Origin of the sequence: Micromonospora sp. NPDC048835 (genome assembly GCF_040649995.1) — a bacterium.
In the GTDB taxonomy this organism is placed as follows: domain Bacteria; phylum Actinomycetota; class Actinomycetes; order Mycobacteriales; family Micromonosporaceae; genus Micromonospora.
The window spans coordinates 114542-170533 of sequence record NZ_JBEZGM010000014.1 but is presented as its reverse complement, the minus strand read 5'-3'; the positions used below and the strand labels follow the sequence as shown (position 1 = coordinate 170533).

General features: G+C 71.6%; 55 protein-coding genes (1 of these 55 running past the window's edge). 26 read left to right on the top strand and 29 right to left on the bottom strand.

Features of this window, described 5'->3' with window-relative positions:
- Positions 1-194: 194 nt before the first annotated feature.
- The 3 genes from AB0C15_RS19035 to AB0C15_RS19025 form a co-directional block, all read right to left on the bottom strand.
- On the bottom strand, positions 195-1991 hold the full coding sequence (locus tag AB0C15_RS19035) for a glycoside hydrolase family 15 protein (RefSeq protein ID WP_357353600.1): 1797 nt from the start codon (positions 1989-1991) through the stop codon (positions 195-197).
- A gap of 42 nt (positions 1992-2033) precedes the next feature.
- Positions 2034-2426 (bottom strand): cupin domain-containing protein, encoded by a 393-nt coding sequence (locus AB0C15_RS19030; RefSeq protein ID WP_357353598.1) that lies wholly within the window; start codon positions 2424-2426, stop codon positions 2034-2036.
- Positions 2427-2862: 436 nt separating this feature from the next.
- Positions 2863-3741, bottom strand: a complete 879-nt coding sequence (locus AB0C15_RS19025) for a sulfotransferase domain-containing protein (RefSeq protein WP_357353596.1) — start codon at positions 3739-3741, stop codon at positions 2863-2865.
- 91 nt (positions 3742-3832) lie between these two features.
- Between AB0C15_RS19025 and AB0C15_RS19020 the strand changes: the two genes are divergently transcribed.
- Positions 3833-4900, top strand: coding sequence for a hypothetical protein (locus tag AB0C15_RS19020; RefSeq protein ID WP_357353594.1), 1068 nt, complete (start codon positions 3833-3835; stop codon positions 4898-4900).
- An 8-nt stretch (positions 4901-4908) separates the two neighbouring features.
- Here the strand turns inward: AB0C15_RS19020 and AB0C15_RS19015 are convergent, their stop codons facing one another.
- Positions 4909-5190 (bottom strand): adhesin, encoded by a 282-nt coding sequence (locus AB0C15_RS19015; protein WP_357353592.1) that lies wholly within the window; start codon positions 5188-5190, stop codon positions 4909-4911.
- Between the two features lie 191 nt (positions 5191-5381).
- Positions 5382-6455, bottom strand: coding sequence for an NAD(P)-binding domain-containing protein (locus tag AB0C15_RS19010; RefSeq protein ID WP_357353590.1), 1074 nt, complete (start codon positions 6453-6455; stop codon positions 5382-5384).
- Positions 6456-6564: 109 nt separating this feature from the next.
- Here AB0C15_RS19010 and AB0C15_RS19005 point away from each other — a divergent pair, with 109 nt between their 5' ends.
- Positions 6565-7281: an aquaporin gene (locus AB0C15_RS19005; RefSeq protein WP_357353589.1), complete on the top strand. Its 717-nt coding sequence runs from the start codon at positions 6565-6567 to the stop codon at positions 7279-7281.
- A 30-nt stretch (positions 7282-7311) separates the two neighbouring features.
- Here AB0C15_RS19005 and AB0C15_RS19000 read toward each other — a convergent pair whose 3' ends face one another.
- The 3 genes from AB0C15_RS19000 to AB0C15_RS18990 form a co-directional block, all read right to left on the bottom strand.
- The gene (locus AB0C15_RS19000) at positions 7312-7641 is read right to left on the bottom strand and encodes a hypothetical protein (protein WP_357353587.1); all 330 of its coding nucleotides are present in this window, start codon (positions 7639-7641) and stop codon (positions 7312-7314) included.
- Between the two features lie 116 nt (positions 7642-7757).
- Positions 7758-8570, bottom strand: a complete 813-nt coding sequence (locus AB0C15_RS18995; protein WP_357353632.1) for a hypothetical protein — start codon at positions 8568-8570, stop codon at positions 7758-7760.
- Positions 8571-8903: 333 nt separating this feature from the next.
- Positions 8904-9497 carry a pentapeptide repeat-containing protein gene (locus AB0C15_RS18990; protein WP_357353585.1) on the bottom strand — a complete coding sequence of 198 codons (594 nt, stop codon included), beginning with the start codon at positions 9495-9497 and terminating at the stop codon, positions 8904-8906.
- A 96-nt stretch (positions 9498-9593) separates the two neighbouring features.
- Here AB0C15_RS18990 and AB0C15_RS18985 point away from each other — a divergent pair, with 96 nt between their 5' ends.
- Positions 9594-10826, top strand: a complete 1233-nt coding sequence (locus AB0C15_RS18985; protein ID WP_357353583.1) for a serine hydrolase domain-containing protein — start codon at positions 9594-9596, stop codon at positions 10824-10826.
- 217 nt (positions 10827-11043) lie between these two features.
- Here the strand turns inward: AB0C15_RS18985 and AB0C15_RS18980 are convergent, their stop codons facing one another.
- Both AB0C15_RS18980 and AB0C15_RS18975 read right to left on the bottom strand, forming a co-directional pair.
- The gene (locus AB0C15_RS18980) at positions 11044-11505 is read right to left on the bottom strand and encodes a PPOX class F420-dependent oxidoreductase (RefSeq protein ID WP_357353581.1); all 462 of its coding nucleotides are present in this window, start codon (positions 11503-11505) and stop codon (positions 11044-11046) included.
- 42 nt (positions 11506-11547) lie between these two features.
- Complete coding sequence (locus AB0C15_RS18975) at positions 11548-12186, bottom strand: hypothetical protein (RefSeq protein ID WP_357353579.1); 639 nt, start codon at positions 12184-12186, stop codon at positions 11548-11550.
- Positions 12187-12490: 304 nt separating this feature from the next.
- Here AB0C15_RS18975 and AB0C15_RS18970 point away from each other — a divergent pair, with 304 nt between their 5' ends.
- Positions 12491-13279: a D-Ala-D-Ala carboxypeptidase family metallohydrolase gene (locus AB0C15_RS18970; protein ID WP_357353577.1), complete on the top strand. Its 789-nt coding sequence runs from the start codon at positions 12491-12493 to the stop codon at positions 13277-13279.
- A 101-nt stretch (positions 13280-13380) separates the two neighbouring features.
- Here the strand turns inward: AB0C15_RS18970 and AB0C15_RS18965 are convergent, their stop codons facing one another.
- From AB0C15_RS18965 to AB0C15_RS18955, 3 genes are all read right to left on the bottom strand, one after another.
- Entirely contained in the window at positions 13381-13791 is a 411-nt protein-coding gene (locus tag AB0C15_RS18965) for a hypothetical protein (protein WP_357353575.1), read from the bottom strand.
- A 188-nt stretch (positions 13792-13979) separates the two neighbouring features.
- Positions 13980-14720, bottom strand: coding sequence for a response regulator transcription factor (locus AB0C15_RS18960; RefSeq protein WP_357353630.1), 741 nt, complete (start codon positions 14718-14720; stop codon positions 13980-13982).
- Positions 14699-15958: a histidine kinase gene (locus tag AB0C15_RS18955; RefSeq protein WP_357353573.1), complete on the bottom strand. Its 1260-nt coding sequence runs from the start codon at positions 15956-15958 to the stop codon at positions 14699-14701. The genes AB0C15_RS18960 and AB0C15_RS18955 overlap by 22 nt, the downstream gene beginning before the upstream one ends.
- Positions 15959-16090: 132 nt before the next feature.
- On the opposite strand from AB0C15_RS18955, the gene AB0C15_RS18950 reads away from it, so the two are divergent.
- From AB0C15_RS18950 to AB0C15_RS18935, 4 genes are read left to right on the top strand one after another with little or no spacing between them, the layout of a single operon-like run.
- Positions 16091-16987: an ATP-binding cassette domain-containing protein gene (locus AB0C15_RS18950; protein WP_357353571.1), complete on the top strand. Its 897-nt coding sequence runs from the start codon at positions 16091-16093 to the stop codon at positions 16985-16987.
- The gene (locus AB0C15_RS18945) at positions 16984-17775 is read left to right on the top strand and encodes an ABC transporter permease (RefSeq protein ID WP_357353569.1); all 792 of its coding nucleotides are present in this window, start codon (positions 16984-16986) and stop codon (positions 17773-17775) included. Before AB0C15_RS18950 ends, AB0C15_RS18945 begins: the two co-directional genes overlap by 4 nt.
- Before the next feature lie 2 nt (positions 17776-17777).
- Positions 17778-18527 carry a hypothetical protein gene (locus AB0C15_RS18940; RefSeq protein ID WP_357353568.1) on the top strand — a complete coding sequence of 250 codons (750 nt, stop codon included), beginning with the start codon at positions 17778-17780 and terminating at the stop codon, positions 18525-18527.
- A 32-nt stretch (positions 18528-18559) separates the two neighbouring features.
- Positions 18560-19123, top strand: a complete 564-nt coding sequence (locus AB0C15_RS18935; protein ID WP_357353566.1) for a heme-binding protein — start codon at positions 18560-18562, stop codon at positions 19121-19123.
- A 1-nt stretch (position 19124) separates the two neighbouring features.
- Here the strand turns inward: AB0C15_RS18935 and AB0C15_RS18930 are convergent, their stop codons facing one another.
- From AB0C15_RS18930 to AB0C15_RS18920, 3 genes are read right to left on the bottom strand one after another with little or no spacing between them, the layout of a single operon-like run.
- On the bottom strand, positions 19125-20147 hold the full coding sequence (locus tag AB0C15_RS18930; RefSeq protein WP_357353564.1) for a hypothetical protein: 1023 nt from the start codon (positions 20145-20147) through the stop codon (positions 19125-19127).
- 40 nt (positions 20148-20187) lie between these two features.
- Positions 20188-22617 (bottom strand): ABC transporter permease, encoded by a 2430-nt coding sequence (locus AB0C15_RS18925; protein ID WP_357353562.1) that lies wholly within the window; start codon positions 22615-22617, stop codon positions 20188-20190.
- Positions 22611-23360, bottom strand: coding sequence for an ABC transporter ATP-binding protein (locus AB0C15_RS18920; RefSeq protein ID WP_357353560.1), 750 nt, complete (start codon positions 23358-23360; stop codon positions 22611-22613). Before AB0C15_RS18920 ends, AB0C15_RS18925 begins: the two co-directional genes overlap by 7 nt.
- Positions 23361-23529: 169 nt before the next feature.
- On the opposite strand from AB0C15_RS18920, the gene AB0C15_RS18915 reads away from it, so the two are divergent.
- The 3 genes from AB0C15_RS18915 to AB0C15_RS18905 are packed head-to-tail and all read left to right on the top strand — an operon-like array spanning position 23530 to position 25921.
- Positions 23530-24687, top strand: a complete 1158-nt coding sequence (locus AB0C15_RS18915; RefSeq protein ID WP_357353558.1) for a sensor histidine kinase — start codon at positions 23530-23532, stop codon at positions 24685-24687.
- Complete coding sequence (locus AB0C15_RS18910; RefSeq protein ID WP_357353555.1) at positions 24684-25352, top strand: response regulator transcription factor; 669 nt, start codon at positions 24684-24686, stop codon at positions 25350-25352. Before AB0C15_RS18915 ends, AB0C15_RS18910 begins: the two co-directional genes overlap by 4 nt.
- Before the next feature lie 29 nt (positions 25353-25381).
- Complete coding sequence (locus AB0C15_RS18905) at positions 25382-25921, top strand: DUF1697 domain-containing protein (RefSeq protein ID WP_357353553.1); 540 nt, start codon at positions 25382-25384, stop codon at positions 25919-25921.
- 43 nt (positions 25922-25964) lie between these two features.
- Here the strand turns inward: AB0C15_RS18905 and AB0C15_RS18900 are convergent, their stop codons facing one another.
- Both AB0C15_RS18900 and AB0C15_RS18895 read right to left on the bottom strand, forming a co-directional pair.
- Positions 25965-26954, bottom strand: a complete 990-nt coding sequence (locus AB0C15_RS18900) for an MBL fold metallo-hydrolase (protein ID WP_357353551.1) — start codon at positions 26952-26954, stop codon at positions 25965-25967.
- A gap of 154 nt (positions 26955-27108) precedes the next feature.
- Entirely contained in the window at positions 27109-28050 is a 942-nt protein-coding gene (locus AB0C15_RS18895; protein ID WP_357353549.1) for a serine hydrolase, read from the bottom strand.
- A gap of 52 nt (positions 28051-28102) precedes the next feature.
- On the opposite strand from AB0C15_RS18895, the gene AB0C15_RS18890 reads away from it, so the two are divergent.
- Positions 28103-29068, top strand: a complete 966-nt coding sequence (locus AB0C15_RS18890; RefSeq protein ID WP_357353547.1) for a LysR family transcriptional regulator — start codon at positions 28103-28105, stop codon at positions 29066-29068.
- Between the two features lie 97 nt (positions 29069-29165).
- Complete coding sequence (locus AB0C15_RS18885) at positions 29166-30017, top strand: aldo/keto reductase (RefSeq protein ID WP_357353545.1); 852 nt, start codon at positions 29166-29168, stop codon at positions 30015-30017.
- 82 nt (positions 30018-30099) lie between these two features.
- Here AB0C15_RS18885 and AB0C15_RS18880 read toward each other — a convergent pair whose 3' ends face one another.
- The gene (locus AB0C15_RS18880) at positions 30100-30942 is read right to left on the bottom strand and encodes a helix-turn-helix transcriptional regulator (RefSeq protein WP_357353543.1); all 843 of its coding nucleotides are present in this window, start codon (positions 30940-30942) and stop codon (positions 30100-30102) included.
- A 102-nt stretch (positions 30943-31044) separates the two neighbouring features.
- Here AB0C15_RS18880 and AB0C15_RS18875 point away from each other — a divergent pair, with 102 nt between their 5' ends.
- Positions 31045-31797 carry an SDR family oxidoreductase gene (locus tag AB0C15_RS18875; protein WP_357353541.1) on the top strand — a complete coding sequence of 251 codons (753 nt, stop codon included), beginning with the start codon at positions 31045-31047 and terminating at the stop codon, positions 31795-31797.
- A gap of 83 nt (positions 31798-31880) precedes the next feature.
- A complete protein-coding gene (locus AB0C15_RS18870) occupies positions 31881-32867 on the top strand; it encodes an aldo/keto reductase (protein ID WP_357353539.1) in 987 nt (328 codons plus the stop codon).
- A 24-nt stretch (positions 32868-32891) separates the two neighbouring features.
- On the opposite strand, the gene AB0C15_RS18865 is transcribed toward AB0C15_RS18870, so the two are convergent.
- Entirely contained in the window at positions 32892-33407 is a 516-nt protein-coding gene (locus tag AB0C15_RS18865) for a GNAT family N-acetyltransferase (protein WP_357353537.1), read from the bottom strand.
- A 131-nt stretch (positions 33408-33538) separates the two neighbouring features.
- Between AB0C15_RS18865 and AB0C15_RS18860 the strand changes: the two genes are divergently transcribed.
- Genes AB0C15_RS18860 through AB0C15_RS18850 form a run of 3 tightly spaced genes read left to right on the top strand, consistent with a single transcriptional unit; the run spans position 33539 to position 35988 of the window.
- Positions 33539-34093 carry an NAD(P)H-dependent oxidoreductase gene (locus AB0C15_RS18860; RefSeq protein ID WP_357353535.1) on the top strand — a complete coding sequence of 185 codons (555 nt, stop codon included), beginning with the start codon at positions 33539-33541 and terminating at the stop codon, positions 34091-34093.
- Positions 34094-34120: 27 nt separating this feature from the next.
- Positions 34121-35134, top strand: coding sequence for an ATP-binding cassette domain-containing protein (locus AB0C15_RS18855; RefSeq protein WP_357353533.1), 1014 nt, complete (start codon positions 34121-34123; stop codon positions 35132-35134).
- Positions 35131-35988 carry an ABC transporter permease gene (locus tag AB0C15_RS18850; RefSeq protein ID WP_357353531.1) on the top strand — a complete coding sequence of 286 codons (858 nt, stop codon included), beginning with the start codon at positions 35131-35133 and terminating at the stop codon, positions 35986-35988. The genes AB0C15_RS18855 and AB0C15_RS18850 overlap by 4 nt, the downstream gene beginning before the upstream one ends.
- Before the next feature lie 277 nt (positions 35989-36265).
- Here the strand turns inward: AB0C15_RS18850 and AB0C15_RS18845 are convergent, their stop codons facing one another.
- On the bottom strand, positions 36266-39490 hold the full coding sequence (locus AB0C15_RS18845; RefSeq protein WP_357353528.1) for an AAA family ATPase: 3225 nt from the start codon (positions 39488-39490) through the stop codon (positions 36266-36268).
- A gap of 170 nt (positions 39491-39660) precedes the next feature.
- Here AB0C15_RS18845 and AB0C15_RS18840 point away from each other — a divergent pair, with 170 nt between their 5' ends.
- Positions 39661-40113 carry a helix-turn-helix domain-containing protein gene (locus tag AB0C15_RS18840; protein ID WP_357353526.1) on the top strand — a complete coding sequence of 151 codons (453 nt, stop codon included), beginning with the start codon at positions 39661-39663 and terminating at the stop codon, positions 40111-40113.
- Positions 40106-40474, top strand: a complete 369-nt coding sequence (locus tag AB0C15_RS18835; RefSeq protein ID WP_357353524.1) for a DUF4180 domain-containing protein — start codon at positions 40106-40108, stop codon at positions 40472-40474. Before AB0C15_RS18840 ends, AB0C15_RS18835 begins: the two co-directional genes overlap by 8 nt.
- Positions 40475-40479: 5 nt before the next feature.
- Here the strand turns inward: AB0C15_RS18835 and AB0C15_RS18830 are convergent, their stop codons facing one another.
- The 3 genes from AB0C15_RS18830 to AB0C15_RS18820 all read right to left on the bottom strand — a co-directional run bounded on the left by AB0C15_RS18830 (position 40480) and on the right by AB0C15_RS18820 (position 42703).
- On the bottom strand, positions 40480-41103 hold the full coding sequence (locus AB0C15_RS18830) for a hypothetical protein (RefSeq protein ID WP_357353522.1): 624 nt from the start codon (positions 41101-41103) through the stop codon (positions 40480-40482).
- Between the two features lie 142 nt (positions 41104-41245).
- On the bottom strand, positions 41246-42151 hold the full coding sequence (locus tag AB0C15_RS18825) for a hypothetical protein (protein ID WP_357353520.1): 906 nt from the start codon (positions 42149-42151) through the stop codon (positions 41246-41248).
- A 204-nt stretch (positions 42152-42355) separates the two neighbouring features.
- Positions 42356-42703, bottom strand: a complete 348-nt coding sequence (locus AB0C15_RS18820) for a beta/gamma crystallin domain-containing protein (RefSeq protein WP_357353518.1) — start codon at positions 42701-42703, stop codon at positions 42356-42358.
- A 144-nt stretch (positions 42704-42847) separates the two neighbouring features.
- Here AB0C15_RS18820 and AB0C15_RS18815 point away from each other — a divergent pair, with 144 nt between their 5' ends.
- Positions 42848-43726: a cellulose binding domain-containing protein gene (locus AB0C15_RS18815; protein ID WP_357353516.1), complete on the top strand. Its 879-nt coding sequence runs from the start codon at positions 42848-42850 to the stop codon at positions 43724-43726.
- 117 nt (positions 43727-43843) lie between these two features.
- Here AB0C15_RS18815 and AB0C15_RS18810 read toward each other — a convergent pair whose 3' ends face one another.
- Complete coding sequence (locus AB0C15_RS18810; RefSeq protein ID WP_357353514.1) at positions 43844-44656, bottom strand: FAD-binding oxidoreductase; 813 nt, start codon at positions 44654-44656, stop codon at positions 43844-43846.
- 215 nt (positions 44657-44871) lie between these two features.
- Here AB0C15_RS18810 and AB0C15_RS18805 point away from each other — a divergent pair, with 215 nt between their 5' ends.
- The 4 genes from AB0C15_RS18805 (at position 44872) to AB0C15_RS18790 (ending at position 51032) form a co-directional block, all read left to right on the top strand.
- A complete protein-coding gene (locus AB0C15_RS18805) occupies positions 44872-45390 on the top strand; it encodes a flavoprotein (RefSeq protein WP_357353512.1) in 519 nt (172 codons plus the stop codon).
- Positions 45391-45969: 579 nt separating this feature from the next.
- The gene (locus AB0C15_RS18800; protein WP_357353510.1) at positions 45970-46956 is read left to right on the top strand and encodes a hypothetical protein; all 987 of its coding nucleotides are present in this window, start codon (positions 45970-45972) and stop codon (positions 46954-46956) included.
- A gap of 23 nt (positions 46957-46979) precedes the next feature.
- A complete protein-coding gene (locus AB0C15_RS18795; RefSeq protein ID WP_357353628.1) occupies positions 46980-47939 on the top strand; it encodes an aminoglycoside phosphotransferase family protein in 960 nt (319 codons plus the stop codon).
- Positions 47940-47948: 9 nt separating this feature from the next.
- Positions 47949-51032, top strand: a complete 3084-nt coding sequence (locus AB0C15_RS18790; protein WP_357353508.1) for a DUF3427 domain-containing protein — start codon at positions 47949-47951, stop codon at positions 51030-51032.
- Positions 51033-51058: 26 nt separating this feature from the next.
- On the opposite strand, the gene AB0C15_RS18785 is transcribed toward AB0C15_RS18790, so the two are convergent.
- On the bottom strand, positions 51059-53212 hold the full coding sequence (locus AB0C15_RS18785) for an MMPL family transporter (RefSeq protein WP_357353506.1): 2154 nt from the start codon (positions 53210-53212) through the stop codon (positions 51059-51061).
- Between the two features lie 221 nt (positions 53213-53433).
- On the opposite strand from AB0C15_RS18785, the gene AB0C15_RS18780 reads away from it, so the two are divergent.
- A complete protein-coding gene (locus AB0C15_RS18780) occupies positions 53434-53871 on the top strand; it encodes a VOC family protein (protein ID WP_357353504.1) in 438 nt (145 codons plus the stop codon).
- A gap of 42 nt (positions 53872-53913) precedes the next feature.
- Here the strand turns inward: AB0C15_RS18780 and AB0C15_RS18775 are convergent, their stop codons facing one another.
- The 3 genes from AB0C15_RS18775 to AB0C15_RS18765 form a co-directional block, all read right to left on the bottom strand.
- Positions 53914-55158 carry a hypothetical protein gene (locus AB0C15_RS18775; RefSeq protein ID WP_357353502.1) on the bottom strand — a complete coding sequence of 415 codons (1245 nt, stop codon included), beginning with the start codon at positions 55156-55158 and terminating at the stop codon, positions 53914-53916.
- A 94-nt stretch (positions 55159-55252) separates the two neighbouring features.
- Complete coding sequence (locus AB0C15_RS18770) at positions 55253-55786, bottom strand: hypothetical protein (RefSeq protein WP_357353500.1); 534 nt, start codon at positions 55784-55786, stop codon at positions 55253-55255.
- Positions 55787-55831: 45 nt separating this feature from the next.
- On the bottom strand, positions 55832-55992 hold the end of the coding sequence (locus AB0C15_RS18765; protein WP_357353498.1) for a hypothetical protein. 973 nt of this gene lie beyond the right edge of the window; the window shows 161 of its 1134 coding nt (coding positions 974-1134); the start codon falls outside the window, past its right edge; it ends in the stop codon at positions 55832-55834.

Genomic DNA, 55992 nt, shown 5'->3' with positions numbered 1-55992 from the left:
GCCCGGATCCGAAGCGAGGTGAAGCGGGATCAAAGACCTGGGGAAAGGGCTTTCCCGCACCTTCGAGGCTAGGACCGCACAAGCATCAGCGTCAATGCCTGGCGCTTGCAGGTCTGTTGCAGGATTCGCGGCACCCAGACGCGTGCGAGCGGAGTCGACGGGCCACTGCCGGACGGGAACGGCGCGGCGACCGATCAGTAGCTGTTCGGCTCGCTGATCCGCCAGGCCGCGTTGATCAGCCCGATGTGCGAGAGCGCCTGCGGGGTGTTGCCGAGCTGCATCCCGGTGGACAGGTCGATCTGCTCACTGAACAGTCCCACGTCGTTGGCGTACCCGACGACCCGCTCGAAGAGCGCCTCGGCCCGCTGCTGTTCACCCGTCATCACCAGGCACTCCACCAACCAGAAGGAGCACAGCAGGAACCCGGCCGGGTCGGTCGTCCAACGCCGCAGCAGACCCTCCTCGGTGCCCAGCTCACGCTCGACCATCGCAATCGTCGAGCGCATCCGCGGGTCGGTGGCTGGCAGGAAACGCGCCACCGGCAGGGCGAGGACCGAGGCGTCCAGCTCCGCCGAACCGAACGCGCCGGTGAACGCCCCGATCCGATCGTTCCACCCCTCACGCAGCACGGTGTCGCGGATCTCGTCGCGGACCCGGGCCCAACGGTGCGGATCGGCCCGGTCACCGAGCCGGTCGGCGAGCCCCACCGCCCGGTCCATGGCCAGCCAGCACGACACCTTGGACGACAGGTAGTGGCGCTCCTCGTCGCGGGTCTCCCAGATGCCCCGGTCCGGCATACGCCACGTCGCGGCCACCTGCTCGGTCAACCCGAGCACCATCTCCCGCAACTCGTCCTCGAACGTCGCACCGAGGTAGTCGCGCAGCCGCCACACCGCCGACACCACCTCGCCCGGCACGTCGAGCTGCCGCTGCCGCCAGGCGTCGTTGCCGACCCGCACCGGCCTGCTGTCGCGGTACCCGCGCAGGTGATTGCAGTGGTGCTCGGAGAGGTCGCGCTCGCCCTCCAGGCCGAAGAGCACCGGCACCGGCTCATCGCCGAACCGGCCGATCGAGCGGGTCGCCCAGGCGAACAGCCGGGACGTCTCCTCCGGGCAGGCCGCCACCCAGAGCGCCCGCATCGTCAACGAGAAGTCCCGCAGCCAGGAGTAGCGGTAGTCGTAGTTCCGGTCGCCACCGATCTGCTCTGGCAGCGAGGAGGTCAGCGCCGCGGCGACCGCGCCGCTGCGGGAGTAGGTGAGGCCGGTCAGGACCGTCGCGCTGTGCGTGACGAGTTCGGGATACCGGCCGGAGTAGGTATGGGTCTCCCGGTACGCCTCCCACGCCTGCGTCGTCTCGGCCAGGGCGGTCAGCGGGTCCACCCGCACCGGTGGGTCGCCGTACGCCTCGCCGTACGCGAGGTCCATCCCGATCACCTGACCTGCGGAAACCTCGAACTCGTGGGTCACCCGGTCGAGCCCCGCCCGCAGGTGCAGGCCGCCGGCGCGCAACAACAGCACGACCGGGCCGGCGCCGGCGAGCACCCCGCCGTCCGGCTGCTCGTGCAGGTACGGCGTGAGGAGGCCGTACTCCGGGCGGGGCGCGAAGTCCAGCGCCATCCGCACCCGCCCGGAGAGCCCCTCGACCACCCGGATCAGCACGGCGGGTGAGTTCTTGCCCAGCTCGTGCGCACGGGCGCCGGCCTCGGCGGCGAGGGCGTCGGTGACCGCCACGCTGCCGTGCGGGGTGTGGTGCACGGTCCGCAGCACCAGCGAGTCCGGTCGGTACGCCCGCTCCGTCCGGTGACCCGGGCGTCCGACACCTACCGGCGCGAGCCGGAAGTGGCCGCCCCCCGGGTCGAGCAGGCGCGCGAACACGGACGCCCCGTCGAACCGGTTCGGGCACCACCAGTCGATCGAGCCGTCCTTGCCGACAAGTGCACCCGAACGAGAGTCCGAGAGGAAGGCGTAGTCGGAGATCGGCGGCTGCTCCACCCGCCGGGGGTACCCGCATCGGCCCGGATCAGACCGGACGGATCACTCCGTCGGCGGCTCGTCCTCGCCCGCCGCCTCGGCGGCGTCCGCCTCTTCCTTGGTCTTGTGCACGGCCTTGTCGGCGTGCTCCGGCGGCCCGTAGACGGTGTACAACACCAGCGGGTTGGGGCCGGTGTTGACGAAGTTGTGCTTGGTGCCGGACGGCACCACGACCAGGTCGCCGGCGACGACCTTCCGCGTGTTACCGCCGACCCGGGCCTCGCCGACGCCGCTCACGAACGTCAGGATCTGGTCGATGCCGTCATGCACCTCCTCGCCGATCTCCCCATCCGCGGGGATGGTCATGACGACCAGCTGGGTGTGCTCACCGGTCCACAGCACCCGCCGGAAATCCGGGCTCTGCTCGGCGACGGTTGCGATAGTGAAATGCTCCATGTCCACCCCCATACCCCGTCCAGCCACCCGCCACGCCGGGACTCGCACATGGTGGAACTCCCGGTGTTCGGCAGGTTTGGATCTGCGCGGACCGGGGATCGACAACGCTGACCGGCGCGAACCGGTCGAGCCAGGTCCCCGCCGGCGTACCGCCGAACGGCTGCGGTGGTGGGAGACGGCCAGAGCACGGCGACGTTCCGACACTGTCGAAACGGCGCCGTGCGCTCTTATGCCCCCACCCCAGCGCCCCGCCCCGCCCCGCCCGGCCCAGCCCCGCCCCGGCCCGCCCCGGCCCGGCCCGGCCCTGCCCTGCCCTGCCCTGCCCCGGCGATCTTGCACTTTCTGCGGTGACAAAAGCGGTCAGTCCACGTATTTCGACGACCGAAATTGCAAGATCGGCGCGGTGGGGGGTGGGGCGCGGTGAGGGTGGGGTGGGTTAGCGGTTTAGCCAGGTTAGGAGGTCGGGTGGGGCCAAGCTCGTGATCCGGCTCTCGTAGCGGGCTAGGGCGGGCTCGTTTAGCAGGTCACGGCCCTGTCCTGAGCCACCGCGCCGGAAGAACGCCTGGCGGTCACGCAGCACACCGAGCGTGTCCGGGGCCAGCCGGTCGGCGCGTTCCCGCATGCGACCGAAGGTGGCCGCCTCGACCAGTTCCGGGGCCGGGGCCGGCAGGCCCCAGCGGTCGGCGAGCCGGCGCATCTCGCCACCCAGGTCGGCAAGCAGGTCGTCGTAGTGCACCAGCTCGACGTTCGGTTCGTGCCGGCGGGCCCACGCGTCACTCAGGTGCATCAGCACCCCGGGCAGCGAGTCCAGCTCCTCACGGGGGTCCACCTCCCGGTCGACCCAGCTCGACAACCACTCCCGCACCGGAGGCCGCTCGCCGGGGGGCCCGGTCGGGGCGGGCTGGCCGGTCAGCTCGGCGAGACGCGCCCGGTCCAGGTTGGCGACCTGGTGGTAGAGGGACACCGCCATGTCGAGCGGGTGCCGTGCCACCACCACGTAGTGCACCCGAGGGTCGAGCGGCAGCCCGTCCAGCGGGGTGTGCGTCTTGATGAACCGCCGGTGTGGCTGCGCGGCCAGCCGGTCGTACACGGTGTCCCGCGGCTCACCCAACCAGTCCAGCCACGGCGAGAGTACGGTCAGCGGCGCCGGCAACTCCGGGGTGCCCAGCACCAGCAGCGCGGAGATCATCTGCATCCAGGTGGTGCCGCTCTTGGACCGGGTGCTGATCACGATGTCGCCGTCGCGGAACGGGAAGCCGCTCCACCGCGCGCTGTCCTCGTCGTCGGATCGGTAGCGGTGAACTGGGGCGGGCATCGGGGGATCATAGTCGCCGAACCGACAGCCGGGCAGCCGAATTCCGACTCGCATCCCTGTGACGCATGCGCATGCCTGGCTAGATTGAAGTATGGTGCCCGCCGACGGGGGCCGGGCGACGGCACCGGTCTACCGCCCCATCCTCGCCCACCGACGAAGTGAACTCGAGGCCCTGAGCCACCTCGATCCCGGCTACGCCACACTCGTCGCCCCGGTCCTGGAGGTCGGCACGATCGACAGGTCCACGATGGAGGGTGTCCGTCGGTTGCCGTCCGGGCTGCTACCCGCCATCGACGTCAGCGCGTTGCCCGACATCCCCGAGACGGAGCTGACCCGCTGGGGCGTACCCGTGGTGCCGGTCATCGGGCTCGCGGAGAGCGACCACCGGCTCGTCGCCCACGGCGCGGCGGCGCGGGCGTACGACCGACGCGCGCTCATCCGGCTGCGGGCCGGTCAGGACCGGGCCGGGCCGGATGCGAGCACCACCGCCGTGGAGCGGATCTGGCGGGTGACCGATCTCGCTCCCGAGGAGTGCGACCTGCTCGTGGACGCGGGGGACGTGTGCTGCCCGGCGGACGTGCGGACCGCCGAGCCCCGGGTACGACGCCTGTTGGACTGGGCGCGTCGACACGCGTGGCGGACGGTGACGGTGGCGGCCGGCGGCATGCCATCGACGCTGTCCCGGTTGCCCACCGACGAGCCGGTCCAGTTGGACCGCTGGGACTGGCAATTGTGGAGGCGACTGGCCGACGCCGGGGTCGACTACGGCGACTACGGCGTCCACCCGGCCGTGCCGGGCACCGGTGACCCCGGCGACCGGTTGCCGACCGTGCGGTACACCGACGACGGCAGGTGGTGGGTCTACCGCTGGGCGCGACGCGGTGGCCGAGGCGACGACCGCTTCGCCGACCTGTGTCGCACGCTGGTGTCGGCGCCGCACTGGCCCACCACCGGGGCGGCGTTCTCCTGGGGTGATCACGAGCTGCTGCGCCGGGCGCGTCGCGGCGCCGGCGCCGGCTCGGCCTCCAACTGGGCGGCGTGGAGCACCTCGCACCACCTGGCCCACGTGCTCGCCACGCTGTCGCACCCGGCCGGCGACGGCGGGCCGAGGTGGCACCCTGGGCAGGGTCCGCCACCGCACAGGCGATCGCTGCGGTGAAGCTGGTCCTACTGCTTCTCGGTGAACCCGAACTGGATGATGCCCTCGTCGTCGACGGTGGCGTCCACCGACGCGTCACCGAGCAGTTCGGCGGCGTCCTCGTCCAGGAAGATCCGGGCGCCCTGGTTGTCGACCACCCGGTCGCCCTGGGCCGGCTCGGGCACCAACTCGACGGTGAGCGAACCGGCCTCGGTGTCGGCGGCGATCCGCACCCCGCCCTCCTGCGCGACGTCCTGTTGGTTGGCGAGGTCACGAATGACGAGCACGGCGTTATCGGTCATGGTGAGCATGGATGGAACTCCTCGTGGATTCTCGGCTCGCGGTCGGATACCGCGCGGACCGGACAGTCGGACCGCGTACGAGCACACGTGGGAGGCGACAGAGGGCGAACGGTCGTCGCCGTCGCATCAGGTCGGGGCAGCTGACGGCCCCGCCATTCCCACCGTGCCCGCTGCCGGGGCATCCGTCAAATAGAGCCAGGTCAGTGGAGAGCGGCGGCCGGGGCCAGCCAGGCGCGAATCCCGTTGACCGCCGCGCGGCCGGCCCGGTTGGCCCCGATCGTGCTGGCCGAGGGGCCGTACCCGATCAGGTGAACCCGGGCGTCGGCGACCACCCGGGTGCCGTCCATCGTGATGCCGCCGCCAGGCGCGCGCAGCCCCAACGGGGCGAGATGGTCGATTGCCGCCCGGAAGCCGGTGCACCAGAGGATGACGTCCGCCGGCACGAACCGTCCGTCCGTCCAGGCCACCCCGTCGGGTGTGATCCGGTCGAACACGGGTAGCCGGTCGAGGACGCCGCGCTCGTGCAGTCGACGCACCTCGGGGGTGACCGGCAGCCCGGTCACCCCCACCACGCTGCCCGGCGGCCGGCCGGCCCGGACCGCCTCGTCCACCCGGGCGACGGCGGCGCGGCCCAACTCCGGGCCGAACTCCTCGTCGTTGAACGTCGGCGGCCGGCGGGTCACCCAGGTGGTGGCGGCCGCGACGGTGGAGACCTCACCGAGCAGTTGCACGGCCGAGGTGCCGCCACCGACCACCACCACGCGAAGGCCGGTGAAGTCGGCCGGCCCCCGGTAGTCGGCGGTGTGCAGTTGCCGTCCGCGAAACGTCGACCGGCCCGGATAGTGCGGCCAGAACGGCCTCGTCCAGGTGCCGGTGGCGTTGATCAGGGCGCGGGTGGTCCAGATACCGCGGTCGGTGTGCACGTCCAGCCGGCCGTCCGGGCGGGAACGCACCGCCCGGACCCGCACCGGTCGCCGCACCGGCAGGTCGAAGGCTTTCTCGTACGCGGCGAAGTAGGCGCTCACCTGCTCGGCGGCCGGGCGTTGCGGGTCGGTGGGTGGGAGCGGCAACCCGGGCAGGTCGTGGAAGCCGTGCACCCGGTCGAAGACCAGCGTCGGCCAGCGGTGCTGCCAGGCGCCGCCGGGCCCGTTGTCGGCGTCGAGGATGACGAAACCGGTGCCGGGCGTGAAGCCGGTGCGGTGCAGGTGATATCCGGCGCTCAGGCCGGCCTGCCCGGCACCGATCACCACGACGTCCACGGAGTGGGTGTCCACGTGGGGTACAACGCGCCGGATGTGGCTGCTGTGCCCGCCTGCGACGGTCACGCCGATCACAGCCGGCCGTTCGGCCCTCGACGGCCTGACCTGCGCTTACGCTGAGTGAATGAGCGACTTCCGGCGGTACGCGGCCGAATTCCTCGGCACGCTGTTGTTGGTGTTCTTCGGAGTGGGCAGCGCGGTCGCCGCGCGGGTCCAGGGCGGCGTGGTCGTGGTGGCGCTGGCCTTCGGGTTCGTGATGGTGGCCCTCGTCTACACGATTGGCCCGCTCTCCGGCAGCCACGTCAACCCGGCGGTGACGCTCGGTGTGCTGCTCTCCGGAAAGATCTCGGCGCTCGGGGCGGTGGCGTACTGGATAGCGCAGTTCGTCGGCGCGACCGTCGCCGCCTTCGTGCTCTGGGCGCTCACCCGGTGGGGCGACGTCGCGGACCAGACCGGCGCCCTGGGCACGAACGGCTACGGCGCGCACATCAACCGGGGTGGCGCTGCCGTGCTCGAAGTCGTGCTGACCTTCCTCTTCGTGCTGGTCGTGCTCGTGGTGACAAGTCGAAGCGAGAACCCGGGCACTGCCGGGCTGGCCATCGGGTTGGCCCTGGCCGCCACTCAACTGGTGGGCGTGACGCTGACCGGCGCGGCGGTCAACCCGGCCCGCGCGTTCGGTCCGGCGGTCTTCGAGGGGGGCGTGGCCCTGCGGCAGCTCTGGGTGTTCATCGTCTTCCCGCTGCTCGGCGGGGCGCTTGCCGCGCTTGTCGCGCCGATGGTGATGGGGGCACAACGGCACTACTGGGGCGGTCACGAGAAGTCCGTGGGCGGCCCGAAGTAGCCCGGCCGGCGGCGCGCCCCCGGCGGACGTTCAGGCCGGACGGTCCGGTGGGGGGACCACCGCCGTCGGGTCACCACGCTCGATGAGCGCGGCGATCTCGGCGGCCCGCAGCCCGCGCAGGGCCAGCACCCGGGCACCCCAGCGGTGCAGGCGGCACGGGTGCGGACTGGCGTCGTTGCGGCAGACCACACCCCCGGACCACCGGCGAGGGGCGTGCACCACCACCGCCCGTACGGCGAACTGGGTGTCCTCGCCCGTCACGTACGGCGGCAGGGGGATGTCGCGAAGAACCTCCCCGGACGCTTCACCGGTGCCGGACGAGTTGGCACGACGGACGCGGTGGACGGTGCTGCTGGTCATCTCCGCTGCCTCCACACTGGATGGTCGGTTGGGGACAGCAGAAAGTTACGACGCGATCGACGGTACGCGACGGACAAACTGTCCCGCCGCTGCGCGCGCAACGACCAACCAGTCAGTCAGCGCACCGTCACGGCCTGGAGGCCGACGTTGCCGCAGTGCGTCGTGAAGACCTTCTCGACGGTCCAGTTCAGCAGGAGTCGTGCGCCCTTCGGCAGCGTGAAGCGGATGGTGAACTGGGCACTCTGGCTGGTGTAGGGGTCTTCCAGTCGGGCGGTGCTGACCGGCCCACCGGTGGACAGCCGGGCTTCCAGCCGCCCCCGAGCCATCCAGATGCCGCCGTAGAGCTGGACCGTGCGCGGCTCGCCGCTGCCGGCGACCGCGAGGCTGAACCCGTTCCCGGCACCACAGGTGTAGACGCCGTTGGAACTGCCGTCCGTCGCCCGGTCCGGTGTGCCGTCGGACCAGCGCACGTACTCCTGGTTGCCGTCCCAGCCGACCCGTCTGCCGGCACCACCCCGGTCGATGATCTCGCGCGAGCCGGAGCGCTTGCGGACCGTAGACCCGTCGCCGCGGTCGCCCCAGTGCACCCAGTCCCGCGCGCCCACGGCGGTGAGGTCGACGGCGGCGGGCATCTCCCCCCGGACCACCGACAGCGCCGGCGAATCGGGCTTGGCCGGCGGTGGGGCCGCGGGCTCGCTTGTCGGCGGCGTCGGCTCCGGTGAGGGTGGGCGCTGACGCGGCCGCAGGCCGGGCGTCGCCGGCCCCGCGTCGCCGGTGCGCCCGTCGGCGCCCGGCAGACCTGTGGAGCGGGCCGCCCCGGCGGGTACGCCACCCGCCCCCGCCCGGTCACCGTCGGGCTCCGGACCGGACCGGGTGGCGAGAAACGAGACCACCAGGACCAGGCAGACGAGTACGGCGACACCCTGCACAGCCAAGCGCCGCCGCTGTCGGGCACGGCGCAGCACGCTGCGGGTCTCCCCGGCGGTAATGGCACGCGGGCGGTGTCTCGGCGGCGCGTCGCCAGCCTCCGAACCAGCCCGCGTGCGGTCTTCGTCCGCCACCGACCCCTCCAACTCCGCCGCCCGGCCGTCATGGACCCTCGCGGACCACACCGTCCACTGTGGGCCGATTCACGTTCACACGGGCGCGTGGACGACACGCTAGATCCGGACTGCCGGACGTGTCCAGCCCACAACGGGACGGTGTCGGACAACCTGGCCCGCCCGGACGGACACTTCGGCAGAGCACGGGCGTCGTGCGCGTCAGCCGATCCGGAAGCCGAGCAGTTGCGCGATGACCACGGCCTGCTCGACGTCGATGACCGCGCCGGCCCGCTCGACCACCGTCGGGTCCAACGCGGTGAGGTCGCTGCCCCGCAGGTCGGCGCCGCCGAGCCGGACGTTTGTCAACTGCGCGCCGGAGAGATCGACGCCAGTGACGGTGGCACCGGTGAGGTTGGCCCTGGTGAGGTCCACCTCGCGCATGCGCACCCCGGTCAACCGAACGCCGCGCAGGTCGGCACCGGGCAGTGCGGCGAAGGACCAGTCGCCGCCATCCACCGTCAACGGGCGGAGATCGCACTCGCTGAAGGTGCTGCCGACGAGCTTGCAGCCGGTGAACTCGGCCTCGAAGAAGTTGCACCGCCGAAAGACACATCGGGTGAAGGCCGAGTCGACATGCCGGGAGGCGTTGAACGCCACGTTGCCGAATGTGCACCCGGTGAAGACCGCGCCTCTGCTCACCGCCTCGGTGAGGTCCACCCCGAAGAACTCGCAGCTCACGAAGTGCCGGTCGGTCAACTCCTCGCCGTACCAGTCCTCGTTGCGGAAGGTCACGTCCTCGATCGACTCCGGCATCCGGTCAGGCTAGTGGGCACCGACGACAGCCGGCGGCCGGCGGGCCGGTGCCGGCCCCCTTCCGGTGTCGCCGTACCGGCGAGTAGGTTCGGCGGCGTGAGTGTGGCGCGGAGCATGGACCCCGATCAGATCGGTTTCGACCCGGCGCGGCTGGCCCGGATCGACGAGCACTTCGGCCGGTACGTCGACGACGGCCGGCTGGCCGGCTGGCAGGTGGTGGTCACCCGTCGCGGCGAGGTGGCGCACTCCTCGACCTACGGGCTGCGGGACCGGGAGTCGGGCGCGCCGGTCGAGGCCGACACGCTCTGGCGGATCTACTCGATGACCAAGCCGATCACCTCGGTCGCGGCGATGATGCTGTGGGAGGAGGGCCGGTTCGAGCTGACCGACGAGATCAGCCGCTGGCTGCCTGAGTTCGCCGACCTGCGGGTCTACTCGAAGGGGTCGGCGCTCAAGCCGTACACGGTGCCGGCGGTCGAGCCGATCCGGGTCTGGCACCTGCTCACCCACACGGCCGGCCTGACGTACGGCTTCATGCAGACCTCGGTGGTCGACGGGCTCTACCGGGCGGCCGGCTACGACCTCTACCCGCCGGCGGACGTCGACCTGGCCGGCGCCTGCGCGGCCTTCGGTGAGCTGCCGCTGCTGTTCCAGCCCGGCTCGGCCTGGGGTTACTCGGTCGCCACCGACGTGCTCGGTCGACTCGTCGAGGTGATCTCCGGACAGAGCCTCGACGCGTACTTCGCCGACCGGATCTTCGGCCCGCTGGGCATGACCGACACCCGCTGGTGGGTGGAGGGCGACGAGGTCGACCGGCTGGCCGCGCTCTACGTACCGGAACCGCGAAGCGGAAGGGCAGTCCGTCACGACAGCCTCGGGTCGCTCGCGTTCAGCAAGCCGGCGCTGCTCTCCGGCGGCGGCGGGCTGATCTCCAACGCCGCCGACTACCACCGCTTCACCCAGCTGTTGCTGCGCGGCGGCGAACTGGACGGCGTCCGACTGCTCGGGCCCCGCACGGTGCGCTTCATGACCCGCAACCAGCTACCCGGCGGTCAGGACCTGGGCACCCTCTCCACCGGCGGCTTCGCCGAGACCACCCTGGACGGGATCGGCTTCGGCCTCGGCTTCGCGGTCGTCGACGACCCGGTTCCCAGCCGGGTGCCGAGCAGCGTCGGCGAGTACTACTGGGGCGGGGTGGCCAGCACCGCGTTCTGGGTGGACCCGGCCGAGGAGGTCACGGCGCTGCTGTTCACGCAGCTGATGCCGTCGAGCACGTACCCGCTCCGCTCCCAGCTGCGCCAGCTCGTCTACGCGGCGCTGGTCGACTGACCGCTGCGAGTTGCCCGTTGTCGCCGCCCCCGGTGGCAGACGCTCACCACGCCCAACCCGCCTTTGCTCTGCACCCCAATCTGCGACATGGCGCCGAGTGGCGCGTCCAGGTGACCAGTGGCGCGTCCAGGTGACGAGTGGCGCGTATAGGTAAGCAGAGCAAAGGACCGGAAACCCAAGGTTGGTCGCCAGATCGCCACGGTGGGCGGTGGCGTAGCTAGGCGAGGCGGGCCGGGAAGCCTCCGGTGGCGATCGGTCCCCAGGTGTCGATGGTGACCCGGATCAGCGACTTGCCCTGGCGGACCATGGCCGCCCGGTAGTCGTCCCAGTCGGGGTGCTCACCAGAGATGCTGCGGAAGTACTCGACGAGCGGCTCCAGCGCCTCGGGCAGGTCCAGCACCTCGGCGGTGCCGTCGACCTGCACCCAGGGGCCGTCCCAGTCGTCGCTCAGCACGCAGGCCGACACCCGGGGGTCGCGGCGGAGGTTGCTCACCTTGGCCCGCTCGGGGTAGGTGGAGACGACGAGCCGCCCCTGCCCGTCGACCCCGGCGGAGACCGGGGAGGACTGCGGGCGTCCGTCGGAACGGGTGGTCATCAGCAGGACGTGGTGTCGCGGCCGGAGGAAGTCGAGCAGGCCGGCCCGGTCGACCCGGGTGTTCGTTGCGATGCTGCGTGCCATTCCCCGTTCCTACCAGGGCGCGGGCCCAGCGACGGCGTCGGGTCAGTGCGGTCGGGCCGCGGCGGGGCGCACGGCCTGGGTGGGCACCCGGGGACGGCCGGACGGCCGCCAGGCCCGACCGTTGGCGTAGATCACCCGAAAACCGAGGTACGACGCGAGCGGCGCCCAGTGCGCGGAGCCCATTCGTAGCTCGGCGGCATTGTGTCGCTGACCGTTGGCGAGCACGTCGAGGAGCACGGTTTCGAAGGCCGCCGATTCGACCCAGTCGACTTCTCGGGTGAAACCGCAGATCAGAGCGGCCCCGGTGACCTCCAGGAACTCGCGCAGGACCGCGTCCGAGGCGCGCAGCACCGAGCAGCTGCCGAAGTAGAGCCGGCGCCCCTCGGCCCGGCCGGCCATCAGGTCAGCGACCTCCGCCAACTCCACCGACTGCCAGTCGGTGAGGCAGAGCCGGCTCGGCTCGCCGTGCATGGCGAAGAACCCGACCCGGTGGTCGGCGTACTGCTTGAGCAGCCAACGGTCCAGGAAGTAGAACAACTCGTCGCGGGTCGCCGCGTCCTTGTGGATGAAACGGATCTTGCCGAGCCGTTCCAGCAGCTCCAGGGTGGGCAGCACCGAGCCCCGCTCGTTGAGGTCCCGGTGCCACTGACCCTCGACACAGAAGACGCCACCGCGTGCCACGCGCACCTCCGCCAGTCCGCCGCCCGGGGCTGACGTTACCGGCCGTCATCGCCTCGGGAACATCACCCCGGGTGTGGCAGATTGCGACGTTCGGCGTGGTTGACCGGATCAATCCCAATCAGCACGGAATGGCTGTTTGGTAAATCAGCCGAATTCCCAGCCAATACCCAGGGACAGCGGATTGTGAGCACGATTCTCGTTAACCACCTCCAACGGCACGGATCAGTGTCAGGGTGGAAATCACGGGACTTCTCGGTCGATGTCCTGGAGCCACCCCATTCGCTCTCCTATCGGGAGGACTTCTGTGCGCGTCAACACCTTGAAGCGTGCCGCCGTCGCATTCGCCCTGGCACTGCCCGGGGCCGCGATCGCCACGGTGATCGCCGCACCGGCGGCGCATGCGGACGGCTGTTACACCTGGAACCGGACCCTGGCCCAAGGGCGCTCCGGTGACGACGTCCGCCAGTTGCAGATCCGGGTCGCCGGCTGGGCCGGCTACCGGGACATCGTGGAGAACGACGGCCGCTACGGGCCGAAGACCGCCGCCGCGGTCAAGCGGTTCCAGCAGGCGTACGGGCTGCGCGCCGACGGCATCGCCGGCCCGCAGACCTTCGCCAAGCTGTACCAGCTCCAGGACAACGACTGCACGCCCGCCCACTTCAGTCACAACGAGTTGGACAACGGGTGTGGCGGGAGCGGCTACAGCGGCGGCCCGCTGTCGGCGAGCCAGACCAGGCAGAACGCGCTACGCACCATGTGGAAGCTTGAGGCGCTGCGTAAGAGCCTCGGCGACAAGCCGCTGAACGTTTCCAGCGGTTTCCGCAGTCGCGCCTGCAACAACCAGGTCGGAGGCGCGTCCGACAGCCAACACCTGTACGGCAACGCGGCCGACGTGACCTCGCGGACGTCCTCGCTCTGCCAGATCGCCCGGGACGCCCGGGACAACGGCTTCAGCGGGATCTACGGGCCGGGCTACCCCGACCACGACGACCACGTGCACGTCGACTCCCGCCGGGAGAACAACAGCGACCGCAGCTCGAACACGACGAGCTGGTCCGCACCGGACTGCGGCATCGGGGCCGGCAACGACTGACCCTGCCGACCAGAGCGACGTCGGCCCGACGCGGAGGGGGATCTTCGCGCCGGGCCGACGTCATGTCGCCCCGGGGTCGGATGGGCGGAGGGGTGCCGCGCTCAGCTCGCCCGGGGCCAGCGCGGCGCGGTGACGGGGGGAGTCACCGGCCGCCCGGCAGCGGTGGGCCGTACCCCCTGGGGGCCGACCCGGGTGACCTGTTGCCGCGACGGCCCGGTCGCCGTGAACGGGAAGGGGACGTGCACGAAGGGGTTCCCGTGCCGGATCACCGCCTCGATCTGCCGCTCGTTGAGCCCGTGCGCCTCCAACACCCGTCGCCCCCAACGGTGCAGCCGGCACGGGTAGGAGGCACCGTCGTTGCGGCACAGCGGCCCGGTGGGCCACTCCTCTGCGGTGTGCACAACCACCGCCCGGACCGCGAGACGCACATCCTCCGGGGTCAACGGTGCCGGCATTGGCACCTCACCCAGTACCTGGTCGATGGGATCCGTCGACTGCTCACCAACTCGCACGGCAGGCCTCCCGCAGTTCGGCAGCGGTACGGCGGACCCACCGCACCGACATCCTCGGCCATGGGTACGGCGAGGACCGTACGAAAGTTCAATTCCGGTACGGGTAAGCAGATCCTCCGCCGACAGGACCCGGATGCCGTCGACGGCGCTGCCGCTGGCAGCCGGGCGCTGCGGTTACCCAACACGCCTCAGACGAGGCCGGCGTCGTGCACGAGGAGCGCCACCTGGACCCGGTTGTTCAGCTCCAGTCGGGTCAGCAGCCGGGAGACGTACGCCTTCACCGTCGCCACGCTCATGAACAACTCCCCGGCGATCTCCGCGTTGGTCCTGCCCTGCCCCAGGGCGACCGCCACCTGCCGCTCCCGTTCGCTGAGCCCGCTGAGCAACCGCAGCGCCCGCTCCCGGCGCGGGTCCGGGCCGGTCGAGCCGGGGGCGAGGGCCGTCACGTGGTCGATCAGCGTCCGGGTCACCGTCGGGGAGAGCGTCGCCTCACCGGCCGCGACCCGGCGTACGGCGTGCACGATCTCCGCTGGCGGAGTGTCCTTCAGCAGGAAACCGGCCGCGCCGGCGCGGAGCGCCCGCAGCACCTGCTCGTCGGCGTCGAAGGTGGTCAGCACCAGCACCTCCGGCGGATGCGGCTGGGCGCGCAGCGCCTCGGTGGCGGTCAGCCCGTCGACCCGGGGCATCCGGATGTCCATCAGCACCACGTCCGGGGCGTACGCGGCGACGGCCGCCGGCACCTCGCCACCGTCGGCCGCCTCGCCGACCACCGTCAGGTCCGGCAGACCGCCGAGGATCATCGAGAGCCCGGCCCGGACCAACGCGTCGTCGTCCACGATCAGCACGCGTACCGGCGGCACGGCCGCTCCGGCCGGCCCGGTCGCGTCCGGCGGTCCGGCGGGGCTGGTCACGCCAGCCACGGCAGCCAGGCGGCCAGCCGGAAGTCACCGCTGTCGTCGCGACCGTAGGCGAGCCGCCCGCCGGCCAGGGTGACCCGTTCACTGATGCCGACCAGGCCGGTGCCGGCACCCGGCAGGGTGCCGCCGGCCGGCGCGCCGACCGGCCACCGGTTGCCGATCGCCACTGTCAGTCCGGCGCCCGGCCCGCCGGCCACGTCCACGGTGACGGCCGCGCCGGCAGCGTGCTTGCGGGCGTTGGTCAGCCCCTCCTGCACGATCCGGTACGCGGCCCGACCCAGCGCCGCCGGCACGTCCCCCGGGCTGGCGACGCTGTCGCTGACGTTGACCCGCACCCCGGCCGACCGCGACTCGGCGATCAGCGCCGGCAGGTCGGCGAGGGTGGGCTGCGGCGGCTCGGGGGCGTCGCCGGCACCGTCGTCCTCGGCGCGCAGCACCCCGATCACCTCCCGCAGGTCCTGGAGGGCGGCGTGCGCGCTGCCCCGGATCACCCCGGCGGCCCGGGCCACCTCGTCGGCCGGCGCGTCCGGGCGGAACTCCAGCGCGCCCGCGTGCAGGCTGAGCAGCGAGATCCGGTGGGCCAGCACGTCGTGCATCTCCCGGGCGATCCGGGTGCGTTCGAGGTGACGGGCCTGCGCGACCCGGAGCTGCTGCTCGGCCTCGGCCCGTTCGGCCCGCTCCCGCAGCGACACGATCAACTGCCGTCGGGCCCGGACGAACATCCCCCAGGCCAGCACCGCGAAGCTGATCACCACTCCCCAGGACGCGGTCTCCCAGTACGACATCGCCGGGTCCGGACGCGCCCAACTGAAGACCAGGTTCGTGAGAAGCCCGACACCGGTGACCGCGATCGCGACGACCGTCCGCCGATGCACCACCACGGTGAAGTAGAAGATCAACAGTGGGAGGGCCGAGGCCATCGAGAACAGCGACAGTGGTGTCGTGGCCACCAACACCCCGAGCGGCCACCGTCGACGCAGCCAGAGCAGCCCGCAGCAGACCAGACCGAGCAGCGCGTCCATGCCGGTCATCCAGTCATGCGGCAGCGGGATCGCCATCGCCGGATCCGGCGACAGGGCGTCCGCGCTGACGAACAGCACCCAGAGCAGGGAGAGCAGGAAGGCCAGTGTGTCGACTGCCCAGTCCCGGGTGGTGCGGCGCGGCCGCCGGGTCGCCGCGTCCGGGCTGACCGCGCCGGCCAGCGCCCCGGGCAGCAGCCAGGGGTGCTCCGGGACGGCGATGCTGGTCACGCGCCCATGCTAGGCAGCATCTGGCCCCGGCAACCAGCTACCAAAGTCGAGATCCGATGATCGACCAAGGTCGAGACGGCACCGACCGGTGGCCGCAGCGGATGGCCGGGCGGCGCGGGCAGGCTCGACGACATGATCACCGTGGAGAACCTCACCAAGCGATACGGGCCACACCCGGCCGTGGACGACGTGTCCTTCCAGTGCGAACCGGGCACCGTCACCGGCTTCCTCGGCCCCAACGGCGCCGGCAAGTCGACCACCATGCGGATGATCTGCGGGCTCACCGCGCCGACCGCCGGCAGCGCCACCGTCTCCGGGCACCCGTACCGGGAACTGCCCAACCCGGGGCGGGAGGTCGGGGTGCTGCTGGACGCCTCCGCCCAGCACGCCGGGCGCACCGGCCGCGAGGCGTTGACGCTGTCCGCGTACACCATGGGTCTGGACAAGCGCGAGGTCGCCGCGAAGCTCGACCTGGTCGGGTTGAACGCGGTGGCCGCGAAGCGTCGGGTCCGGGCGTACTCGTTGGGCATGCGGCAACGGCTCGGCCTGGCGCAGGCGATGCTCGGTGACCCCCGGGTGCTGATCCTCGACGAGCCGGCCAACGGCCTGGACCCGGAGGGGATCTTCTGGATGCGTGGCCTGCTGCGCGACTTCGCCGACCGGGGCGGCACCGTGCTGCTCTCCTCCCACCTGCTGCGCGAGGTGGAGGCGGTCGCGGACCGGCTGGTGGTGATCGGGGGCGGCCGGATCGTGGCCCAGGGCGACAAGAACGAGCTGCTCGCCGGCGGCGGCACTGTGGTTCGCGCCCGCGACGACGCGGCACTGCGCCGCGCGTTGGACGCGGCCAACCTGATCGCGGCCGACAGCCCCGACGGCCTGCTCGTGCAGGCCGACGCCGAGGCGGTCGGCCAGGCCGCCGCCGACGCCGGTATCGCGCTGGCCGAGCTGCGCCCGGCCGGTGGCGCCGGCCTCGAACAGCTCTTCCTCACCCTGACCGCCGGCGAATCCACCAAGGAGGCCGTCCGATGACGACCACGACCGCGCCCGCCACCACCGTCGCACCCCAGCACCGTGCGTCGGTACGCCGACCGTCGCTGCTCCGGCTCACAGGTGTGGAGCTGCGCAAGCTCGTCGACACCCGGGCCGGCCGTTGGTTGCTGATCACCATCGGCCTGGTCGTCGTCGCGATCGTCACCCTCCTGCTGATCTACGCCGAGGACTCCGAACAGACCTTCTTCACCTTCTTCGTCACGTCACTGCTGCCCGTCAACGTGCTCCTGCCGGTGCTGGGCATCCTGTCGATCACCGGCGAGTGGTCCCAGCGCACCGCCCTCACCACGTACGCGCTGGTGCCCCGGCGGGAGCGGGTGGTGGCCGCGAAACTGATCGCCATGGTGCTGGCCGCGCTCGCCTCGGTGCTCGTCACCCTGGCCGTCGCGAGCGTCGGGACGCTCGTGGCGTCGGCCACCGGCGGCGCGGGCACCTGGCAGGTCGACGCGGCGCTGATCGTGAACGGGGCGATCGTCCAGGTCGTCGGCGTACTGATGGGTGCCGCCTTCGGCCTGCTGCTGCTCAACCCGCCGTTGGCAATCGTCGGCTACCTGCTGCTGCCGACCCTCTGGTCGGTGCTCGGCGAACTGGTCCGGCCCCTGCGCGGTCCGGCCGGGTGGCTGGACACCAGCCGGACCATGGAGCCGCTGTTCACCAACCACGTCACCGGCGAGCAGTGGGGTCGGCTGGCGGTGTCGCTCGTCGTCTGGATGGTTCTCCCGCTGGCCGCCGGCCTGTTCCGGACGTTGCGCCGCGAGGTGTCCTGACCATGGACATCGCCGGTAACCGTCCGCACACCGTGGTCAGTGGCGGCCCGCTGGAACTGGCGGTCCTGTGGGGTGGCTTCCCGCTGCTCGGCGCGGGCGCCGGGTGGCTCCTCGCGGCGGCCACCGGCTGGCTGGCCCGGCTGCCGTGGGTGCCGTTCAGCGACCTGATCGAGTGGCTGGACCGGCTGCCCGAGCCGCAGGCCACCGCCGGCACCATCGCGGTGGGCGTCCTGGCCGGCCTGGTCGTCGCCGGGATCGGCACCGCCGAACGGCTGATCGTCACCGTCGACGCGGCGCAGGTCCGGCTGCGCCGCTCCGACGAGAACCGGACCGTCGCACGTGTCGACACCCGGGTGGTCTTCCTCGCCGACAAGCACCTGGTGCTACTCGACGCCGACGGCGCGGAACTGGTCCGGGAGTCCACCGACCTGTCGGCCGGCCACCTGGCGGCGGCGTTCCGGGCGCACGGCTGGGGTTGGGCGGACGACGACCCGCACCGGTCGGCGTACCGGCTGTGGGTCCCGGGCCTGCCCGGCCTGCCCGCCGGGGCGGACGCGCTGCTGCGCGCCCGGGAACGGGCCATCGAGCGGGAACGCCGTGACGACGCCCGGGAGTTGCGCCGCGAGCTGGGCCAGATCGGGGTGGTGCTGCGCGACGAGGGCAAACGCCAGTACTGGCGGTTGACCACCCGGGCCCTCACCTCCGGGCCGGAGCAGCGGACTTCGGCCGAGCGGGAGCCGGACGGGCGGTAGCGTCTGTCCCAGCAGACCCTGGGAGCCGCGCGATGACCGAACAGCAGCCGTACCGGGTGGTGTCCCGCCACCCCGGCTTCGAGCTGCGTCGGTACCCCGCCCACCTGGTGGCCGAGATGCAGATCCAGGCGTCGTTCAGCCGGGCGCCGATCGAGGCGTTCCGGCCGCTGGCCGCGTACCTCGGTGGCGCCAACCGGGCCCGGCACCCGATCGGTTCGGCAGCACCGGCGTTGGCTGCGGCCGACGGCTCGGAGAAGATCGCGATGACCGTGCCGGTGGTGCAGATCGAGGGTGAGTGGCCGGGTGCGTACCTCATCCAGTTCGTCATGCCGGCCACCTTCACCACCGCCACCCTGCCCGAGCCGGTGGATGCCCGGGTGCGGATCCGGGAGGTGCCGGCACAGCTCTCGGCGGCGATGCGGTTCTCCGGACGATGGACGGAGCAGGCGTTCGGTCAGCGGGCCACCATGCTCGGCCGGTCGGTGACGGCGGCCGGGCTGCAACCGACAGGCGCCATCAGGTATGCCCGCTTCGATCCGCCGTGGAAGCCGTGGTTTCTGCGCCGTAACGAGGTCGTGCTGCCGGTCGTCGAGTGAGCTACCTGAGCTGTTGACGGTCCTCGACGCTCGGCCGGGCCAGCAGCACCGCCATTCCCAGCCCGGCGAGCAGGCCGACCAGGGAGACCAGCAGGTCGGAGTCGGCGGCGTTGATCGGGCTGTTGCCGGCCAACGCGGTCAACGCCGCACCGATCGGCAGGATGATCATCATGGGGATGGCGGTGGCCACGATGAAGACCACCGGACCCACAAGCGCGAGGACCGCGGCCACCGCGTGGTGCCACCAGACTGGCCGACCGCCCGGCCAGTCCCAGGCCAGCAGGGTGACCCCGGTGAGCAGCACCGCCCCGAGGGCGGTCTCCGGCAGGAGTCGTTCGCCGGGCGCGGCGGCACGGACCAGCCCGACGCCGAGCAGGCAGACCACGGTGAGGCCGACCGCCAGCCCGACCCGAACCCCGGTCCGTGCCGGGGCCGCCGCCAGCGCGGCACCGACGGCCAGGATCACCAGCAGCGCCGCGGTGACCAGCGCGCCCTGGTTCAGCTCCGGCTCCCGGTCGGTGGGTGACTCGATCCCGGAGGCCACAAGCGTCAACACCGCGGCCACGCAGGCCGCGCCGGTCAGCACCCGCCGGCCGGCGGCCCGCTCCCGCGTCGGCGGCGTGCCCGGCTCCCGCGGCGGCGGGGTCCGGCGCTCCCACCACAGCAGCATCGCCGTGACCACGCCGAGCACCCCGCAGCCGGCGGCGGCGAGCAGCACCGTCGCGTCGGAGCCCATCGGGTCGGCCCGGTCGATCGTCACGTCGGCGGCGATCCAGCAGCCGCCGAGCACCACCGCCGGGCCGCCCCACCGCAGGTGCCCCCGACCGGCCAGCATCAGCCCGAGCGACACCGCCATGATCGCCATGAACCGCAGGTCGCGCGCCCAGTAGGCATTGTTGCCGGGCAGGCGCTCGGACCACGGGCCGAGCGGTTCGGTGAGCGGCTGCCAGCGGGTCATGCCGTACGCCCAGAGCACCACGGCGACGGCGGAGAGGAGCAGCCCGACCGGGCGCGCGGATCGCATCCATCGACGGTAGCGGTCCGCGCGCCCGTACGGGGGGTGGTCAGCCGACCAGGCCGACCGCGGGCCGGGCGGGACGGTGACGGAGCAGCCGCCACGTGGGCAGCACGCTCGACAGCACGGCGAGGAGCAGGCACAGCCCCACCACCCCGCCAACCACCGGCCAGGGCACCACCAGATCGACGGGGGCACCGACCTGCTCGGCGAGGCCGGCGCGGATGCTGAGCAGACCGACGAACGCGACCACCCCACCCAGCAGCGCGCCGATGAACACCACCAGGGCGGACTCCGCCGTGACCAGCCAGATGACCTGCCGCCGGGTCGCCCCGGCCAGCCGGATCAGCCGCAGGTCCGCGGCCCGGCCGGCGGCGGCGAGCAACAACGTGTTCGCCACCGCGATGGCCCCGTAACCGGCGGACACCCCGATCAGCAGCAACGTGAACAGCCAGACGAGTCGGTCCTCGGCGGCGTCCGCCTCGGCCGCCCAGGTCGCGACGTCGATGGTCCGCGCGCCGACCGGAGCCTCGATCCGGTCCCGGACGTACACCGTGGAGGTCAACGCCGACGGGTCGTGCGCTCGTACCACGGCCCGGGGCAGCAGCAGGTCGCCGGGGATCGAGGTGTCGGTTACCACGGCGACGACGCGCAGCGACACCGTCGTCCCGTCGGCGAAGACCACCGGGTACGGCTCCGACGGCAGCCGGTTCGCCGAGACGGGCACCACCACCGTGTCGGCGCCCCGCAGGTCGTTCAGCGAGCCGGCCACGACGGTGAGCACCCGGTTGGCGGCGGCGAAGCCCTCCGGATCCACGCCCAGCGCGGTCATCGGCCGGTCCGCCGGTGACGTTCCGGGGTCGGTGCGGTAGACGGTGGTCGGCAGCAGGGCGGTGCCGCCGGTGGCGGCGACGGCCTGGTCGGAGAGGCCGGGTGCGTGGTCCGGCACGACGATCCAGCCGGCGTTCACGTTGTCCGCCCGACCTGCCGCGTACGCGGCGGTGGTGGTGCGCACCATCCCGGACACCAGCACCGCGAACGCGACGGTGAGCAGCACCGGTGCGGCGATGGCGGCGGTCCGCCGGGTCGCCGTCAACGCCCCGCCGCGGACCAGCATCCCGATCGCGCCACCGGGCCGACGCACCGGCGAGCGCAGCACCCGCACCACCGGCCCGACCACCACCGGGGCGAGCACCGTGGCACCGGCCACGAGCGCCATCACCGCGTAGAGCGCGTACTGCGCCGACACCCGAGCCTCGTCGGCGGTCGCCGTGCCGATGCTGAGCGCCACCCCCGCCGCGAGAAGCAGCGCCCCAATGCCGGCGCGCAACCATCCGATCGGTCGCTGCTCCACCGCTGCCTCGCGTAACGCCTCCAACGGGCGGACCCGCGCCGCCCGACGGGACGCCGACCAGACGGCAAGCATCGCGATCACCGGGCCGGCGACGAGCGAGACCGCGATCGGCCAGAGTTCGTAGCGGACCCGGAAGGTCGACGGTTCGAAGCCGACGTCGACAAGCAGCCAGCCCAGCAACGGGGCGAGCGCCGCGCCCACCAGCAGGCCGACGATCCCCGCCGAGACGCCGACGGCGAGCGCCTCCGCGTACACCATCCGGCGGACCTGACGCCCGGTGGCGCCGACGGCGCGCAGCAGGCCCAGCTCACGGCGGCGCTGCGCGATGGTGAACGCGAAGGTGGAGGCCACCACGAACACCGTGACGAAGCCGGCGAGGGCGGCCGTGGCGGCGAGCACCTGCATGCCGATCCACCGGGTACGGGCGTCGCCGCGCGGCTCCAGCGCCCCACGGGCGTCGCCGGTCAGCACCCGTCCGTCGCCGTCGACGACGCCCCGGGCCACCGTGGCGACCTGCTCCGGTTCGGCACCGGGCGCGAGCACCAGCCCGATCGCGCGCACACCGGGCGCGAGGGCGGCGGCGACCTCGTCCGCGACGTGGACGCCGGGCCCGTCGACCAGGCCGGTGACGGTGTACGGCTCCGGACCCACCGCGGTCAGCAGGGTGACAGGTGCTCCGGCGCGCAGCCCGAGCGCGCTGTCGACGACCACCTCGCCGGGCCGGCGGGGCGGCTCACCGGCGGTGAGGCGCACTCCACCCAGTTGGGCGCTGGACCAGCCGTGCCCCTGGTGGGCGTCCTCCCGCCGGTTGTCGGCGGCCGACGGTCGGCCGTTGACGAGCGGCTGGGCGTAGAAGGTCCGGTCCGGGACCGCCGCCGCAACACCGGGTAGACCGGCCAGCCTGCTGGTGAGGTCCGCCGCCACGCTTGCGGACCAGGGCCGACTGGCAATGAACGCCTCGGCCGACGCGCCCGCCTCGGGGCTCTGCACCACGACCGCCGCCCTCGTCAGCCGGTCCGGCACCTGCGGACGACCGGAAGCCAGCAGCAGGGTGGCCGCCGCGACGAGCGTGACCCCGATGGCGACCGCCACGAACGCGCTCGCCGAACGCCTGACGCTCAGCACGACAACTCCCGGGCGGTCTCGCGCTCGGCGATCCGGGCGGCGACGGCAGCGGCGGTGATCCCGTCGGTCAGCTCGTCGACGACGCGACCGTCGGCCAGCAGGAGGACCCGATCGGCGTACGCGGCGGCGGCGGGATCGTGGGTGACCATGACGACTGTCTGCCCGTGGTCGTCCACGAGCGCCCGCAACAGCCGGAGCACCTGTCGGGAGGACGCGCTGTCCAGCGCCCCGGTCGGTTCGTCGGCGAAGAGCACCGCCGGGCGGGTGATCAACGCTCGGGCCACCGCGACGCGCTGCTGCTCGCCGCCGGAGAGTTCACTCGGCCGGTGCCCGGCCCGGTCGGCCAGGCCGACGGCGTCGAGGGCGGCAATCACGTCCCGGGCCGCCGGGCGGCGGCGGGCCAGCCGTGACGGCAACTCGACGTTCTGCGCGGCGGTCAGTGTGGACACCAGGTTGAACGCCTGGAAGACGAAGCCGATCCGGTCCCGGCGCAGCCGGGTCAGCGCGTCCTCACCGAGGTCGTTGAGGCGGGTGCCGTCGATGGTGACGACCCCTTCGGTCGGGCGGTCCAGCCCGGCCGCGCAGTGCAGCAGGGTGGACTTTCCCGAGCCGGAGGGGCCCATCACCGCCGTGAACGTGCCGCTCGTGAAGCTGGTGGTCACGCCGTCGAGCGCCGTCACCCGCCGGGTCCCGGTGCCGTACTCCGCGCGCAGCCCCGTCAGGGTCACCGTGTCTGTGGTCATGGCCGTTACGGTGCCGAATTCGTGGGGTGCGGCGCGTCGTGCCGAGGCGGGCACTTTCCGGCCCTCCCCGGGGTGGACTCGACGGCCCGGAAACGCCGGTAGGTCATCCTCGGGGATGACGACCCGCGGGGGGACGCGGCCGACAGCGCCGGCCGATAGCGTTCCACGGGTGACCCCTCCTTTCCTGACCCGACGTCTGCGGCCGGTGGACCTGTACACCGTGGACGCCCTGCTGGCCGTGGCCGTCGGTGGGCTGCTCTGCCCGTACGCGGCGCTGGAGTCACCACTGCGCGGTGGCGTCAGTGAGCCGCTCTGGGTGTCGGTGCTGGTCGGGCTGGCCCTCGGGCTGCCGTTGGCGGTCCGCCGCCGGTGGCCGATGGCGGTGGCTGTCGCGATCAGCGCCGTCACCACGGTTGCCCTGATCACCGGGGTGATCCCCAACTTCGCGGCCGCCGCGCCGGCGTTCGCCATCGCCCTGGCCTTCTACACGGTGGCCGTGTCGACGCCCACCCGCCGGTCGTTGCTCTGCGCCGCGGGTTGTCTGGCGCTGGTCAGCGTCGGCCTGGTGCTGACCGCCGGCGACCTCTGGTCGCGGACCGGCGGTGTCGCGTACGCCGCCGTCATGGTCGCGCCGGCCTGGGTGATCGGTTGGCAGATCCGGGAGCGACGCGCCCTCGCCACCGCGCAGAGCGACCAGCTCGTCCGTCAGGCCGCCACCGAGGAGCGGTTACGGGTGGCGCGCGACCTGCACGACGTGGTCGCGCACACGCTGAGCCTGATCGTGGTGAAGGCGGCCGTCGCCAACCACGTCGCCGAGGCAGACCCCCGCGAGGCGGGTGCCGCTCTGCGGGTCATCGAGCAGACCGGCCGTACCGCGCTAACCGACGTACGTCGGGTGCTCGGTGCCCTGCGGGAGGACAGCCCGTACGCGCCGACGCCGGGGCTCGACGAGTTGCCGGCCCTGGCCCGGCAGGCGGCGATCGGCGGCGTCGACGTGCAGCTCGACGTCCGGCGGGAGGAGCCGGCCGGCGCGGTGCCGGAGTCGGTGGGCCTCGCGGTGTACCGGATCGTGCAGGAGGCGGTGACGAACGTGGTGAAGCACGCGGCGCCGGCCGCCTGCCGGGCCACGGTGACCGTCAGGCCCGACGAGGTGCGGGTGGAGGTGACCGACGACGGCGAACGGCAGGTCCTGCTCGGCGGGGAGGGGCACGGGTTGATCGGCATGCGGGAACGGGTGGCGTTGCACGGCGGGGAGTTCCGGGCCGGCCCCCGCTCCGACGGTGGCTTCGCGGTGACGGCCAGCCTGCCCTACCGGGTGGCCGCGTGATCCGCGTGCTGATCGCCGACGACCAGGCGCTGTTGCGCGGCAGCTTCCGGTTGCTCGTCGATCTCAGCCCGGACTGCACCGCCGTCGGCGAGGCGGGCACCGGGGTGGAGGCCGTCGCGTTGACCGGGCAGCACCACCCGGACGTGGTGCTGATGGACGTCCGGATGCCGGAGATGGACGGCATCGAGGCGACCCGGCGGATCTGCGCCGACCCGGCGACCGCCGACACCCGGGTCATCATCCTGACCACGTTCGACCTGGACGAGTACGTCTACGGGGCGCTGCGCGCCGGGGCCAGTGGGTTCCTGCTCAAGGACACCCCACCGGCGGACCTGCTGACCGCGATCCGGGTGGTCGCCGCCGGCGAGGGGCTGCTCGCGCCGACGGTGACCCGCCGGTTGATCGACGAGTTCGCCCGGCGGCCGGAGCCGGCCCGGCCGCTGCCCCGGCAGCTCGACGGGGTGACCGACCGGGAACGGGAGGTGCTCGCGCTGATCGCCAGGGGGCTGTCCAACGCGGAGTTGGCCGCGCACCTCAACCTCAGCCAGGCCACCGTCAAGACGCACGTCGGGCGGCTGCTGACCAAGCTGGGGGTACGTGACCGGGCGCAACTGGTCATCGTCGCGTACGAGACGGGCCTGGTGGGGCCGGGCAGCCTACGCTGAGCCGGTCGGCACGCACCCGAGGAGGAGTCATGACCCGCTACGTCGCCCTGCTGCGCGGGGTCAACGTCGGCACCACCAGGCTGGCGATGGCCGACCTGCGCCGGATCGTCTCCGACCTCGGGCACGAGGACGTCACGACGTACCTGCAGAGCGGCAACGTGGCCTTCGGCAGCACCGTGCGCGACGCGGAGAAGCTTGCCGCCGGAATCGAACGGGCGCTCGCCGACGAGTTGGCGTTGACCGTGCCGGTGCTGGTGCGCACCGGCCGGGAGTTGACGGCGATCGCCGGCGGCAACCCGTACGCCGACCGGGAGGACGACCCGACGCGACTGCTGGTGGCCTTCCTCGCCACCGCACCGGAGCAGTCCACGGTGGACGCGCTTGCCGTGCCCGGTGCCGAGAACGTGTCGTTCACGGTGACCGGCCGGGAGGTGTTCCTGCACTACGTCGACGGTGGTTACGGGCGGTCGAAGTTCACGAACGCGTACCTGGAGAAGAAGCTCGGCGTGGTCTCCACCTCCCGCAACTGGAAGTCGGTGCGGGCGTTGGCGGAGATGACCACCTCCTGACCTCGGGTGGGGGCCGCAAGTGCGCGCCCCCACCCGACGCTGCTCAGAAGTGGTACGCGGTCTCGTACTCGGGCACCAGCACCCGGCTGCGTGGCGAGATCCGGCGTACCGCGGCGATCATCTCGTTCAGCCGGGTGCGGTCGTTCGGGGCGACCGGCGGCGGGTTCCGCAGCTCCGTCTCGAAGTTGTCGTAGTGCACCGGCACGACGACCTTCGGGTAGTCGAGGCCGGCCAGCAGTCGGGGCAGGTAGTCGCCGGTGGTGGTGGCGTTCTGCATGGCCACCATCGCCACGTCGGGGGCGAGGCCGGTGAGGTTCCGCTCGGCGACGTCACTGGCCCCGGTGAAGTAGACCGACGGGCCGCCGTCGACCCGCAGCAGGTAGCCCAGCGTGTCCCCCTCCGGCAGGTCCGCGATGGTGGCCGGCTTCGGCGGCGGGCTCACCCGCACCCCGGGGAAGGCCACCGAGTACGACGGGTTGCGGCTGTGCAGCGAGCCGACCACCTCGACGCTGTGGTCGCCGAAGTCCAGCACCTCCCCGCCCTTCACGGCGCTGAGCTGCGTCGAGGGCACCTCGTAGGCCAACCCCAGGTGGTACGCGGTGAGCGTGCCGAACACCCGCGCGCCGGTCCGCTTGGCGATGTACGGCACGTCCATGAAGTGGTCCCAGTGGGTGTGCGTGACGAACACCGTCATGGCCCGGTCCACCCGCGGGTCGATCACGTCGGTGCGCACCGTCAACGCCTTGGCCGGGTTGAACGGGCCGGTGAACAGCCCAGTGTCGATCCGGCTGAGGAACGGGTCGACGAGGACGGTGCGGTCACCGATGTCGACGCGCCACCCGGCCGTACCCCACCAGCGGAAGCTGACCGCGCCCTTGCGGCGAGAGGTCGGTGCGGCGGTCGGTGCGGGTGCGGCGGTCGAGGGCGCGGCCTGGGCCGGGGTGGCGGCACCGGCGGCGAGTCCACCGGCGGAGACCAGGGCGGTGGTGGCGGCGGCGTCGCGCAGGAAGCGGCGGCGGTCGATGCTGGGCATGCGGATCTACTCCCCGTGTTCGGGCGTTGTGTCGATCACGAGCGAACCAGCGCCACCGGGCCGCAGTCCAAGATCAAGGGCCGTCGGCTCCGATACGTCACCGGATATCGGTCCTGCTCGGCGTGGGTGCGGCGACGCTCGGACCGGCGCGAAATCAGTCGCCGCGCAGTGCCTCGACGGCCGTCCGGGCGGCCTCCCCCATCGCCAGGTCCACGTCGATCCGGCGCGGGGTCAACTCTTCGGCGCGGGCGAAGACGGCGATCGCGTACCGGCCACCGTCGGGATACTCGGCGACCCCGGCCTCCAGGTGGAAACCGGGCAGGGTGCCGGTCTTCCCGGAGACCCGGACGCCGGGCGGGAAGCCGGCGGCCAGCCGGGTCCAGAAGATCTGCCGGGCCATCCAGGTGCGGACCATCGCGCAGGCCGCCGCCGGCCCGGCCTCGTCCCGCCAGATCAGCGTGAGCAGCCGGGTGATCTCCCGGGCGGTGCTTGACGTGGTGTGCGCGGGGTCGAAGACCCGCATGGCCCGCACCCGGTCCACCGGCAGCGTGGGGAAGATCCGGGCGAAGTCCGCCTCGGTCCGCGCGCCCACGTCGGCGAGCATCATCTCGACCAGTTCCCGCGGACCCCCGAGGACCCGGGTACGGGTCAGCCCCAGCTCGACCGCGAGCATCGGCAGCAGGTCCGGGCCGACCCGACGCAGCAGCAGGTCGGCGGCCGTGTTGTCGGTGACCGACATGGCGAAGTACGCGAGGTCGCGCAGCGACACCTCGGCGTCGTCGGCGCAGCCGGCCAGGCCCCACCCACCGAGCCGGTCGGCGGCGGTGACCAGGACCCGCTCGGTCGGGTCCAGTTGACCGGCCTCGACCTGCCGGGCGAACTCCAGCACCAGCAGAATCTTGAAGATCGAGGCGATCACCACCTGCTCGTCGGCCCGCAGCCCGACCTCGCGGCCGCCGTCGACCGGGCCGCCGTCCAGGCCCACGCCGTCCAGGCCCACGCCGTCCAGGTCCACGGCGTCCAGGTCCACGACGTGCAGGCTGGCCGTGACCCCGACGGCGGCGAAGATGGCCTCGACACGTTCCTCAACGTCCACGCGAGCACGGTATCCAGCGAGGCCGGGGTGGCGGCGGCGTAGGGTCGCGGCCGTGGATCTGCTCCGACACCTGCGGCACTTCGTGGTGGTCGCACACGAACTGCACTTCGGGCGGGCCGCCGAGCTGCTCGGGATGGCCCAGCCGCCGCTGAGCCAGTCGATCCAACGGCTCGAACGGGAGCTGACCGTCGAGCTGTTCGACCGCTCCCGCCGCCAGGTACGCCTCACCACCGCCGGGGAGCTGCTGCTCGGCGAGGCGGAGGAACTGCTCGCCGGCGAGGGTCGACTCCGCAGCCTGATGGGGCAGGTTCGCGCCGGTGAGCTGGGCGTACTCCGGGCCGGCGTGCCGCCGGAGACGCCCGCCGTGACCCTGCGCTCGCTGCTGGACGGGCTCACCGCGCGGGCGTCCGGCCTGGACGTGGAGCTGCACGAACTGACGACCGCCGAGCAGGTACGGATGCTCGCCGAGCGGACCCTGGACGTGGGGCTGGTGCACCACCCGGTGGCTGCGGACGGGCTGCGCTTCGGCGCCCCGGTCGACGTACCGCTGGGGGTGTTGCTGCCGCGCACCTCGCCGCTGGCCCGCGGCCGTGCGGTGACGCTCGCGTCGCTTGCCGGTCTGGATCTGGTGGCCGCGCCCCGCGCCACCGCCCCCGGCTGGCACGACCACCTGCTGACCGTGTGCCGGCAGCATGGTTGGCGGCCGGCCCGGGTACGCCCGGCGCGCAACCCGGAGTTCCTCTGCGGGCTGGTGCTGGCCGGCGGCGGCGTGGCCGTGGAACCCGCGGCGGTGGCCCGCCGGGAGCCCCGGATGGCGTGGCGGCCGATCGTCGACGCGCCGCTGGCGAGGCGCACCTCGGCGGCCTGGCCGAGCCGGTCGGCGCACCCGGCGGCAGCGATGTTCGGCCAACTCGCCGCGGAGGTGCTCGCCGCCGCCGAGCCCACCGTGCCGGTGCCGCCCGCGACGTCGGTGCCGGCGGATCGGCCGTGGCCGGTGCTGTTCGACACGACCGGGTGAACCGGCCCGCCGTTGCGTTCGTCACCCGCGGTTGGGCGGTGAATCGTCCGCCCGCAAGGGTATGGATGACAGGTAACGAAGACGCGAAGGAGCCGCAGTGGCAATCACGATTCCGGACATCAGCCTGAACGACGGCACCACCATTCCGCAGCTCGGCTTCGGGGTGTTCCAGATCGAGCCGAAGGACACCGTCGCGGCCGTGACCACCGCGTTCGAGGTGGGCTACCGGCACATCGACACCGCCCAGATGTACGGCAACGAGGCCGAGGTCGGCGAGGCGGTGCGCATGTCCGGCCTCGACCGGGGCGCGGTCTACGTCACCAGCAAGCTGAGCAACGCCTTCCACCGCCCCGACGACGCCCGTAAGGCGTTCGAGTCGACGCTGACGGCGCTGAAGATGGACTACATCGACCTGTTCCTGATCCACTGGCCGCTGCCGACCCTCTACGACGGCGACTACGTGTCGACCTGGAAGGTCCTGGAGGAGTTCCAGCGCGACGGCCGGGCCCGTTCGATCGGTGTGTCGAACTTCCAGGTGCCGCACCTGGAGCGGCTGGCCGACGAGGCGAGCGTCGTGCCGGCGGTCAACCAGATCGAGGCGCACCCGTACTTCACCAACGACGAGGTCCGGGGCTACGGTCGCGCGCACAACATCCTCACCGAGGCGTGGTCGCCGATCGCGCAGGGCAAGGTGCTCGACGACCCGACGGTGGTCGACATCGCCGGGCAGCTCGACCGGACCCCGGCGCAGGTGGTGCTCCGCTGGCACGTGCAGCGCGGCGACATCATCTTCCCGAAGTCGACCACCCCGAAGCGGATCGAGGAGAACACCCGGATCTTCGACTTCGAGCTGGACGACGCGGCGATGGAGCGGATCACCGAGCTGCACAAGGGCGCGGCCGGCCGGCAGGGCCCGGACCCGGACACCTTCGCCTACCTGCCCAAGTGACCTGAGCCGCCGACCCGTCGGCGGTTGATGTGCCGATGAGCGCTGTACCGCACCGTCTGCGGTACAGCGCTCATCGACGAGGTCAGGAGCCGACGCGCTCGGCGATCCGGTGGAACACCGCCTGCGTCGGCGAGCCGGGCTCGGGGACGTAGACGATCAGCCGCTGCTCGGTCTCCGGTACCAGCAACACCCGGCACTCGAACTCCAACGACCCCAGGCGGGGATGCGGCACCCGCTTGGTCACCGGACGGCGCTCCTCGACCTCGTGCTCGGCCCAGAGTTGGGCGAACCGCGGCGAGGCGCCGAGCAGTTCGGTGACCAGCTCACGGATCGCCGGGTCGGCCGGGTAGCGGCCGTAGGCCGCCCGCAGGTCCGCCACCGTGCTGTGCACGAACCGGCGGGCGTCGGCATCGGACCAGTGGCCCTCGGTGACCGGCTGCCGGAACGTCCAGCGGATCATGTTGCGCTCCGCGTCCGGCACCGCCGCGAGGTCCCCCAGGAAGTACGTGGCCAGGCGGTTCCAGGCCAGCACGTGGTACGCGGCGTCGACGAGGTACGCCGGGGTCTCGGTCATGGCGTCGATCAGGTGCCGTAGCCCGGGAGTCACCTCCCGGCTCGGGCCGACGGTCGGCGGCGGGTTCTCCCCGGCGACCCGGAACAGGTACTCGCGCTCGTCCCGGCTCAACAGCAGCGCCCGTGCCATCGACGCGAGCACCTGCCGGGACGGGTGCGGCCCGCGGCCCTGCTCCAGCCGGATGTAGTAGTCGATCGACATCCCGGCAAGCTGGGCGACCTCCTGCCGGCGTAACCCGGGGGTACGTCGGCGTTCGCCCTCCGGCAGCCCCACCTCGGCGGGGCGCAGCCGGGCGCGGCGGGTACGCAGGAACGCCGCCAGTTCGTCACGCCGCAGGCCGCTGCTCGTCATGCCCCCAGCATGCCTCGGGCCGGGCCGGCCAGGGTGGTACCGCCGGTCCCAGCCTCGGCCCGTCTCTCCCCGCACGACGCCGGCGCGGACACGCTCGACGGCATGACGAACATGATCGCCCTGATCACCGGGGCCAACAAGGGGATCGGCTTCGCCACCGCCCGGCAGCTCGGCGCCCTCGGGATGACCGTGCTGGTGGGCGCGCGGGACGCCGAACGGGGTCGGGCAGCCGAACGGGAACTGCGCGACGGCGGCGCGGACGCGGTCTTCGTGCCGCTCGACATCACCGACGCCGGGTCGGTGACGGCCGCCGCGAAGTGGGTGGAGGCGGAGTACGGCCAGCTCGACGTGCTCGTCAACAACGCCGGCATCGTCCTCGCCGACGGCGCGCGGGGGCTGCCCAGCGAGACGACCGTGGCGACGATGCGCCGGCTGTACGAGACGAACGTCTTCGGGGTGGTGACGGTGACAAACGCGCTGCTGCCGCTGCTGCGCCGAGCACCGGCCGCCCGGATCGTCAACGTGTCGAGCGAGGTCGGCTCGATCGCGGTGATGACCGACCCGAACGGCGCGCTGGCCGAGTTGACCTCCGTGCCGTACCCGTCGTCGAAGGCGGCGCTGAACATGCTCACCGCGATGTACGCCAAGGAGCTGCGGGACACCCCGATCACCGTGAACGCGGCGAACCCGGGCTACTGCGCCACCGACCTGAACGGCAACAGCGGTTTCCGCACCGCCGAGCAGGGCGCGGAGGTGAGCGTGCACCTGGCGACTCTGCCGGCCGACGGGCCGAGCGGGCTGCTCTGGGGCTTCCAGATGGACGCCGGCGGTGGGTACGGCGTGCTGCCCTGGTGAGGATGAGCGCTTGACCTGGAGCGCGCTCCAGCCTGCAGGGTGACCTGTGCGCCCACCGGCAGGGCGCACGAGAGGAGATCCCCATGCGGTACCGCACGATCGGCGCTGACCCGGCGACCCGGCGCGAGGTCAGCGTGCTCAGCCTCGGCGCGATGCTCTTCGGCAGCGTCACCGACGAGGCCACCTCGTACGCGATCCTGGACCGGTACGTCGAGGCCGGCGGCACGTTCATCGACACGTCGGACAACTACGCGTTCTGGGTGGACGGCGGGCAGGGCGGGCAGAGCGAGGAGCTGCTCGGCCGGTGGCGGCGCAGCCGGGGCGTCGGCGCCGAGATCGTCATCGCCACGAAGCTGGGCGCCCGACCGTTGGCCCCGGGGACCAGCTACCTGGACAACCCCGAGGGCCTCTCCGCCAAGGTGATCCGCGAGTCCGCGGAGCGCAGCCGCGACCGGCTCGGTGTGGAGCGGCTGGACCTGCTCTACGCGCACATCGAGGACCGCGCCGTGCCGCTCCAGGAGACCGTGGAGGGCTTCGCCGAGCTGGTCGCCGAGGGCACGGTGGGCCTGCTGGGGGCCAGCAACCACCGGGCTTGGCGGGTGGAGCGGGCCCGCGCCCTGGCCGCCGCCGCCGGCCTGCCGGGGTACGAGGTGCTCCAATACCACCGCAGTTACCTGCCGAACCGCACCGACCTGATCAGCGAACTGGACCCGGACGGTGAGCCGGGCGGCGTCAGCGGTGACCTGCTCAGCTACCTGCGTGCCGAGCCGGAGTTGACCCTGGTGGCGTACTCGCCGCTGCTCAAGGGGGCGTTCACCCGGACGGACAAGCCGCTCAGCTCGGCGTACGACCTGCCGAGCGCGCCCCGGCGACTGGACGCGCTGCGGGAGGTGGCCGGGCAGACCGGTGCGACTGTCAACCAGGTGGTGCTCGCCTGGTTGCTGGGCGGCGAACTGCCGTCCATCCCGCTGGTGGGCGCCTCCTCGGTGGCGCAACTGGAGGAGAGCCTGGCAGCTGTCGACCTGGAGCTGACCACCGAGCAGCGACACCACCTCGACACCACCTGGTGACCGTCACCAGCCGCCCCGCCGACCTCAGCTCCCGGTCGGCGGGGCGGTCAGGTCGAGCTGCCAGTCGTTGGCACGCATCATCTGCCCCGGCGGGTATTCGAAACCGGTCTCGCCGAGCAGCGTGAAGCCGGCCTTGCGGCACACCGCGTTCGACGCCGGATTGTCGACCGAGGGGTAGGCGTGGGCGTAGTGCCGGTCCCGTCGGGCGCGAGCGGCGTCCACCACCGCGCGCACCGCCGCCGTGGCCAGGCCCTGCCCCCGGTACGCGGGCAGCACCGCCCAGCCCATCTCGTACACCTGCTGCCCACGCCACTCGCGGGCCCAGTAGCCGACGCTGCCCGCCCGCGCCCCGTCCGGCAGCACCAGCGTGAACATGCAGCCCTGCCCGGTGCCGGCGAAGTGCACGTACCTGTCGTGCCGGGCGAGCACCTGCTCGTCGGTCTCCGGGCCGCCGGTGTGCTTGCGGGTGTCCGGTGAGTTGAGCTGCCGCAGCAGCTCGAGGTCGTCCTCGTGCCACGGCTCGATGCTTACCTGTGCCATTCCACTTCCCCATTCGTCGACCCCAGTCAAGCCGACCCCACCGACGTTCCGCCCCGAAAACGCGCCCGCTAGATCGGATCTAGCGGGCGCCTGCCGCCACCTCGCGCCTTCAGAATGGAAGGGGGGTGGCGATGACACCGTTGCGGATCGCCGTGATCGTCGGCAGCACCCGGGAGGGGCGGGTCGGTGACCGGCTCGCCAACTGGTTCGTCGAGCAGGCCACGCGGCACGACGACCTGGCGGTGACGGTCGTTGACCTGACCGGGTACGACTTCCCGGCCGCCTACCCCGCCGAGCCGACCGCGCCCATCCGGGCGTTCGTCGGTGAGGTGGGCCGGGCGGACGCGTTCGTCGTGGTCACCCCCGAGTACAACCACAGCTTCCCGGCACCCTTGAAACAAGCCATCGACTACGCGTACGACGAGTGGCAGGCCAAGCCGGTCGGCTTCGTGTCGTACGGCTGCCGGTCCACGGGGCTGCACGCGGTCGACCAACTACGTACCGTCTTCACCGCACTACACGCGATGACGGTACGCGACGTCGTCGGGATCGACCTGCTCGCCGGCGACCCGACCGACCGGTGCACGGACGAGCTACGCCGCGACGTCGGCGTCCTGCTCGACCAGTTGCGCTGGTGGGGCCTGGCTCTGCGCGACGGCCGGGCGGCTCGACCCTACGTCTCCTGAACACGCCCATCACGAAAGGTAAGGATCATGAGTAGACGCACCACCGGCCTGGCCATCGAGGCCGAAGGTCTCACCCGCTCGTTCGGGGACACCAGGGCGTTGGCCGGCATCGACCTCCAGGTGCCCGCCGGCACCGTCTACGGCCTGCTCGGCCCGAACGGGGCGGGCAAGACCACAGCGGTCCGGGTGCTCGCCACGCTGCTGCGACCCGACGGCGGCTCGGCCCGGGTCTTCGGCCACGACGTGGTCACCGAGGCCGACAAGGTCCGCTCCCGGGTCAGCCTCACCGGCCAGTACGCCTCGGTCGACGAGGACCTGACCGGCACGGAGAACCTGGTGCTCCTCGGCCGCCTGCTCGGCCTGCCCAAGCCGGCCGCCCGGGAGCGCGCGGCGGCCCTACTTGCCGCGTTCGGTCTGACCGAGGCGAGCGACCGCCAGGTGAAGAAGTACTCCGGTGGCATGCGGCGACGCATCGACATCGCGGCAAGCATCCTGAACACCCCGGACCTGCTCTTCCTCGACGAACCGACGACAGGTCTCGACCCGCGCAGCCGCAACCAGGTGTGGGAGATCGTCCGGGCGGTGGTGTCGCACGGCACGACAGTGCTGCTGACCACCCAGTACCTCGACGAGGCCGACCAACTCGCCGGGCGGATCGCGGTCGTCGACCACGGTCGGGTGATCGCGGAGGGCACCCCGGGTGAGCTGAAGTCGTCCATCGGCTCCGGCACCGTCCACCTGCGACTGCGCGACCCCGCGCAACGCCCCGAGGCGGAGCGGGTCCTGCGGGAGGCGCTCGGCGTGCCGGTGCAGCTCGCCGCCGACCCGGTGGCGTTGACCGCCCGCGTCGGCGAGGCCGGCACCGACCTCGACGCCAGCGCCCAGGCCGCCCGGGTACTCGGCGACCTGGCCCACGCCGGCATCGTCGTCGACAACTTCTCCCTCGGTCAGCCCAGCCTTGACGAGGTCTTCCTGGCCCTGACCGACCACCCCGCCGTGCCGACCGACGAGCGCGACGACGAGCTGGAGGCAGCCCGATGAGCGACACCACGACCAGCACGACCGAACGGGCGCCGTCCGTCTACGTGCCGTCCGCCGAGGCGCTGGCCACAGTGCTCGCGCCAGGTGCCCGACCGCCCCGGCCGAGCGCGCTGGGCGCGTCGCTCACCTTCGGCTGGCGGGCCATGCTGAAGATCAAGCACGTGCCGGAGCAGCTCTTCGACGTGACCGCGTTCCCGATCATCATGGTGCTGATGTTCACGTACCTGTTCGGCGGTGCTCTCGCCGGCAGCCCGCGCGAATACCTGCAGTTCTTCCTGCCCGGCATCATGGTGACGAGCGTCGTCATGATCACCATGTACACCGGCATCGGCCTCAACACCGACATCGAGAAGGGCATCTTCGACAGGTTCCGGACGCTCCCCGTCTGGCGCCCGGCCGCCCTGGTCGGCATGATCTTCGGCGACGTGTTGCGCTACATCCTCGCCGCCGTGGTGATCCTGAGCCTCGGGCTGGTGCTCGGGTTCCGCCCCGAGGGTGGCGTGGTGGGGGCGGTCGCCGGGATCGGGCTGCTGGTGGTCTTCTCGTTCGCGTTCTCCTGGGTGTGGACGTTCTTCGGGCTGATCCTGCGCAGCGAGAAGTCGGTGATGGGGGTCAGCATGATGGTGCTGTTCCCGCTGACGTTCCTGAGCAACGTCTTCGTCGAGCCGAGCACCATGCCCGGCTGGCTCCAGGCGTTCGTGAAGGTCAACCCGGTGACCCAACTGGTGGCGGCGATCCGGGGAGCGATGAGCGGCGAGTCTGACCCGGCCGCCACCATGTGGCTGTTGCTGTGGAGCGCCGGCTTCGTCCTGATCTTCGGCACCCTGACCATGTACAGGTACAACCGCCGCTAACAGCCCCGCCCCGGCCCCGCCCCAACCCCGCCCCGGCCCAACCCCGCCCCGGCTTCGTCGATCATGGAGTTGTGGTGCCCGTCTTGACGCTGTAAGGGCACTTTGTCACCCACCACAACTCCATGATCGACGCGGCGGTGCTTCCGCGATCTTGCACTGTCCCGACAGGTGCGGCAGAGCACCCCGAGCCGGCGACCGACGTGCGAGATCGCGGAGGGGTAGGGCTGGGGAGGGGTGGGAAGGGGTGGGCTGGGGTGGGGTGGGGTGGGGTGGGGGGTTAGAGGCGCCAGGGCAGCGGGCTGGACGGTAGGTAGCGGCAGGTGGTGCCGGTGGAGACGGAGTCACGTAGGTGGCTCGCCAGGGTTGGGTGTCGACTGTCGAGTTTGCGCAGCGTGTCGCGGATTCTCGCGGTCACCGTCTTGCGGGCCCGCTCGGTCTCGTCGCCCAGGCGGCGACTCCGGCCGGCGAGGCCCGCTGCGGCACGCAGTTCGTCGAGCAACGCGCCCCGCTCAGCGTCCAGCTTGGACACCTTCCGGTCGTCGTCACGGGCGGCAGCCCGGTCGATCTCCTCGTCGAGGCGGGCCAGGTGCCGCCGGTAGCGGGCCTTCGCCTCGTCGTCGAGCACCGGGTCGGCGCCCATCCGGCGGGCGGCGACCAGCTCCGGCCCGGCGGCCGGGTCGAGCAACTCCACCGCCGGCACGTCACTGCCCGGCCGGCTGAGCAGCAGGTGCAGGTCGTGCAGGCCCTTGGCGTCGGGCAGGTGCACGACGGCACCGTCGTACGCCAGTTGCCAGACCGGCCCGTCGCGCCGGAACTCGTACCCCTCGATCGTCGCCGCGAGTGGCGCGGCCCGACCGGGCGCGACAACCTGACCCGACCCGACCGGGGCGGCGAGCCGGCGGAGCACCTGCGTCATGCCGAGGGCGGTCGCCTCCCGGATGGTGGCGGCGCGCAACGCGCTCAGCGTCGCGGCGTCAGCGGGGTCGCCGCGGCCGGCGAGGGCGTGCGCGAGGCCGGTGCGGGCGAGCAGCGACCAGGGTCGGGAGCCCAGCCGGTCGGCGGAGTCCCGGGCGGTGGTGAAGCCGGCGATGGCGTCGTCCCAGCGCCTCTGGGCGAGGTCGATGAGCGCGAGCCAGTGGTCGACGGGGCCGCTGATGTCGCAGCCGAAGAGCCCCACCGCCCACTCGCCACGGTGCGGGCTGAGCGCGGCCCGCGCGGCGGCGCAGCGCTGCGGGTCGGCGGACGCGGCTGCGGCCTGCGCGCGGAGTCGGAGCCAGAGCGGTGACACCGGGCGCGGGTACCTGATGGCGGCGTCCTCGATGCCTGCGGTCACCCGGATCGCCGTCTCTCCGTCGCCGTGCTCCGCCGCGCTGATCCCCCGCAGCAACTCCCGGTAGGGGTAGTCGGTCGGGGCCAGCCCGTCCACGACAGCGGTGGCCTCGGCGGTGCGGCCCTGAAGCAGCAGCCGGGACCAGCGCAGGTGATGGCCCATGAACCCGAACTCGGCGTGGCTCGGGTCGGCCTGATCGGTGAGGACTGCGAACCGCTCGTCGGCGGTGGCGAAGTCGCCGCGGAACGCCGCGATGATGCCGCTGTCGACGGCTGCGGCCATCCGGTGCCGGGCGAAGTCGCCCTGCCGTTCGGCGCCGACGAAGGTGCTGAACTCCTCGACGAAGCGAGGATCGCCCAACTCCAGCAGCGCCACCCAGCGCAGCGAGGTGGCCCACAGCTCGGTCTCCCGATCGCCCGTCCGGCGGGCCACGTCCCGGATTTCGACGGTGAGCGCGGCCCGGGTCGCGGCGGTGCCGAGCCCCCAGGTCGTGTCGTGGCGGGCCCAGAGGCTGAAGGTGAGCGCCTCGTCGTCCTGCCCACGCCGGGCGATCGTCTCGCTGGCGGTGATGAGGTCCGCGACCAGGGCGCCGACCGTCGCGGTGGCGTCCGGCTCGCCGATCAACCGGCGGTACGCCTCGCGCACCAGCTCCGCCGCCTCGATCGACTGGGCGGTCTCCACCTGACGGGCGCGGTTCACGGTGAGCGCGACACGGGCCAGCAGCACCGGGTCGTCGAGTGAACGGGCCAGCTCGGCGGCCTCGGTCAGCAGTCGCACGACCTCTCCCCGGCCGGCGTGGTGGTAGTGCGACTCGGCGAACTCGACAAGGACCCGCACCCGCTGCACCGGGTCTTCGACGACCTCGAGGGCTCGGCGGAAGTGCACCGCCCCCTCGTCGCCGGCCAGCCGGGCGAACGCGTCCCGCCCGGCGGCGACAAGCAGCGTGGCCACCCGGGCCCGGGCCAGCGTGGGGCCGGCGAGGTAGGCGTGGCGGGCGAGGTCGGCCGGGATCAGCCGGTCGGTCAGCTCCTTGAGGTCGTCGACTGCGCGGACCACCGCGCCGTGCCGGGCCTGCCGGTCGTCGTCGGTCAGCCCGTCGTAGAGGGTTTCCCGGACCAGGTCATGGGCGAAGGCGAAGCGGCCACCGCCCCGGGCCACCACCAGTCGGGCGGTCACCGCACGGTCGAGCAGCCGGTCGACCTGCGCCACCGGGGCGGGCGCGCACGCCGCGAGCACCTGACGGTGGAACTCACGGCCCAGCACGGCCGCGACGCTCAACGCCTCGACCACCGCGGCGGGCAGTTGGGCCAGGCGGCGGCGCACGGCCTCGCGTACGCCGGGGGCGATCGTGCCGACCGCGTCGTCGGCGTGCCACAGGCGCGCGGTCTGCTCGACGAAGAACGGGTTGCCGCCGGTGCGCCGGTGCACCTCGTCGACGAGGCCGGCTTCGGGTGCCCGGCCGGCGGTCCGGGTCATCAGCGCGGCCACCTCGTCGCGGGAGAGACCGGTGAGGGTGATGGTGGTGGCCTTCGCGACAAGCGGCATCAGCAGCGGGCGGAGCGGGTGCTCACCCGACTCGACCTCGGCGTCGCGGTAGGTGCCGACGAGTAGGAGCTGCTCGAACCAGGTGTGCTGCACGGCGAAGCTCAGCAACCGCAGCGAGGCCGGGTCGGCCCAGTGCAGATCGTCGAGGACGACCACGACCGGCCGGTGCTGGGAGACGGTGACGAGCGCGGCGGTCACCGCGTCGTAGAGAGCGAATGCCTCCTGGTCGGCGACGTCCGGACCCGAGTCGACGCCGGCCCAACTGACGAGGCGACCGGCCTGCTCGCCGCCGGTGCCGGACTGGCCGAGCAGCGCGGCGAGGGCCGGCTCCGCGGACTGCCGTGCCACTGCCCAGTCGTCGGCGGAGCGCCGCAGACCGCGCAGCACCTGCACCCACGGCCAGTAGCCGGGGGCACTGGCAGAATCCCAGCAGGCGCCGCCGAGCACCAGCGCACCTCGCTGCCGGGCCTCCCGGGCGGCCGACGTGACGAGGGTCGTCTTGCCGATGCCCGGCTCGCCGGTGACCAGGACGAAACCGCCGTGGCTGGTGGTGGCGCGGTCCAACTCGGCGCGCAGCAGGCCCGCAGGGTGATTCCGCCCGATGATGGCGTCGTCGAGCGCGTCCATGGTTCCCAGACGGTACTGGAACCGTCTGACAACGTCGGCGGGTCAACCCGACGGACGCTTCGCCGGGCCTCGCTGTGGAGGCGGGTCCTTTGGAGCTGATGTCGTCAACGAATCGGCCTAGCGCTCCCTATCCTTCCCTATTCTTACCTATCCAGGTAGTGTGGGCGATGATGACGGAAGACATGTACTCGGTCGAGCAGGTGGCCGACCGGCTCAACCTGCACGTGCGAACCGTGCGCGGCTACATCCGCTCGGGTCGGCTGCGGGCGGTGCGGATCGGTAAGCAGTACCGGATCGCCGCCAGCGACCTCGACGCCCTCACCGGGCAGACCCCGGTCGCCACCCGCGTCGGCGGGCAGGTCGAGGTGTCGAGCATCGTGCAGATCGACGGCGTCGACCGGGCCGCCGCCGAACGGCTCGGCACGCTCGTGCTCACCAGCGCCAACACCGCCCACGACCAGGCCCACCCGCTGCGGGTGCAGACGGTGCACGACGAGGATCGCCACCGCATGAAGATCATCATCCTGGGCGACCCGGCCGCCACCGCCGAGTTGCTGCACCTGCTCGACGCCGTCCTCAACGCCGACAACGGTCTGCTCAACCAGGAGGTTCGTGATGCCTGACGAGATTCAGGAACGCGCCGGGGTGCCGGTGCTGGTCTGCGACCCGGCGGGGCCACCGCTGGCCACCGAGCAGGACGCACTGGATTTGATCGGCGCGGCGTTCCTCGGCGCCCAGGTGGTGGCCGTGCCGGCCAACCGGCTCGACGATCGCTTCTTCTCGCTGGGCACCCGCTTCGCCGGCGACGTGATGCAGAAGTTCGTCAACTACCGGGTGCGGCTGGCCGTCGTCGGCGACATCTCGGCGCGGCTCGCGGAGAGTTCGGCGCTGCGCGCGCTGGTGCACGAGTCGAACCAGGGCGGGCAGATCTGGTTCGTCCCCGACCTCGACGCGCTCGACGCACGCCTGAGCGCCGCCCGATAGCGACCTCACCGGCCGGGCCTGATGGCCATCTCCACCTCGTCCGGCTCCACTCCCCTGACCCGAGCCTGCTCCGTAGCCCAGCGCAGATAGGCCAGCCACTCCTCGGATGACCACCAGTTTTGGCGGCCCACACCCGCCTCGGCCGGGAGGTGGCTGGCCACGACCCGGTCGAGGATCAGGGGTTGCACACCGCCCACCCCACGCCGGTAGCCGACGAAGTAGAGGACCTTCGTGAACAGGCCCGGCCCCAACCACGGCAGACGGGCCTCGTCGGGGTCACGGAAGCGGCGGTACGCCGTACGCAACACGCCCTCGTCGGGCGCCGGGGCGGACACCTCCTCCAGCGCGTACGACAGGCGTTTGCCCTCGGGGTCGGCGTCGAGCGACCTGGCAGCGCGCCACGGGCCGTACCCGATCGGGCCGTAGGCCCAGGCCAGCACGGTGGTCAGCAGGTGGCGGGGGCTCGCGCTGCCCGCGCGGTACGCCTCGGCCACCGCGAAGACGTCGCGCCGCCAGACCTCGCCGCTGGCCGGAAGGCCGTCGGGCCACGCATCTGGTGGCAGCCCCGCCCGCCAGCGATCCACCCGCACGGTGACTGGGGCTCGCTCTTCCGGCACAGGATCACGCATGTTGGCCTCCCTCGGCTCGCGTCCTCGTCCGGACGCTACGACCGAGGCACACCCGCCGACAGCCCGCTGACGCCATATCGGGGGAACGAACAGGGTCGGTGGCCGCCCAGCACGGAGGCGGGACGGCCACCGCACATCGGAGTTACGGCGTGGCGCAGATGGCGTACGCCGTGTCGGACCAGTTCCCGGCGAACGCGTCCTCTTCGTACGCGCCGGACGCGGCGGATGTCGGGGCGGTCGCGGGGCCGCCGTTGGGGCGGAAGTCGTCCACGATGCCCTCGCCGGTCACCCCGTTCAGTTCGTAGCCGGCACCGGTCAGCACCTTCCCGACCGGGCAGGTGGCCGTGACGCTGCGGAAGTCGAGGGAGGTGCTGGCCCCCACGGCCGAGGTGCGCACCAGACCCGCGAGAGGGTTGGCGCAGATCGCGTACGCGGTGGCGGACCAGCTCAGGGCCGTGGCATCCGACTCGTACGCGCCGACGGTGACCGCCGTCGGCGCCGTGGCGACGCCGCCGTTGGGGCGGAAGTCGTCGACGACACCTTCGCCGGTGAGGCCGTTGAGCTCGTAGCCCGTGCCGGTCAACACCTTCCCGACCGGGCACGTCGCGGTGACGCTGCGGAAGTCGTTCGAGTTGCTGACGCTGGTTGTGGCCACCCGGACCAGGCCGGGCACCGGGTTGGCGCAGATCGCGTACGCGGCCACCGACCAGTTGCCCGCGAACGCCTCGGTTTCGTAGGCCCCGACGGTGACCGCTGTCGGTGCCGTGGCGACGCCGCCGTTGGGGCGCAGGTCGTCGACGATGCCTTCGCCGGTGACGCCGTTGAGTTCGTAGCCGGTGCCGGTGAGCACCTTCCCGGCCGGGCAGGTCGCGGTGACGCTGTGGTAGTCGGCCGAGTTGCTGACGCTTGTCGCGGCGACCCGCACCAGACCGGGGACCGCGGCGGACGCCGGGCTTGCCGGGACGAGCACCGCTCCGGTCGCGACAATACCGAGCACGAGTACGGACGCTCGGGCGCCCAGCCGCCGACTCTTGGTTTGAGTACGCATGTGTTTCTCCCGTCTGAGGCCGGACGGGGCGGCAGGTGCGACGCCGACGTCGAGGCCGTTCGTGATGACGGGTTCACGCTAGGTAGTCGCGTGAACAGGCATTATCTTCAAGCCGACTACGTCGTGTAACGGACCATGAAGGGCGTCCTCCGCAGCAGTGACGTGCGGAGGACGCCCTTGATCACGGACGCGGCCGACGAGGGGTCACCAGATACGCACCTCGTACACCCGGACCGTCCGGCCGAAGTCCACTCCGTGCCACCTGTCGACAGTGCTCGTGTGGTACCGGCCGCCGGCCTCGTAGTTGACGGTCACCTTGTTGTTGCCCGAGGTGTAGTGGTACACGCCGCCGATGTCCACGGCCGTGACGCCCCGGCTGGCGAAGCACCTGGCCATACCCACGGTGCCGAGCGTGATGTCGAGCTTGAGGAAGTCCGTACGGGTGCCACAGGTGACCGAGTTGATGGCGAGGGCAGGGCTGGCCGGGAGCGCCACGGTCAGGGCGAGGCCCGCCACAGCACCGAGTGCGACCTTCTTGACGTGCGTCTTCATCTACGCGGATGTCCTTTCGGTTCCGTCGGGCAGGATTTCGTTCGCGACACCCCTACGAACGGGAAGACCCTCCGGTTCACCTCAATCTGCTGGCGATTTTGAGACATTGCATCGACGGCTGTGCATGCTTGTTACCATTCGGCCATGCCCGCTCGCCGCGTCACCGCCGTCGTAGCCGTCGCCGCGCTGGCGAGCCTGCTCGCCTTCGGCGTGGCCCGGGCCGACGGCCCGGCGATCAGCACTCCTGGCACCCCCACCGTCGTGGTCAACGAACCTCGTCAGCTCACGCTCAGTTGGGCCCCGTCCACCTGGGTGGAGCCCGGCACGGGGCAGCCGATCAACTACGAGGTGCAGGTGCCGTTGGGCCCGAGCACGTATCGCCTCCTCGGCGTCACGACCGAGACCACGATCACGCTCACCGACCTCGCGCCCGGCACGACGTACCGGATCGGGGTTGCCGCCCGCGCGCTCGGCGGCTATTCCGACACCTCGCCGACCACCACTGTGCGCACCGCGAGCGGCCGCGCGACGGTCAGCTACCTCAACCTGGACTGGTCCCCGACGAACAACCAGATCCAGCACCTGCTGAAGGTCACCAACACCGGCACCGGGCCACTCGACCTGAGCACCGTGCAGGTGCGCTACCACCTGCGCTTCGAGGGCGGCAACACGTCGCTGGTGCCGAACTGCGACTGGGCCGCGCTCGGCTGTGACCGGATCCGGCAGACCGTGCAGTTCTTCGTCCCCCCGGGCGGGCCGGCTGCGCTGTCGACGCCGGCACCGCCGAATCCCCCGCCGGGCACGGCCGTCCCCGGCTGGGTGGAGCTGACCTTCACCGAGGGCACGCTCGCGCCGGGCCAGTCGACCGGGCCGATCCAGCTTCGGCACCACCGGCACAGTTGGAGCACCATCGACGAACGCGACGACCCGAGCTGGCTCGCCGCCACCGGGCAGTGGGTCTCGAACGACCGGATCACGCTCGATGTCGACGGGGTACGCGAGTTCGGCGACACCAACTCCTGACCACTGTCGACCACGTGCCGGGCGACCCTCGTGGCCGCGTCCGGGCGGCCTTGTCCTGGCGAGCGTGATGTCTGTTAGTCATCGTGATGACTCACAGGCATCACGCTTCCCAGAGAACTACTCCCCGACCCTTCGGGGCAGGTGGATGCGGGCGGCGCGGATGTCGAGGGCACGCAGCCGGGACCGCGCGTCGGCAAGCATCGCGGGTGGGCCGCAGAGATAGATGTCCTGTTCAGGCTCATGATGATCCAGGGCGATGGTCAGGGCGTCGCCCCGCTCGGCCGGCCCGGCGCACGGGTCGTCGGAGAACGCCGGCACGATGGTCAGCCAGTCGTGGGCGCACTGGAGCTTGTCGAGGGCGATCGAGTCGTACAGGTCGGTGAAGGCGCGCGCGCCGACGATCAGCGTCACCCGCCGGCCGTCCGGTGCCGCGGCGACCTGCTCGACGAGGGCGCGCAGCGGCGCCAGCCCGGTGCCACCGGCGACGGCGCGGACGTGCAGCTCGACGGTGCCGTCCGCGCGTGGGGCGTTGGCCGGGGAGAGCCACCGCCAGTGCCCGGGCCGGCGCGGCGTGCAGACCGGCACGGCCTGACCTGGCCGGAAGGGCAGTCGCCGCCAGGGACGTACGGTCAGGATGGCGATGTCGGGCGACGGCCGATCGTGGCCGATCACCTCGACGTGCCACCAGGCCCGGCCGTCGCCGGCGTGGGCGGCGGCGCGGCGGATGGCCCGCATGGCGCGGCCCAGCGCGCGCTCGGCGACGACGGTGAGCTGCGGCGTCCACACCGGCTGGGCGTGCCGGGCCACGGCCGCGAGCAACGCGTCGCCGAATTTGCACCAGAAATCGGCGGCGGCCCGCACGTCGACCGAATCCCAGGCGGCGGCCAGGCTCACGCGGGCCGGGTGGTCGTCGTCGCTCGCGGTGGGCATGCCGGCTCCAAGTCGTCGACTCCTGGGCTGGCACCGGGGCGGGCGAAGCTGTGCCGTTGAGGGACGGCGCAGTTCCGAGGCCGAGCACCCGCCCCGGGCCATGCGTCGACTGTCCCGGCTGACCAGGCACAACGGCATGTCACGGTGATCGTCGGCGCGATGCGCGATCGGTATGCGGTCGACGCTGCCACTGTCCAATCGGGCAGACTGCGGGCATGACGGAACGCCCGGTGCTGTATCTGGTGGTCTGCGCCGCGGGTCCGGCGGAACACATCGACGAGCTGGTCGACCTCCTGATCGCCGACGGGTGGCGGGTGTGCATGATCGTCAGCCCGACCGCCGCGCCGTGGCTCGACCGTCAGGCGTTACAAGACAAGACCGGTTATCTGGTACGCGTGGAGTGGCGGATGCCCGGCGACCCCGAACCGCACCCACCGGCCGATGTGGTGGTGGCCGCCCCGGTCACCTTCAACACGGTGACCAAGTGGGCGCTGGGCATCAACGACACGCTGGCGCTCGGCGTCCTCAACGAGTCGCTGGGCGCCGGTCTGCCGATCATCGCGTTCCCGCACACCAAGGAGGAGTTGGCCGCGCACCCCGCCTACGCGGTTCACCTGGAGGTGCTGCGCGCTGCCGGCGTAGTCGTGGCCGACGGGAAGCCGCTGAACTCGGTGGACGGGCCGGTGCGCTGGGGCGTGGTCGTCGAGGCACTGCGGGCGGCACGCCCGTCCTGAGTTCGCGTGTCCGGCGGTCCCTTGACGATATGCGTCGCGCGTATACCAGTGCCCCACGCAGCGTGTTCAATGGATACGCTCGATGAGGCGAGACGGACGGAGCCGTCGGTGACACACGCGAACTGCCCTCGATGCGGCGGACGGCTGGCCCGGGACAACGACAGCGGACGGTGTACGCCGTGCCAGGCCGCCGAGCGGGACCGGTTGAGCGCCCCGCCGGTGGTCCCGGCGAGCTTCTGGGAGCACGAGCCGGTACGACTCGCGCTTGCCGAGCGGCATCTGGGGCGGGTCATCCGGGCGTACCGGTGCCATCCGTACCACGGGCGGGTCGCGTTGCCGCAGACCGTGGTGGCGGGGTGGTTGGGGATAACGCAGGCGCAGTTGAGTCGGGTGGAGAACGGCCCGCCGCTGGTGCACCTGGACAGATTGGCGCACTGGGCGAAGCTCCTCGGGATACCGCCCTCCTGCCTCTGGTTCGCTCTCCCTGGCCAGCCTCAGCGGTCGGTCGAGAAACCCGAACTTGCTCGCGCCTCAACCGATCCACAGGGTGCTGGGCCTGACGAGGGTCGGCGAGCCCTGTTGGCCGGTATCGCCGCCGTCGCTGCGGGCGCAGGTCTGCTCGGCGGCGAAGTTGTCCAGCCCCGGCGAATCGGCACGGCGGATATCGCTCGGCTGAACGCAGTGCTGGAGCTGTATCGGTCGGTGGACCGCGAAACTGGCGGTGGCCTGCTGTATCGGGAGGTGGCGCGGTTCGCCGATTCGGTCTACCGAATGCTTGATTGGTCGCAATCTGCCGGGCTCACACCGCCCCTCGTCGCTGCGGTGGCGACAGCCCGGCAACTGGCAGGCTGGACCGCGCTCGACGCGGGGAGGCACGGCGACGCGCAGCGGCACTTCGTCGCCGGCGAGCGTGCCGCGTTGACTGCTGATAACGCGCTGCTTGTCGCGATGATTCGATACGCGCAGGCCAAGCAGCTTCAACATCTCCGGCACAACCGGGATGCTCTCGCGACCCTGCAACTCACGTGCGCACAGCTCGGATCCCAGGCCACATCAGCGACCAAAGCCCTGCTCTGGGGCGCTGAGGCGGCCTCAATCGCGGCGCTCGGCGACCATCAGACCGCCTTGAAAACCCTCGGCAAGGCGAGCGATCAGTTCGAGCGCATCAACAAGGAGCGCGAGCCAGCCTCGATGGGCTTCTACGACCGCGGCGAGTTGTTCGCTCAGTACGGGCGGGTGTACCGGGACATGGCACGGCGAGACCGCAGGCACGCGTCGGAGGCGGTGCGTTGGGGCAGGGATTCCATCGCGGCGTTTGGCGCGGGGCACGTGCGAAGCACCGTGCTCAATGAGGTCGGGCTGTGCAGCGCGCTGTTCTTGGCCGATGAGCCCGAACAGGCGCTCGCCGTCGGAGCGCGCGTCCTGAAGCAGGCAAAGGCGATGAGCTCCCGGCGAGTGATCGATCGAGTGGTCAATCTCCGTCGCGATCTCGTGCGGCATCGGGAAATCCCGGAGGTGGCCTCGTTCGAGCGGGTGCTCAGCGCCCAGGCTGTGATGACCGCGTGAGCGGGCGGTTCTCCGAGGAGGCAATGACGGCGGCCATGCTGGATATCGCCGCCACCCTTGGCGTTTCTGCCGATGCTGCCCAGTTGCTGCAATTGACCAACAACGCCGTGTTCGCTTTGCCACGATCCCGAATCGTCATCCGGATCGCGCGAACCCGTCAGCTCCTTGACCGGGTGACCAAGGTAGTCCAGCTTGGGCGGTGGTTTGCTCGGATCGACGCACCGACGATCCGGCTCGCGGCCGATGTCGAGCAGCCCGTGCGGGTCGGTGACTTCGTCGCCTCAGTCTGGTCCTACGTTCAACCGTCGCCGTTTGCTCCGACAGCGGGGGATCTCGGCCTCGTGTTGCGCGAGTTCCATGCTCTCGACCCGGCGCCAATCGCACTCCCCGCCTGGGATCCTGTCGGCGACGCCCGACGACGCTTGGCTGACGCCGAAGGTCTCGATCCGCGCGACCGCAATTTTCTCGTGAAGTGGTGCGATCGCTTGGAGCCGCAATTGGTTGCACTGAACCGCCGGGAGGGGCCAAGGCTCGTCCACGGGGATGCGCATGTTGGCAACCTGCTGCGAGAGACATCGGGCAGGACGGTCATCTGTGACTTCGATGCCACCTGCATTGGGCCATGGCAGGTTGACCTGGCAGCGGTGGCGGTAGGCGAGGCGCGTTTCGGCGGCACGGGCCTGCACGAGGGGTTGGCTGCCGCATACGGCTGCGACGTGACCTCGGACCAGTCATGGCCAGTCTTGCGAGAAGCCCGTGAGCTGAAGATGATCGCTGCCGCCGCACCGCTCATTAGCAACTCGCCCTATCTGGCGGGCGAGTTCGCGGACCGCCTCCGATCGGTGCGAGAGGATGACCGCAAAGCCCGTTGGAAGCCCTTCGCCGATCTCGTGCCAAGCCGCCGTCAAATGCGTCTGTCGGCGAGCCGACACACGGGAAGAGACATGAACCAGGGACGGTCTCGAAGCGCCACGACCGATTAGATTGCCGGGATGACGGATCTTGCGCGGGGTGTGTACGAGCACCTGATCACCCGCGAGCTGGCCGATCACCTCCAGCACGTCGACCCCGCCCTGATCCAGCACCACAACCTCGACCCGGCCGACGCGCATACCGCCCTCGCCCGGCACATCGCCACCCTGGCCGCCCGAGCCCTTCAGTCCGTCCCCAACGGCGACGACAAGCTCCTTCACCAGATCGCGATGGCGAACCAGATCGCCGAAACCATCGCCACCCTCAGCCCAAAGGCGGCCACCGAGCAGGACCAGGTCACCGACGCCAAGCACCTGCTCCATGCCATCGCCGCCCCGCCGATCCCACCGGCGCTGCCAGCCTTCCCGCAGCGCCCCACCACTCCCCTCTCCACCGGCGCGCTACTGGTCAACGGCCGCCACCAGCCCCGCATCGGCCACGAGGTCAACCACGAGATGGCGTCGGCCGAGAGTGTCGACCTGCTGTGCGCGTTCATCAAGTGGTACGGCCTGCGCATCGTCGAGCACGCCATCCGGGACCTGATCGACCGAGGTGGCAAGGTCCGCGTAATCACCACCACCTACCTCGGCGCAACCGATCAGCGAGCGCTGGACCGGCTCAAGGAGCTGGGCGCAGAGGTCAAGGTGTCGTACGAGACCCGCACCACTCGCCTGCACGCCAAGGCGTGGCTGTTTCGCCGGGCAAACGGCACCACCACCGCGTACGTCGGCTCGTCGAACCTGTCGAAGACCGCGCTGGTGGACGGCGTGGAGTGGAACGTCCGCATCTCGAACATCGAGCAGCCGCACGTCATCGACACATTCACGGCGACCTTCGAGGACTACTGGAACGATCCGGCGTTCGAGGCGTACGACACGACCAGGGACGCCGACCGGCTACGGCATGCGTTGCGCGGGGAGCGCCGCGACGACGCACCGACCGCGGTCTCGAACCTGGACGTGCGCCCGTACCCGTACCAGGCAGAGATCCTTGCCGACCTGGACGCTGAGCGCCTGGTGCACGGGCGCTGGCGCAATCTGGTGGTGATGGCGACAGGCACCGGCAAGACCGTCGTCGCCGCGCTGGACTACCGCCGGCTGCACCGCAGCAAAAGAGTGGATTCGCTGCTCTTCGTCGCCCATCAGGAGCAGATCCTGCGGCAGAGCCTGTCGACGTTTCGGCAGGTCATGGGCGACGGCAGCTTCGGCGAGACCTTGGTCGCGGGCGAGAAGCCGAACGGCTGGAAGCACGTCTTCGCCTCCATCCAGTCGCTGCACCGCCGCGAGGTCGACCCCGAGGCGTACGACATGGTGATCGTGGACGAGTTCCACCACGCCGAGGCGCCAACGTACACGCAGTTGTTGGAGCGGCTGCGTCCCCGCGTACTCCTGGGCCTGACCGCGACCCCCGATCGGGCCGACGGCGGCGACGTGCGCCGGTGGTTCGACGGGCACGCGGCAGTTGAGCTGCCCCTGTGGGAGGCATTGGATCGGCAGTTGCTCTCGCCGTTCCAATATTTTGGGCTGCACGACGACGAGGACCTGTCGCACGTCACCTGGAAGCGCGGCCAGGGGTATGACCTGACGCAGCTCAGCACTATCTACACCGCCAACGATGCTCGGGTGCGGACAGTGCTGCGCGCAGTCCGCGAGAAGGTGGACGTCGGGCGGATGCGGGCACTCGGCTTCTGCGTGAGCATCGGGCACGCCGAGTTCATGGCCGCCCGCTTCAGGAAGCACGGTGTCGAGGCGGCGGCGGTGACCTCGCGGGCGAGCACCGATCGGGCTGGGCTGTTGCGGGACTTCAAAGCCGGCAAGCTGCGGGTGCTCTTCACCGTGGACCTGTTCAACGAGGGCGTCGACCTGCCGATGGTCGACACGATCCTGATGCTACGACCCACCGAGAGCGCCACGATCTTCCTGCAACAGCTCGGCCGTGGTCTGCGCCTCGACGACGACAAGCCCTGCCTCACCGTGCTCGACTTCATCGGCGGGCAGAACGCCAACTTCCGCTTCGACCTCCGATGGCGTGCCCTGACCGGGGTGAGCCGACGGGCGATCACCGAGGCCGTTCGCGATGACTTCCCGAGCCTGCCGAGCGGCTGCCACATCGAGCTGGACCGGGTGGCGAAGGAGATCGTCCTCGCCAACCTGAAGAGCGCACTGCCCACCTCGAAGGCTGGCCTGGTCTCTGAGCTGCGGCAACTCGGCGACGTCACCCTGGCGACGTTCCTGCGCGAGACGGGCCTGGAGAGCGAGGACGTGTACCGATCGGCAAGCATCGGCGGCTGGACCGGGCTGCGGCGGCTTGCCGGCATCGAGACGGCCGCGCCCGGCCCCGACGACCGCGAGCTGGGCCGGGCCATCGGCCGCATGCTGCACACCGACGACATCGACCGGCTAGAGCTGCTGACGAAGGTCGCGGCCGGACCGCCCGCGCCAGGTCATCAGGTGTACGCGGGCAGCAGCCGCCTGTTGGACATGCTGCACTTCAGCCTCTGGGGGCCGAACGCTCCGCTTGCGACGCGCGACGAACGGCTGGCACGACTGTGGAAGGAGCCGGCCCGTTGCGCCGAGTTGCGGCAGGTCGCCGAGGTGCTTCGGGACCGCATCCACCGGGTCACGCCGGCCGCTGCTCCAGGTGCCGTGCCGCTACGGGTGCATGCCCGGTACAGCCGCAACGAGGCATGCGCCGCCTTCGGAATGACCAACCCCGGGTCGCTGCGAGAGGGGGTGAAGTGGCTGCCCGACGCCCAAGCCGACCTGTTCTTCGTCACCCTGGTCAAGTCCGAGCTGCACTACTCCCCCACCACCATGTACGCCGACCGGGCCATCACCGACACGTTGTTCCAGTGGGAGTCACAGAGCACCACCTCGTCGGCATCGGCGACCGGTCAGCGATATACGACGGGTGGGTCGACCGTGCACCTCTTCATTCGGGAGACCCGTATCGCCGACCGCGACCTGGGCGCACCGCCGTACCTGTACGCCGGCACCATGACGTACGACTCGCATACCGGTGACCGACCGATGCGCGTCCTGTGGCAGCTCCACCACGCCCTACCCGCCGACGTGTACGCCACCGCCCGAACGATCGCCGCCTGATATCGACCGTCTGTCCGCTCGCCCGGCTACCCCTTCGCCACGGCCTCCGGCTCCGGCGGGACGTGCGGCCCGCCAGCCTGTCGCTCGTCGCCGTGGCCCGGCCACCACGCCTTGTGCCCGATCAGCGCGGTCAGCGCTGGCACGAAGAACATCGACATGACGAACGCCGACAGCACGATGCCGATCGCCACCGCGAAGCCCATCTGCTGCAGGAACGAGATCGGAGCCAGCAGCAGCACCGCGAACGTCCCGGCAAGGATCAAGCCTGCTGCCGCGACCGTCGGGCCGGCGTGTTCAACCCCGATGGCGGCGGCCTGGTGCGGCTCGTTACCCTCCCGCGCCTCCTCGCGTAGTCGGGCGATCATCAGGATGTTGTAGTCAGTCCCGATCGCCACCACGAAGAGGTAGAGGATGATCGGCAGCTGGAAGGTGACACCAGGCTCGCCCTGCAGCCCTTGGAAGAGATAGACAGTGGCGCCCAGCGTGGCGGCGAAGTTGAGCAGCACCGCTATTACGAGGTAGATCGGCGCGACCAGACTGCGCAGCAGCAGCCCGAGGATAAGCGCGATCAGGCCGGCCGCGACCGGCAGGATCACCGACAGGTCGCGGTTGTTGGCCGAGTTGATGTCCGCGAAGATCGAGGTGGTTCCGCCGACCAGCACCCGGGTGCCCGGCGGGGCCGCCGCGTGCACGGCGCCGCGCAAGTCGTCGCGGACGAGGGTGATCGCCTCGTTGGAGACCGGGTTCTCGTTGAGCAGCAGGTTGACCCTGGCCACACTCGGGTCGGTGCTGCGCTCCGGGGGCTGCGCCTGGCCCACACCCGGGGCTTTCGCCACGGCCGCCGCGAAGTCGTTGACCTGCTGCTCGTTCAGCGGCGACCCGTTGCTGGTGGTCAGGTAGACCTCGGTAGGGGCGAGCGCACCGGCGGCGAACCCGCGCTGTAGGTCCTGTGCGGCCTTCGCCGACTCGGTGTCCTGCGGGAACCCGGCGCTGAAGTCGTAGTCGGCCTTGTAGCCAAGCACGCCTGCAGCGAGCGCGACCAGGAGAACGCCGGAGGCCGCCGCGACAAGCGCCGGCCGGCGCCCGACGGTGTTGCCGAGCCGGTGCCAGATGGTGGCCTTGGGCGCACGCTGCCACGCCTTCGAGGGCCAGAAGACGTACCGGCCGAGCAGGGAGACAACCGCCGGGATGAGGGTGAGCGAGGTGACCAGCATGACGCCGACCGCGATCGCGAGCGCCGGACCGAGGGAGCCGAAGAAGCCCAGCGAGGCGAGGAGCAGCACGAGGAACGCGACGATGACCGCTCCGGCGGCCGAGGTGATGACCTCGCCGACCCGCTGGACGGTGACGATCATCGCGGTGCGCTTGTCGTCACCGGCGCGCAGCCGCTCCCGGTAGCGGAAGAGCAGGAACAGGATGTAGTCGGTGCCGATGCCGAACAGCACGATCAGCAATATCGTCTGCAGATCCTGGCTGACACTGAGGTCGAATGCCTTGCCCGCGGCGGCGACGAGACCCGTCGTGATGCTCAGGACGACGCCGACGACCACCACGGGCAGCAGCGCCGCGATGGGGCTGCGGAAGATGACGAGGATCAGTCCGATGATCAGGATGATCGTCGCAACGCCGACCACGGCGAAGGCGTTGTTGAAGGTGTCCTCGTTGTCGACGAAGCTCGCCACGTCACCGGCCACGCCTGCGGTCAGCCCACTTTTCGCCAGCTCCGGGCCGATGTCCGCGCGCAGGTCGCGCACGGCGTCGAGCAGTGCCGGGTCGTCGGGGGTGGGGGCGTCGAGCCCGACGTTGATGATCTGCACCGACTTGTCCGGTGCGACCGCGGGCGGGCCGGTCAGGTAGCCGGACGTACGCGGGATGTTCTTGGCCTTGAGCGACTGGGCGAGCTGGCCCACCTTCGCCTCGTCCGCCGACGTGAGTTTCTGCCCGTCGGCGCGCTTGACCACGATGGTCGCCGTCGCGGTGGCCTGCTGCGGGAACGCCTTCTGCCCCAGCTCGGTGGCCTGCACCGACTCGTACGAGCGAGGCAGGAAGCTTTCCTGGTCGGCGGAGGTGATGTCGCTCAGGGACGGTGTGGTGGGAATGATGGCGGCTGCCGCGACCACCCACCCGGCGATCACCCACCAGGCTCTGCCCACGACGAATCTGCCCAGCCGCTCGAACATGGTTCCCCCCGTGTTTCCGGCACAACCGACGTCTGGTGGCCGAGGCGCCCACAGACGCCCCGAACACCACCCTGTGCTACCGATGTGCAGCGTACCGTCACGGCCTAATCCTTTTCGGACGCACGGGAGTGTCAGGCGTGTGCTTTTCAGCCTCGCCGCCGATGACCAGGCAGCCGTCCAGGTACCACACCCGGCGACTGATCACGCACTAGGTTGGGGGCATGGAGCAGCGGATCAGCCTGATCACCCTTGGCGTCAGCGACCTGGCGCGCGCCAAGGCGTTCTACGAGCACCTTGGCTGGCGTGGCCAGGAGCTTGAGGAGACCGTCTTCATCCAGGCCGGCGGTCTGGCCCTCGTCCTCTGGGGCCGCGACAAGCTCGCCGCCGACGCCGGCATCGACGACCCCGCCACCGACGGCTTCGGCGGGGTGACCCTCGCCCAGAACGTCCGCTCCCGGGCCGAGGTCGACGAGGTGATCGCCGCCGCGACCAAGGCTGGCGCAACGGTGACCAAGCCGGCCGAGGAGACCTTCTACGGCGGCTACGCCGGCTACTTTGCCGACCCGGACGGTCACCTCTGGGAGATCGCCTGGAACCCGGGCTTCGCCCTCGCGGAGGACGGCTCCCTCACCGTCCCCGACTTCAGCGCCATGAACTGAGACTCACCGCCGAGAACAGAGCCGCGGAGGCAGCGCCGCTGATCATGGCATCGGAGACGGGCAGAGCAGCGGGTCCACCACCGGCAGTTGAAGCGGGTCGAGGCAGACAACCAGCAACCCGGGGTCCGGCGAGGGCGTAGGGGTCGGGGCCGGAAGCGGGGGCGGGGTCGGCGTCGGCGAGGCGGACCCGACGGGCGGCGTCGGCAGCGCTGACGCGGGCGGTTCCGTGGTGGCGACCGGCGTCGGCACCGAGCTGGCCGACGGAGTCGGGGCGGCGACCGGCGCAACGGTCGGCGCGACGACCGGCGGCAGGGCCACCGCCACCACCGGGGGCGCCGCTGTGGAGACATCTGCCGGTGTCGACGGTCGAACAGCCGGCGCGGACGGCGGGTTCCATACGGCATTCACGGCCGAGCCGACCCTCGTCCTGGGTGCCATCGGCCCGGTCGGCAGGAGCACCGTTCCAGCCCTCGACACGTCTAGGGCGACGATCTCCGCCGAGGGCACCGGCGCGCGAGGACCCCACGCGCCAGCTTCCACAGCCCTGGGTCCCAGCGCGCCCGGTCCAAGCGTCACGAACACCATTGCGGCGACGGCGGCGGCCCCCAGCGCCCGCCGGTCGGGGCGTACCGCTGTCGGTGGTGCGTCCTCGGGGTGCACAACCATGAGGGGCGCGGGCGGGGCGGCCCGGTGCGCTGCCAGCAGTGCGTCGACCTGGGCGACGACGGCAGCTCGATCGTCGGCAGCCGCGAGGGTGAGATAGAAGCGGAAGTTCACCGCGGCACCCGCCGGGACCAGCAGCCCGTCGAGTCGACCGCGATCAGGCAGCAGGGTGACCGGGACGTCGGGGTGGTGGGCGGGGCCGATCAGGTCGGCGTACCGCCACTCGCGCCGGTGCTCCCGACCGCCGAAGGCCACCCGTCGGCTGGTCACGACGGCCATCCCGCTGTTGACGACCCGCAGGCCCGGCGGCAGGGCCTCCGAATGGGGCTCGGCCAAGGAACACCGACCCGGTGCGGGCAGCCCGGGGACGTGCCGCGCCTCGGCCTCGACGAGCGTGGCGACGGGGAGGACGCGGAAGACGAGTTCGTCGTCGTCGAGGTCCACCGGCAGGCCGGCGCGGGGCTGCGTACACCCGAGGAAGCTTGCGGCTTCGATGCGGAGCCGGGCCAGGTGGTCGTCGCGGCGCTGCCAGGCGTCGGTGGCGTCGCGGTACGCGCGCTGCCGGCGCTCGTTCTCGCGCTCCGCCCAGGCGATCCGCCAGGGGGCGCAGGACACGGAGGTCACGGTCACACGCGGTACAACCGCTCACGTACGTGACAGGCAACGCGACCGGGATCGATGTGTCCCGTTGTGCCCGGAAGGAGAGAGTTGCAGGTGATCAGCCGGCCCGCCGCCGGTACGGTTGCGGACCGTGGGTCGGGAACCGCGACTGGGTACGCGGTGGGTACGCCTCGCAGTGCTCGGTCCAGTGCTCGGCGGCGGTGGCCAGGGCGTCCGCGGAGACGGTGAGGATCAGCGGGTAGATCGCGCTGGACGGCCGGCGCATCCACGGCGGCAGCGACTCGGCGGAGAAATCCACGATCAGTTCCAGCCGGCGTCGGCGCAGCACCCGGCTGCGCAGGGCCAGGTTGGGTTCGGTGAAACGCACCATCGCCGGTGGTGCGCTCAGCGCGAGGGCGGCGGTGGCCTGCCCGTGCAGCCAGCCGCCGAGCGCGCGTGCCTCCTCGACCATCAGGCTCGGGTAGTGGTGTGACCAGTTCTGACCGTCGGCGGTACGGGCGTCCACCTCGATGAGCAGCCAGTCGTGCCAGCCGGGGGTGGCCCGGTCGGGATCGTCGGGCGGGTCGACGCCGGGCTGGTAGCCGACGGGGCGTATCCGCACCCGCGCGCCGTCGTCAGACCGGATCTCCACTCGATCATTCTGGCTGAGCGAAGCGGACTTCAGCCCCTGAATCGGTCACTTGGTGACGGTTCGCCGCACGCCCTCGTGCGCGGCGCAGGCCCTGGACCGGCCGCCGGTCAGGCTGACCGACCCGTCGCGGCACTGCACGAGGTAACCGCGCCCGGCCCAGAAGTCCGGTGCGCAGTCGAACCAGTCGCACACCTCGGCGGCCGGCT

What these genes read in the sequence shown, in the direction of transcription:
- AB0C15_RS18920 (WP_357353560.1), bottom strand. Translation starts at nt 23,360, where the DNA reads ATGACCACAGACACGGTGACCCTGACGGGGCTGCGCGCGGAGTACGGC.
- AB0C15_RS18815 (WP_357353516.1), top strand. Translation starts at nt 42,848, where the DNA reads ATGCCCGCTCGCCGCGTCACCGCCGTCGTAGCCGTCGCCGCGCTGGCG.
- AB0C15_RS18880 (WP_357353543.1), bottom strand. Translation starts at nt 30,942, where the DNA reads ATGACGAGCAGCGGCCTGCGGCGTGACGAACTGGCGGCGTTCCTGCGT.
- AB0C15_RS18945 (WP_357353569.1), top strand. Translation starts at nt 16,984, where the DNA reads ATGACGACCACGACCGCGCCCGCCACCACCGTCGCACCCCAGCACCGT.
- AB0C15_RS18950 (WP_357353571.1), top strand. Translation starts at nt 16,091, where the DNA reads ATGATCACCGTGGAGAACCTCACCAAGCGATACGGGCCACACCCGGCC.
- AB0C15_RS19000 (WP_357353587.1), bottom strand. Translation starts at nt 7,641, where the DNA reads ATGACCAGCAGCACCGTCCACCGCGTCCGTCGTGCCAACTCGTCCGGC.
- AB0C15_RS18905 (WP_357353553.1), top strand. Translation starts at nt 25,382, where the DNA reads ATGACCCGCTACGTCGCCCTGCTGCGCGGGGTCAACGTCGGCACCACC.
- AB0C15_RS18990 (WP_357353585.1), bottom strand. Translation starts at nt 9,497, where the DNA reads ATGCCGGAGTCGATCGAGGACGTGACCTTCCGCAACGAGGACTGGTAC.
- AB0C15_RS18790 (WP_357353508.1), top strand. Translation starts at nt 47,949, where the DNA reads ATGACGGATCTTGCGCGGGGTGTGTACGAGCACCTGATCACCCGCGAG.
- AB0C15_RS18805 (WP_357353512.1), top strand. Translation starts at nt 44,872, where the DNA reads ATGACGGAACGCCCGGTGCTGTATCTGGTGGTCTGCGCCGCGGGTCCG.
- AB0C15_RS18865 (WP_357353537.1), bottom strand. Translation starts at nt 33,407, where the DNA reads ATGGCACAGGTAAGCATCGAGCCGTGGCACGAGGACGACCTCGAGCTG.
- AB0C15_RS19020 (WP_357353594.1), top strand. Translation starts at nt 3,833, where the DNA reads ATGGTGCCCGCCGACGGGGGCCGGGCGACGGCACCGGTCTACCGCCCC.
- AB0C15_RS18810 (WP_357353514.1), bottom strand. Translation starts at nt 44,656, where the DNA reads ATGCCCACCGCGAGCGACGACGACCACCCGGCCCGCGTGAGCCTGGCC.
- AB0C15_RS19015 (WP_357353592.1), bottom strand. Translation starts at nt 5,190, where the DNA reads ATGCTCACCATGACCGATAACGCCGTGCTCGTCATTCGTGACCTCGCC.
- AB0C15_RS18900 (WP_357353551.1), bottom strand. Translation starts at nt 26,954, where the DNA reads ATGCCCAGCATCGACCGCCGCCGCTTCCTGCGCGACGCCGCCGCCACC.
- AB0C15_RS18830 (WP_357353522.1), bottom strand. Translation starts at nt 41,103, where the DNA reads ATGCGTGATCCTGTGCCGGAAGAGCGAGCCCCAGTCACCGTGCGGGTG.
- AB0C15_RS18940 (WP_357353568.1), top strand. Translation starts at nt 17,778, where the DNA reads ATGGACATCGCCGGTAACCGTCCGCACACCGTGGTCAGTGGCGGCCCG.
- AB0C15_RS18835 (WP_357353524.1), top strand. Translation starts at nt 40,106, where the DNA reads ATGCCTGACGAGATTCAGGAACGCGCCGGGGTGCCGGTGCTGGTCTGC.
- AB0C15_RS18840 (WP_357353526.1), top strand. Translation starts at nt 39,661, where the DNA reads ATGACGGAAGACATGTACTCGGTCGAGCAGGTGGCCGACCGGCTCAAC.
- AB0C15_RS18930 (WP_357353564.1), bottom strand. Translation starts at nt 20,147, where the DNA reads ATGCGATCCGCGCGCCCGGTCGGGCTGCTCCTCTCCGCCGTCGCCGTG.
- AB0C15_RS18785 (WP_357353506.1), bottom strand. Translation starts at nt 53,212, where the DNA reads ATGTTCGAGCGGCTGGGCAGATTCGTCGTGGGCAGAGCCTGGTGGGTG.
- AB0C15_RS18980 (WP_357353581.1), bottom strand. Translation starts at nt 11,505, where the DNA reads ATGGCACGCAGCATCGCAACGAACACCCGGGTCGACCGGGCCGGCCTG.
- AB0C15_RS18780 (WP_357353504.1), top strand. Translation starts at nt 53,434, where the DNA reads ATGGAGCAGCGGATCAGCCTGATCACCCTTGGCGTCAGCGACCTGGCG.
- AB0C15_RS18820 (WP_357353518.1), bottom strand. Translation starts at nt 42,703, where the DNA reads ATGAAGACGCACGTCAAGAAGGTCGCACTCGGTGCTGTGGCGGGCCTC.
- AB0C15_RS18935 (WP_357353566.1), top strand. Translation starts at nt 18,560, where the DNA reads ATGACCGAACAGCAGCCGTACCGGGTGGTGTCCCGCCACCCCGGCTTC.
- AB0C15_RS19005 (WP_357353589.1), top strand. Translation starts at nt 6,565, where the DNA reads ATGAGCGACTTCCGGCGGTACGCGGCCGAATTCCTCGGCACGCTGTTG.
- AB0C15_RS18795 (WP_357353628.1), top strand. Translation starts at nt 46,980, where the DNA reads ATGACGGCGGCCATGCTGGATATCGCCGCCACCCTTGGCGTTTCTGCC.
- AB0C15_RS19030 (WP_357353598.1), bottom strand. Translation starts at nt 2,426, where the DNA reads ATGGAGCATTTCACTATCGCAACCGTCGCCGAGCAGAGCCCGGATTTC.
- AB0C15_RS18825 (WP_357353520.1), bottom strand. Translation starts at nt 42,151, where the DNA reads ATGCGTACTCAAACCAAGAGTCGGCGGCTGGGCGCCCGAGCGTCCGTA.
- AB0C15_RS18845 (WP_357353528.1), bottom strand. Translation starts at nt 39,490, where the DNA reads ATGGACGCGCTCGACGACGCCATCATCGGGCGGAATCACCCTGCGGGC.
- AB0C15_RS18875 (WP_357353541.1), top strand. Translation starts at nt 31,045, where the DNA reads ATGACGAACATGATCGCCCTGATCACCGGGGCCAACAAGGGGATCGGC.
- AB0C15_RS18850 (WP_357353531.1), top strand. Translation starts at nt 35,131, where the DNA reads ATGAGCGACACCACGACCAGCACGACCGAACGGGCGCCGTCCGTCTAC.
- AB0C15_RS18870 (WP_357353539.1), top strand. Translation starts at nt 31,881, where the DNA reads ATGCGGTACCGCACGATCGGCGCTGACCCGGCGACCCGGCGCGAGGTC.
- AB0C15_RS18860 (WP_357353535.1), top strand. Translation starts at nt 33,539, where the DNA reads ATGACACCGTTGCGGATCGCCGTGATCGTCGGCAGCACCCGGGAGGGG.
- AB0C15_RS19025 (WP_357353596.1), bottom strand. Translation starts at nt 3,741, where the DNA reads ATGCCCGCCCCAGTTCACCGCTACCGATCCGACGACGAGGACAGCGCG.
- AB0C15_RS18855 (WP_357353533.1), top strand. Translation starts at nt 34,121, where the DNA reads ATGAGTAGACGCACCACCGGCCTGGCCATCGAGGCCGAAGGTCTCACC.